This window comes from Pyxidicoccus fallax (genome assembly GCF_012933655.1).
Classification (GTDB): domain Bacteria; phylum Myxococcota; class Myxococcia; order Myxococcales; family Myxococcaceae; genus Myxococcus; species Myxococcus fallax.
The window spans coordinates 1-46569 of the sequence record NZ_JABBJJ010000057.1 but is presented as its reverse complement, the minus strand read 5'-3'; the positions used below and the strand labels follow the sequence as shown (position 1 = coordinate 46569).

General features: G+C 70.9%; 46 protein-coding genes and 1 pseudogene. 26 read left to right on the top strand and 21 right to left on the bottom strand.

Going from position 1 to position 46569, the window contains the following annotated elements; genetic code table 11:
- The first annotated feature begins 7 nt into the window (after window positions 1–7).
- From HG543_RS15130 to HG543_RS15090, 9 genes are all read left to right on the top strand, one after another.
- The gene (locus tag HG543_RS15130; RefSeq protein WP_169345466.1) at window positions 8–2131 is read left to right on the top strand and encodes a PAS domain-containing sensor histidine kinase; all 2124 of its coding nucleotides are present in this window, start codon (window positions 8–10) and stop codon (window positions 2129–2131) included.
- Window positions 2128–3489: a sigma-54-dependent transcriptional regulator gene (locus HG543_RS15125; protein WP_169345460.1), complete on the top strand. Its 1362-nt coding sequence runs from the start codon at window positions 2128–2130 to the stop codon at window positions 3487–3489. The genes HG543_RS15130 and HG543_RS15125 overlap by 4 nt, the downstream gene beginning before the upstream one ends.
- Before the next feature lie 97 nt (window positions 3490–3586).
- Window positions 3587–3982, top strand: a complete 396-nt coding sequence (locus tag HG543_RS15120; RefSeq protein ID WP_169345459.1) for a response regulator — start codon at window positions 3587–3589, stop codon at window positions 3980–3982.
- 1 nt (window position 3983) lies between these two features.
- Complete coding sequence (locus tag HG543_RS15115; protein ID WP_246357029.1) at window positions 3984–5921, top strand: OmpA family protein; 1938 nt, start codon at window positions 3984–3986, stop codon at window positions 5919–5921.
- On the top strand, window positions 5918–7087 hold the full coding sequence (locus HG543_RS15110) for a FecR domain-containing protein (protein WP_169345458.1): 1170 nt from the start codon (window positions 5918–5920) through the stop codon (window positions 7085–7087). The genes HG543_RS15115 and HG543_RS15110 overlap by 4 nt, the downstream gene beginning before the upstream one ends.
- Before the next feature lie 11 nt (window positions 7088–7098).
- A complete protein-coding gene (locus tag HG543_RS15105) occupies window positions 7099–8547 on the top strand; it encodes a CHASE2 domain-containing protein (RefSeq protein ID WP_169345457.1) in 1449 nt (482 codons plus the stop codon).
- 102 nt (window positions 8548–8649) lie between these two features.
- The gene (locus HG543_RS56320; RefSeq protein WP_169345456.1) at window positions 8650–10449 is read left to right on the top strand and encodes a diguanylate cyclase domain-containing protein; all 1800 of its coding nucleotides are present in this window, start codon (window positions 8650–8652) and stop codon (window positions 10447–10449) included.
- Between the two features lie 23 nt (window positions 10450–10472).
- Window positions 10473–11252 carry an aspartyl/asparaginyl beta-hydroxylase domain-containing protein gene (locus HG543_RS15095; protein WP_246357028.1) on the top strand — a complete coding sequence of 260 codons (780 nt, stop codon included), beginning with the start codon at window positions 10473–10475 and terminating at the stop codon, window positions 11250–11252.
- A complete protein-coding gene (locus tag HG543_RS15090; protein WP_169345455.1) occupies window positions 11249–12241 on the top strand; it encodes a sulfotransferase family protein in 993 nt (330 codons plus the stop codon). The genes HG543_RS15095 and HG543_RS15090 overlap by 4 nt, the downstream gene beginning before the upstream one ends.
- A 6-nt stretch (window positions 12242–12247) precedes the next feature.
- On the opposite strand, the gene HG543_RS15085 is transcribed toward HG543_RS15090, so the two are convergent.
- The 3 genes from HG543_RS15085 to tnpA all read right to left on the bottom strand — a co-directional run bounded on the left by HG543_RS15085 (window position 12248) and on the right by tnpA (window position 13504).
- A complete protein-coding gene (locus HG543_RS15085) occupies window positions 12248–12769 on the bottom strand; it encodes an IS66 family transposase zinc-finger binding domain-containing protein (RefSeq protein WP_169345454.1) in 522 nt (173 codons plus the stop codon).
- Window positions 12770–12815: 46 nt separating this feature from the next.
- Window positions 12816–13103 carry an IS66 family insertion sequence element accessory protein TnpB gene (gene tnpB / locus HG543_RS15080; RefSeq protein ID WP_211193938.1) on the bottom strand — a complete coding sequence of 96 codons (288 nt, stop codon included), beginning with the start codon at window positions 13101–13103 and terminating at the stop codon, window positions 12816–12818.
- A 71-nt stretch (window positions 13104–13174) separates the two neighbouring features.
- A complete protein-coding gene (tnpA, locus tag HG543_RS15075; RefSeq protein WP_169345453.1) occupies window positions 13175–13504 on the bottom strand; it encodes an IS66 family insertion sequence element accessory protein TnpA in 330 nt (109 codons plus the stop codon).
- A gap of 69 nt (window positions 13505–13573) precedes the next feature.
- On the opposite strand from tnpA, the gene HG543_RS15070 reads away from it, so the two are divergent.
- The gene (locus HG543_RS15070) at window positions 13574–14002 is read left to right on the top strand and encodes a hypothetical protein (protein ID WP_169345452.1); all 429 of its coding nucleotides are present in this window, start codon (window positions 13574–13576) and stop codon (window positions 14000–14002) included.
- On the top strand, window positions 13995–14255 hold the full coding sequence (locus HG543_RS15065; RefSeq protein WP_169345451.1) for a helicase HerA domain-containing protein: 261 nt from the start codon (window positions 13995–13997) through the stop codon (window positions 14253–14255). The genes HG543_RS15070 and HG543_RS15065 overlap by 8 nt, the downstream gene beginning before the upstream one ends.
- Here HG543_RS15065 and HG543_RS15060 read toward each other — a convergent pair.
- Window positions 14245–15141, bottom strand: coding sequence for a DUF4145 domain-containing protein (locus HG543_RS15060; protein ID WP_169345450.1), 897 nt, complete (start codon window positions 15139–15141; stop codon window positions 14245–14247). The two genes, HG543_RS15065 and HG543_RS15060, sit on opposite strands and share 11 nt — an antisense overlap.
- A gap of 119 nt (window positions 15142–15260) precedes the next feature.
- Between HG543_RS15060 and HG543_RS15055 the strand changes: the two genes are divergently transcribed.
- From HG543_RS15055 to HG543_RS15045, 3 genes are all read left to right on the top strand, one after another.
- On the top strand, window positions 15261–15584 hold the full coding sequence (locus HG543_RS15055; RefSeq protein WP_169345449.1) for a hypothetical protein: 324 nt from the start codon (window positions 15261–15263) through the stop codon (window positions 15582–15584).
- A gap of 168 nt (window positions 15585–15752) precedes the next feature.
- On the top strand, window positions 15753–16544 hold the full coding sequence (locus HG543_RS15050; RefSeq protein WP_211193937.1) for a P63C domain-containing protein: 792 nt from the start codon (window positions 15753–15755) through the stop codon (window positions 16542–16544).
- A 182-nt stretch (window positions 16545–16726) separates the two neighbouring features.
- On the top strand, window positions 16727–17107 hold the full coding sequence (locus HG543_RS15045; protein ID WP_169345448.1) for a hypothetical protein: 381 nt from the start codon (window positions 16727–16729) through the stop codon (window positions 17105–17107).
- Between the two features lie 153 nt (window positions 17108–17260).
- Here HG543_RS15045 and HG543_RS15040 read toward each other — a convergent pair whose 3' ends face one another.
- Both HG543_RS15040 and HG543_RS56315 read right to left on the bottom strand, forming a co-directional pair.
- Window positions 17261–17497, bottom strand: coding sequence for a hypothetical protein (locus HG543_RS15040; protein WP_169345447.1), 237 nt, complete (start codon window positions 17495–17497; stop codon window positions 17261–17263).
- Between the two features lie 178 nt (window positions 17498–17675).
- Entirely contained in the window at window positions 17676–17804 is a 129-nt protein-coding gene (locus HG543_RS56315; RefSeq protein ID WP_281404405.1) for a hypothetical protein, read from the bottom strand.
- Window positions 17805–18241: 437 nt separating this feature from the next.
- On the opposite strand from HG543_RS56315, the gene HG543_RS15035 reads away from it, so the two are divergent.
- Window positions 18242–18556: a hypothetical protein gene (locus HG543_RS15035; protein ID WP_169345446.1), complete on the top strand. Its 315-nt coding sequence runs from the start codon at window positions 18242–18244 to the stop codon at window positions 18554–18556.
- An 83-nt stretch (window positions 18557–18639) separates the two neighbouring features.
- Here the strand turns inward: HG543_RS15035 and HG543_RS15030 are convergent, their stop codons facing one another.
- The 4 genes from HG543_RS15030 to HG543_RS15010 form a co-directional block, all read right to left on the bottom strand.
- Window positions 18640–19224: an imm11 family protein gene (locus HG543_RS15030; protein WP_169345445.1), complete on the bottom strand. Its 585-nt coding sequence runs from the start codon at window positions 19222–19224 to the stop codon at window positions 18640–18642.
- 3 nt (window positions 19225–19227) lie between these two features.
- Window positions 19228–20346 carry a PAAR-like domain-containing protein gene (locus tag HG543_RS55315; protein ID WP_246357027.1) on the bottom strand — a complete coding sequence of 373 codons (1119 nt, stop codon included), beginning with the start codon at window positions 20344–20346 and terminating at the stop codon, window positions 19228–19230.
- 574 nt (window positions 20347–20920) lie between these two features.
- Window positions 20921–21889, bottom strand: a complete 969-nt coding sequence (locus HG543_RS15015; protein WP_169345444.1) for a ribokinase — start codon at window positions 21887–21889, stop codon at window positions 20921–20923.
- A 237-nt stretch (window positions 21890–22126) separates the two neighbouring features.
- Complete coding sequence (locus HG543_RS15010) at window positions 22127–22849, bottom strand: GC-type dockerin domain-anchored protein (protein WP_169345443.1); 723 nt, start codon at window positions 22847–22849, stop codon at window positions 22127–22129.
- A 378-nt stretch (window positions 22850–23227) separates the two neighbouring features.
- Between HG543_RS15010 and HG543_RS15005 the strand changes: the two genes are divergently transcribed.
- The 6 genes from HG543_RS15005 (at window position 23228) to HG543_RS14980 (ending at window position 29193) form a co-directional block, all read left to right on the top strand.
- Window positions 23228–23929, top strand: coding sequence for a TetR/AcrR family transcriptional regulator (locus HG543_RS15005; protein ID WP_169345442.1), 702 nt, complete (start codon window positions 23228–23230; stop codon window positions 23927–23929).
- A complete protein-coding gene (locus HG543_RS15000; RefSeq protein ID WP_169345441.1) occupies window positions 23926–24723 on the top strand; it encodes a CoA transferase subunit A in 798 nt (265 codons plus the stop codon). The genes HG543_RS15005 and HG543_RS15000 overlap by 4 nt, the downstream gene beginning before the upstream one ends.
- Window positions 24720–25460: a CoA-transferase subunit beta gene (locus tag HG543_RS14995; protein WP_169345440.1), complete on the top strand. Its 741-nt coding sequence runs from the start codon at window positions 24720–24722 to the stop codon at window positions 25458–25460. Before HG543_RS15000 ends, HG543_RS14995 begins: the two co-directional genes overlap by 4 nt.
- Window positions 25461–25503: 43 nt before the next feature.
- Window positions 25504–26541 (top strand): alcohol dehydrogenase catalytic domain-containing protein, encoded by a 1038-nt coding sequence (locus tag HG543_RS14990; protein ID WP_169345439.1) that lies wholly within the window; start codon window positions 25504–25506, stop codon window positions 26539–26541.
- Window positions 26542–26591: 50 nt separating this feature from the next.
- Window positions 26592–27851, top strand: coding sequence for a hydroxymethylglutaryl-CoA synthase family protein (locus tag HG543_RS14985; protein WP_169345438.1), 1260 nt, complete (start codon window positions 26592–26594; stop codon window positions 27849–27851).
- A gap of 223 nt (window positions 27852–28074) precedes the next feature.
- The gene (locus HG543_RS14980) at window positions 28075–29193 is read left to right on the top strand and encodes a hypothetical protein (protein WP_169345437.1); all 1119 of its coding nucleotides are present in this window, start codon (window positions 28075–28077) and stop codon (window positions 29191–29193) included.
- 4 nt (window positions 29194–29197) lie between these two features.
- Here HG543_RS14980 and HG543_RS14975 read toward each other — a convergent pair whose 3' ends face one another.
- The 3 genes from HG543_RS14975 to HG543_RS14965 form a co-directional block, all read right to left on the bottom strand.
- Window positions 29198–29506: a hypothetical protein gene (locus HG543_RS14975; RefSeq protein WP_169345436.1), complete on the bottom strand. Its 309-nt coding sequence runs from the start codon at window positions 29504–29506 to the stop codon at window positions 29198–29200.
- Between the two features lie 81 nt (window positions 29507–29587).
- Window positions 29588–31924, bottom strand: a complete 2337-nt coding sequence (locus HG543_RS14970) for a PQQ-dependent sugar dehydrogenase (protein ID WP_343073359.1) — start codon at window positions 31922–31924, stop codon at window positions 29588–29590.
- Window positions 31925–32258: 334 nt separating this feature from the next.
- Window positions 32259–33215: a hypothetical protein gene (locus HG543_RS14965; RefSeq protein ID WP_169345434.1), complete on the bottom strand. Its 957-nt coding sequence runs from the start codon at window positions 33213–33215 to the stop codon at window positions 32259–32261.
- Between the two features lie 251 nt (window positions 33216–33466).
- Between HG543_RS14965 and HG543_RS14960 the strand changes: the two genes are divergently transcribed.
- A complete protein-coding gene (locus HG543_RS14960; RefSeq protein ID WP_211193936.1) occupies window positions 33467–33811 on the top strand; it encodes a hypothetical protein in 345 nt (114 codons plus the stop codon).
- Here HG543_RS14960 and HG543_RS56310 read toward each other — a convergent pair.
- The 5 genes from HG543_RS56310 to HG543_RS14935 form a co-directional block, all read right to left on the bottom strand.
- Window positions 33798–35114 (bottom strand): mechanosensitive ion channel family protein, encoded by a 1317-nt coding sequence (locus HG543_RS56310; protein ID WP_169345432.1) that lies wholly within the window; start codon window positions 35112–35114, stop codon window positions 33798–33800. The genes HG543_RS14960 and HG543_RS56310 overlap by 14 nt on opposite strands.
- 106 nt (window positions 35115–35220) lie before the next feature.
- Window positions 35221–35577, bottom strand: coding sequence for an AI-2E family transporter (locus HG543_RS56305; protein ID WP_169345431.1), 357 nt, complete (start codon window positions 35575–35577; stop codon window positions 35221–35223).
- Window positions 35480–37522 (bottom strand): PAS domain-containing protein, encoded by a 2043-nt coding sequence (locus HG543_RS14945; RefSeq protein WP_169345430.1) that lies wholly within the window; start codon window positions 37520–37522, stop codon window positions 35480–35482. The genes HG543_RS56305 and HG543_RS14945 overlap by 98 nt, the downstream gene beginning before the upstream one ends.
- A gap of 10 nt (window positions 37523–37532) precedes the next feature.
- The gene (locus tag HG543_RS14940) at window positions 37533–39083 is read right to left on the bottom strand and encodes a sensor histidine kinase (protein ID WP_169345429.1); all 1551 of its coding nucleotides are present in this window, start codon (window positions 39081–39083) and stop codon (window positions 37533–37535) included.
- Complete coding sequence (locus HG543_RS14935) at window positions 39080–39541, bottom strand: response regulator (protein WP_169345428.1); 462 nt, start codon at window positions 39539–39541, stop codon at window positions 39080–39082. Before HG543_RS14935 ends, HG543_RS14940 begins: the two co-directional genes overlap by 4 nt.
- A 430-nt stretch (window positions 39542–39971) precedes the next feature.
- On the opposite strand from HG543_RS14935, the gene HG543_RS14930 reads away from it, so the two are divergent.
- The gene (locus HG543_RS14930; protein WP_169345427.1) at window positions 39972–41762 is read left to right on the top strand and encodes a hybrid sensor histidine kinase/response regulator; all 1791 of its coding nucleotides are present in this window, start codon (window positions 39972–39974) and stop codon (window positions 41760–41762) included.
- A gap of 16 nt (window positions 41763–41778) precedes the next feature.
- Here the strand turns inward: HG543_RS14930 and HG543_RS14925 are convergent, their stop codons facing one another.
- A complete protein-coding gene (locus HG543_RS14925) occupies window positions 41779–42363 on the bottom strand; it encodes a Fe-Mn family superoxide dismutase (protein ID WP_169345426.1) in 585 nt (194 codons plus the stop codon).
- A 40-nt stretch (window positions 42364–42403) separates the two neighbouring features.
- The gene (locus HG543_RS14920) at window positions 42404–42913 is read right to left on the bottom strand and encodes a flavin reductase family protein (protein ID WP_169345425.1); all 510 of its coding nucleotides are present in this window, start codon (window positions 42911–42913) and stop codon (window positions 42404–42406) included.
- A gap of 192 nt (window positions 42914–43105) precedes the next feature.
- On the opposite strand from HG543_RS14920, the gene HG543_RS56300 reads away from it, so the two are divergent.
- Both HG543_RS56300 and HG543_RS55290 read left to right on the top strand, forming a co-directional pair.
- Window positions 43106–44647 (top strand): Tox-REase-5 domain-containing protein, encoded by a 1542-nt coding sequence (locus tag HG543_RS56300; RefSeq protein WP_281404403.1) that lies wholly within the window; start codon window positions 43106–43108, stop codon window positions 44645–44647.
- Window positions 44648–44659: 12 nt separating this feature from the next.
- Window positions 44660–45418 (top strand): immunity 52 family protein, encoded by a 759-nt coding sequence (locus tag HG543_RS55290; protein ID WP_343073358.1) that lies wholly within the window; start codon window positions 44660–44662, stop codon window positions 45416–45418.
- A 152-nt stretch (window positions 45419–45570) separates the two neighbouring features.
- Here the strand turns inward: HG543_RS55290 and HG543_RS14905 are convergent, their stop codons facing one another.
- A complete protein-coding gene (locus HG543_RS14905) occupies window positions 45571–46251 on the bottom strand; it encodes a hypothetical protein (RefSeq protein WP_169345424.1) in 681 nt (226 codons plus the stop codon).
- A 106-nt stretch (window positions 46252–46357) separates the two neighbouring features.
- Here HG543_RS14905 and HG543_RS14900 point away from each other — a divergent pair.
- Window positions 46358–46569 (top strand): annotated as a pseudogene (locus tag HG543_RS14900) (hypothetical protein); the annotation flags it as partial.

Below are 46569 nucleotides of genomic sequence, written 5' to 3'. Positions count from 1 at the left end.
CCCCTTCATGACCGAGTCCCCCTCCCGCTCCCAGCTCGCGCTCGCCGTCCTCGCCGCCACGGGCCTCGCCGCCCTCTTCGCGTGGGTCAGCTGGCGCCTGGGCACCGAGAGCGCCCTGTCGCGCGTCTTCCTCCCCTCCGGCCTCGTCCTCGTCACCACCGGCACCCTGGCCCTGCTGTGGGCCCGCGCCCAGGGCCGCGCCCGCCACGAGCGCGAGGCTGTGCTGCGCACCGCCGGCGAGGCCAGCGCCCTGCGCGAGGCCGTCATGGACGTCACCCCCGTGGGCTTCGCCTTCTTCGACCGCGACCTGCGCTACGTCCACGTCAACGCCGCCCTCGCCGCGATGAACGGCCTGCCCGTCTCCCACCACCTCGGCCACCACGTCACCGCGGTGATGCCCGAGTTGGGCCGCCTCCTCGCCCCGCGCCTCCAGCGCGCCCTGGAGACCGACGCCCCCATCCAGGACACCTGCCTCCAGGTGGAGACCCCCGCTGCTCCCGGCGAGCCCCGCGTCTGGTTCGGCTCCTACTCGCGCGTGCGCGGCCCCGGCGGCGAGGTGCTCGGCGTCATCGCCGCCCTCTCCGAACTCACCGAGCGCATGCGCGCCGAGCAGAGCCTCCAGGAACACGAGGGCCGCCTGGACGTCCTCACCCGCTCGCTGCCGGACTACCTCTGGGGCGGCAAGCTGCGCGGCGGCGTGCTGGGCGACTTCTACTGCACCCCCGTCATCGAGCGCACCACCGGCTACCCCGCCTCCGCCTTCACCCGCGCCAGCTCCGACGGAGGGCCCCCGCCCCTCTGGGCCGAGATGATCCACCCCGAGGACCGCGCCCGCTACCGCGCCGCCATCGAGGGGCTCGCCCCCGGCGCCGAGGTGGAGCTGGAGCACCGCCTCATCTGCGCCGACGGCCGCGTGCGCTGGGTCCGCAGCCGCGCCGCCGCCTCCGCCCCGGACGCCCAGGGCGAGCTGCACGTGGGCTGCGTCGTCACCGACGTCACCGACCGGCGCCTCGCGGACGACCTGCGCCAGCGCCTCCATGAGAGCTTCCGCCGCTCCGCCCAGGAATGGCGCCGCACCTTCGACGCCGTCACCTCGCCCCTCATCGTCCTCGGCCCGGACACCACCATCCAGCGCCTCAACGCGGCCGGGCTCGCCCTCTTCGACGGCCTGGACCCGTCCGGCCAGCCGCTGCCCACCGCGCCCATGACGCCGCTGCGCGCCTGCGCCCTGTCCCTCGTCGAGGAGCTGCGCCGCACCCGTGGCAGCGCCACCCGCGAGGTGACGGACCCGCGGTCGCACCGTACCTGGGAGGTGTCCGCGGCGTGGGTGGACGAGGCCGGCGGCGAGGACTCGCGCATCATCCTCGTGGCCACCGAGGTGACGCACCTCCTGGAGCTGCAGGCCAGCCTGCGCCGCAACGAAACCATGGCCGTCATGGGCGCCATCGTCGCCGGCGTGGCCCACGAGGTGCGCAACCCCCTCTTCTCCATCTCCGCGGTGGTGGACGCGGTGGACGCGACGTTCGGCCAGCGCGCGGAGCTCACGCCGTACCTGGACGTGCTGCGCGGCGAGGTGAAGCGCCTCAACCACCTCACGCAGGAGCTGTTCGAGTACGGCCGGCCCACCCGCGGCGAGTGGGTGGAGGGCCCCGTGCGCCCCGTCGTCGAGGACGCCCTGTCCGCGTGCACGCTCGCCGGGGAGCAGGCCGGCGTGGCCGTGGTGCGCGAGCTGGCGCCCCAGCTTCCGCCGGTGCGCATGGACTCGCGGCGGCTGTTCCACGTCTTCCGCAACGTGGTGGAGAACGCCGTGCAGCACTCGCCCCCGGGCAGCACCGTGCGCGTGGCCACCGAGGCCGTGGAGGAGGCGGGCCGCGCCTGGGTGCGCTGCACCGTGCACGACGGCGGGCCCGGCTTCCGCGAGGAGGACCTGCCCCACGTCTTCGAGCCCTTCTTCAGCAAGCGCCGCGGCGGCACCGGCCTGGGCCTGTCCATCGTCCAGCGCATCCTCGAGGAGCACCAGGGCCTCATCCGCCTACGCAATTCCCCTGAGGGCGGCGCGGAAGTCACGTTGCTGCTGCCCGCCGTTTCCTCGCCTCCCGCCTCGCAGCCCGTAGACTCGCTGGCCTCATGACGCGCACCCGAATCCTCCTCGTCGACGACGAGCCCGGCATCCGGCTGGGCATGAGGGGCTACCTCACGGCCCAGGGGTTCGACGTGGACGAGGCCACCTCGCTCGCCGAGGCGCAGGAGGCCTTCCGCACCACGCGCCCGGACGTGGCCGTCGTGGACTACCGCCTCACGGACGGCACCGCGCTGGAGCTGTTGCCGCGCCTCAAGGACATCGACGCCTCGGTGCCGCTGGTGGTCCTCACCGGCCATGGCTCGATTGAGCTGGCGGTGCAGGCCGTGAAGGAAGGCGCCGAGCAGTTCCTCACCAAGCCCGTGGAGCTGAGCGTCCTCAAGGTGGTGCTGGAGCGGCTGGTGGCCCAGCGCCGCGAGCGGCAGCGGCAGCGCGCGGACCGCTCGCGCACCGCGCGCGCCACCGTGAATCCCTTCCTGGGCAACAGCCCCGCCATCCGCGCCCTCCAGTCCCAGGCCGAGCGCGTCGTCCACAGCGACAGCCCGGTGCTCATCACCGGCGAGACGGGCAGCGGCAAGAGCGTGCTCGCCCGCTGGCTGCACGAGGGCGGCCCCCGCGCGGACGCGCCCTTCGTGGACCTCAACTGCGCGGCGCTCTCCAAGGAACTCTTGGACTCGGAGCTGTTCGGCCACGAGAAGGGCGCCTTCACCGGCGCCGTCACCGCCAAGCAGGGCCTCCTGGAGGTCGCCGACCAGGGCACCCTCTTCCTGGACGAGATTGGCGACATGGACGTGGCCGTCCAGCCCAAGCTCCTCAAGGTGCTGGAGGAGCAGCGCTTCCGGCGGCTGGGCGACGTGCGGGACAGGCGCGTGGACGTGCGCCTCATCGCGGCCACGCACCAGGATTTGGGCGCCGCCGCGCGCGAGAAGCGCTTCCGCAGCGACCTCTACTTCCGCATCAGCACCCTCATCCTCCACGTGCCCGCGCTGCGCGAGCGCCCCGAGGACATCCCCGTCATCGCCCGGCGCTTCCTCGCCGACCTCGGCAGCGAGCGCGGCCGCGGCGGCGTGGACCTGCAGCCGGACGCCGAGGCCGCCCTGGTGCGCTACCCCTGGCCCGGCAACATCCGCGAGCTGCGCAACGTGCTGGAGCGCGCCATGCTCCTGTCCGGCGGAGGCCCCCTGTCCCGGGGCGACCTGCGCTTCGAGGCCGTCGCCGATGCCGCCGCCGCCGAGGAGGACCTCACCCTGGAGGAGCTGGAGCGCCGCCACATCGAGCGCGTCCTGCGCCGCGAGAATGGCCACGTGGAGCGCGCCGCCGCCCGCCTCGGCATCCCCCGCTCCTCGCTTTATGAGCGGTTGAAACGTTTGGGCATCAATAAATCCGGATTCCAGAAACCGGATCCGTAAGCTGGACAGGCGGCCAGGGGCGTCCGTGAATCCCCCGGAATTTCCTGGACCCGGTGCCGAGCCGCCTTCTGGCCCCGGGCTTGCTCATGTCCACGGCGTGGCCCAGACCCCCGAGAACCCCCAGAACCTGCTGATTGTCGATGATGAGTCCTCCCTGTGCTGGGTGTTGGGGCAGTTCTTCACCAGCGCGGGCTACCGCGTGGACTCGGCGCGGGCGCTGGACGAGGCGCTGGGGCTGATGACGACGGGCCGGTACGACCTGGTCATCAGCGACCTGCGGCTGAGCGGCACGCAGTCCGAGGAAGGGCTGCTGCTGGCGGACTTCGTGCGCCGCTTCGCGCCGGAGACGCGGGTGGTGCTACTGACGGCCTTCGCCACGCAGGAAATCTCCTCACGGGCCCGGGCGCTCGGCGTGGACCTGGTGCTGCCCAAGCCGCAGCCCCTGCCGGACCTGGCCCGGCACGTCTCCGAACTCCTCACCGCGGCGCGATGACATGACTTGCAACGGTACGCAGGACACCTGGGAAGAGGCCCCCAAGGCCACCGAGCCCGCAGCGGACGGCGCCGGTGAGGCGCCCTCTCCCGACGGGGACGACGACTTCTTCATGCCCACGGGCCCGGGCTCCATCGCCTCGTTCGCGGCGAGGCTGCGCGGGCGGCTGTCGGCGTGGGTGGCCGGGCTGGTGATGGCGGTGGCGCTTCCCGGCGCGGCCCTGGCCCAGCCGATAACGTCCCTGGGCATCGACGTGCAGCAGTACAAGCCGGGGCCGGGCGCGTATGACGTGCTCGCCCTGCACGGCGCGCGCGTGGCGCCGCACCAGGCCTGGAACCTGGGGCTGTCGCTCAACTACGCGGACAACCCGCTCAACGTGGTGAACCCGCGCGAGGACGCGTTCCTCTACCGCGTCGTGGACAGCCAGTTCACGGTGGACTTGATGGGCGCCGTCGCCCTCTTCGACCGGTTGGAGCTGGGCGTGTCGCTGCCCCTCTCCACCACGACGTCCGAGCCGGCCGGCTCCATCTCCCCCACGTTCGCCAACGGCGTGAAGGCCACGGGCGTGGGCGACCTGCGGCTGGTGCCCAAGGTGCGGCTGCTGTCCACCGGCAATGGCCTGCACCTGGCCGTCGCGGCGCCGGTGACGCTGCCCACCTCGGGCGGCTCGAAGTTCCTGGGCGCGGACGACATGACCTTCCAGCCGCGCTTCGTGGCCGAGTGGGCCGGCACGTCCGTGCGCCTGCTGGCCAACGTGGGCCTCAACCTGCGGCCCGAGGTGCTCATGCGCAACCTGCGCGTGGGCAACGAGGTGGCGTACGGCGTGGGCGCGGAGGTGCCGCTGACACAGGCGCTGTCCGCGGAGGCCACGCTGGCGGGCGCGCTGGGCCTGAAGGAGACGGACACCGAGGAGCGCCCGCTGGAGGTGCTCGGCGCGCTGAAGTACCGCTTCCGGCAGGGGCTGAGCGCGCACGTGGGCGCCGGGCCGGGCCTCTCGCGCGGCTATGGCACGCCGGGCTTCCGCGTGCTCGCGGGGCTGTCGTGGGCCTCGTCCGCGCCGGCGGCCGGGACGCCTCGCTCCCCCTTCGCCGCGGCCTGCGCGGCGGGGCCCGAGGACTTCGACGGCTTCCAGGACGACGACGGCTGCCTCGACCCGGACGATGACGGCGACGGCATCCTCGACGGCCCGGACGTGTGCCCCGGCGAGCCGGAGACGTTCAACGGGTACCTGGACGCGGATGGCTGCCCGGACGACCCCGATGCGTGGCAGCCGGTGGCCACCCATGGCCAGCCCGGCGAGGCTCCGGCGCCGCTGGCGCTGCCGCCTCCCCCCGCCGACACGGACGGAGACGGACTGCCGGACGCGGAGGACCGCTGCCCCACCGTGGCCGAGGACGTGGACGGCTTCGAGGACGCGGATGGCTGCCCGGAGACGGACAACGACCAGGACGGGCTGGCGGACGCGGCGGATGCGTGCCCGCTGGAGGCCGAGGTCATCAACGGCGTGAAGGATGAGGACGGGTGCCCGGACGAGGGCGCGTCGCAGGTGCAGGTGACCGGCTCGCGCATCGTCATCCTGGACAAGGTCTACTTCGCCACGGGCCAGGACGTCCTCCTCGAGCGCTCCTTCCCGCTGCTGCGGCAGGTGGTCTCGGTGCTGAAGGCCAATCCCCAGCTGCTGCTGGTGCGCGTGGAGGGCCATACGGACGACCAGGGGGCCGAGGAGAGCAACCTGGACCTGTCGCAGCGCCGCGCCAACACCGTGCGTGCCTTCCTCGTGAAGGAGGGCATCATGCCGGAGCGCCTGGAGGCGGTGGGCCACGGGGAGTCGAAGCCGGTGGACACCAACGCGACGCCGAAGGGGCGTGAGAACAACCGGCGCGTGGAGTTCACCATCGTGAAGGTCGCCGAGCCATCGGCGAAGGGAGGCACGCCGTGAAGCGCGCTGCTGCGTGGATGATGGTGCTGGGGCTCGTGGCCCCCCCCGCCCTGGCGGCGGACACCGGGGAGCCCTGTGGCGGCGTGCGCTTCGAGGGCGGCCGCATCGTGACGGGCCGGCCGCTCGCCCCGAAGGGCCCGGAGACGGAGGCCTGCCTCCAGCACGTGGCGGCGGCGCTCCAGGCGAGGCCGGCCATCCGCTCGGTGACGCTGGCGGCGCGGCTGCCGGACGCGGAGCGGCTGGACGGCCAGGGCATCGCGGTGGCGAAGGCGGCGGCGGAGGTGCTGGTGGCCGCGGGCGTGCCGCGCACGCGGGTGTCGGCGGTGGCGCCTCCGGCCGTGCCGGGCGAGCCCGGGCAGCTTCAGCTCGCCTACGTGGAGCGGCCCGCGCAGCCGGCGGTGGCGCGCGTGCGGGCGGCCAGCGGCGACGTGTCCGCGGGCCCCGCCCAGGCGGAGCTGCGGCCGCGGACGATGGGTGACGCGCTGTACACGGGCGAGCTGCTGCTCACCGGTCCGGGCGCGCACGCGGAGCTGGTGCTCGCGGACGGCAGCACGGTGCGGGTGCTGGCGGACAGCCTGGTGCGGCTGGGCACCCTGGAGCTGATGGCCAACCTGCGGCGCAAGGTGCAGTTGGAGCTGCTGAAGGGCACGGTGGAGACGCGCGTGGCGGCTGGCGGCGATGGCTCCGTCTTCGAGGTGCGCACGCGCGGCGCGGTGGCCGGTGTGCGCGGCACGCAGTTCCGCTTCACGGCGCAGGAGGACGGCGTCACCCGGCTGGAGACGCTGGAGGGCCGGGTGGGGTTCATCGCCAAGAAGGGCGACCTGGACGTCGTCGGGGGCTACGGCTCGCGGGCGCTGCCCGAGGGCCCGCCCGAGCCGCCGCGCCCGCTGCTGGTGGCGCCGACGATGGTGGACCCGCGCGATGGCACCTTCCCGGTGGCGCCGAGGCTGACGTGGGCGTCCGTGAGCGGCGCGCGGAGGTACCGGGTGGAGGTGGCGCGCACGGCGGACTTCGCCGCGGGCGTGCGCACCTACGAGGCCCGCGGCGCGGAGCTGGAGGTGCCGGACCTGGGCGAGGGCAAGTGGTTCTGGCGCGTGCTGGCCGTGGACGCGGACGGCTTCGTCGGCTTCCCCTCGAAGATTTTCGCTTTTGACGTTCGCCCCTGAGTTCCGTCCGCATGAGCCCCCCCGCTGCCACCGAGCCCGTCCGCGCCTCCCACCCGCGACGCCTCACCCTCCTCCGGGCCCTGGGGGCCCTGGTGGGCGTGGCGCTCGCGGGGGTGACCGCGGTGAGGGGCGGCGCGCCCGGCTTCCTGGAGCGCGGCCTCTATGACCAGGCCGTGAGCCGGCTGCTGCCCGAGGTGCCTCGGAGCGCGGACCTGGTGCTGGTGGAGGTGGATGACCGCGCGCTGGCCGCGCTCGGCGAGCGGTGGCCGCTGTCGCGCGCGACGTGGGCCCGGGCCTTCCGAGCCCTGGCGGCGCAGCGGCCCGCGGCCGTGGCCGTGGACATCATCTTCGACCAGCCCGGCTCCCGCGACGCGCTGGAGCTGGGCGAGGACGTGCTGGAGGCCCTGCGCGCTTCCGGCCTCGCGGAGCAGCCCGCGGGCGCGGCGCTCGCGGCGGACCTGGAGGCGAAGCTGCACGCGCGGGACGGCGATGCCCGGCTGGCCGAGGCGCTCTCCGAGGGCGGCGGCGTCATCCTCGGCGCCGCGGCGCTGACGGACGACGTGCCGGCGATGACGCCCCTGGACGACGACGGGGCGCTCGGCACGCCCCTGTCGCTGGCCGGCACCACGCCGCGGCTCCAGGCCCGCTCCATGGCGGGCAGCATCGCCCCGCTGCGCATGGCGGCGCGGGGCAGCGGCACCCTCAACATGCTGGTGGACGGCGACGGCGTCATCCGCCGCTACCCCTACGTGGTGGACGTGGGGGGAAGGACGTGGCCCTCGCTCGCGCTCGCCACCGCGCTGTACCTGATGCCCGAGCGGGCCGAGTCGCTGATGGCCCTGGCGGCCACGGATGAGGGCGCTCCGCTGATGCGGCTGCCCTCGCCGGACTGGATGCCCCGGGTGAGCCTGGCGGACGTGCTGCACGCGGACCCGGGCTCGGTGGGACTGGACCTCGCGCTGCGCGGGAAGACGGTCTTCGTGGGTGTCACCGCGATGGGGCTGCACGGGCAGAGCACGCTGCCGGGACAGGTGGCCGTGCCCGGCGTGGAGATTCACGCCTTCGCGCTGGACAACCTCCGCTCGTACCGGCTGCTGCGCTCGTCCGGACTCGTGGCCGGAGCGGGCGTGCTGGAGACGGCGGTGGTGCTGCTGGCCTTCGCGCTGCTCGGCCGGCGGGCTCGCACGCTTGGCGGGGTGCTGTGGGCGGCGCTGTCGCTGGGGCTCGTGCACCTGGCGCTGGTGGGCTGGCTGGCCGCGGACGTGGGCTGGGTGCTGCCCCTGCTCCCCGCGTGGGCGGGACTGGGGCTGATGCTGGCCGTGGATGCCGTGGCGCGCGGGGAAGAGCTGGGCAGGCAGCGCGATGCCCTCCGGCGCCTGTTCGTCCGCTACCCCCAGGGCGCCTCGGGGTCGCTCGCCGCCCCCGTCCCCCCGGAGCCGCCGCCCGGCAGCGGGCAGTGATTCCGTGTTGTCGTGAAACTCAAGTAACCCGGGGACGGAAAAAGCCTGCCTGCTCGTACGGGGGCTTTGGCAACCGGGTATCCGTGGCAGCATCTCACGGACATGGCCTCGTACGCGCTCATCACCGAGCCCGACCCCGCTCGCGCCGCCGGACTCCTCTCGCTGCTCGCGGCGGAGGGGCTGGAGGGAGCGACGGCGCGTGACGGCGCGGAGGCGCAGGAGGTGGTGCGCCAGCGCGGCGCGCCCACGCTGCTCGTCACGGACCTGGTGCTGCCGCGGGTGGACGGCTTCGCGCTGCTGTCGTGGCTGCGTGAGCGTCCGGACTCCACTGGTACCCGCGTGGTGGTGGTGACGGCCTTCGACGAGCTGCGCGTGCGCGCCTGGCAGCTCAAGGACGTGCTGGGCATCGAGGCGCTGCTGAGCCGCCGGGCCTCGCCGGAGCTGGTGCGGGACACGGTGCGGCGGGTGCTGGCCGGCCAGCGGGCCACCCTCCCCGCTCCGGCCGAGCCGGCGCCCGAGCACGAGCACCAGCGGCTGGCGCGCATCGACGCGATGCGGCTGGTGGACGAAGGGCCGCCGGAGGCGGAGCTGCAGGAGCTGGTCTCCGAGGTGGCGCAGGCGTTCGGCGTGCCGGTGGCGCTGCTGTCGCTGGTGCTGGGAGACCGTCAGTGGTTCAAGGCGCACGTGGGCCTGCCGCCGTCGCTCGCGAAGGCGCGGCAGACGCCGAGGGACTGGTCCTTCTGCCACCACGTGGTGCAGGGCCACGAGTCGCTGGTGGTGCCGGACGCCGCGCGCCACCCGGTGTTTCGCGACAACCCGCTGGTGCGCGATGGCATCGTCGGCAGCTACGCCGGGGCGCCGCTGGTGACGTCCGCCGGCGAGGTGCTGGGCTCGCTGTGCGTCATCGACACACGCCCCCTCGTCCTGGGCGCCGAGGACCTGGCGGCCCTGCGCGAGCTGGCCCGGCGCGTGGCCGGCGACCTGGAGCAGCGGGCCCGCGCGCGGCAGGTGGCGCGGCTCGCCTTGCCGGACGCCGTGCGGGCGGAGCCGTCCCTCACGGAGGCGGCGGCGCTGGCGGTGCTGGCGGACGCGGTGCGCGCGCTGGAGGCGCCCGTGCTGCTGGTGGCGCCCGGACGCCGGCCCCATGCGGGCAACGCGGCGCTGGCGGATGTGCTGGGCCTGCCGCTGGAGCGCCTCTCGGGGCTCACCTTCGAGGCCTTCTGTCAGCACGTGGCGGGGCTGACGGCGGACCCGGCGCTCACGCTGCGGCAGCTGGACCTGGCCTCCGAGTCCTCGCGCGGCTTCCGCCTGACGTTGGCGCTGGAGCGTCCGCGGCCGCGGCGGCTGCGGTGGGTGGCGCGGCCCTTCCCGGTGCCCGGGGGCGTGGCGCAGATGCTGACGCTGTCGGACGTGGGCGGCGCGCCGTCCGCCCGTGACGAGCGGGAGCGGCCATCGCGCGTGGACGCGCTGACGGGGCTGGACACGCGGCGCGTGGGCGAGGAGCGGCTGCTGCGGGAGATTGGCCGCTGCCGGCGGGACGGGGTGCCGTGCGGCGTGCTGCTGGTGGATTGGGTGGAACTCGGCCGGCTCAACGCGGAGCGGGGCTTCGACGCGGGAGACGCCGCGCTCCGGGACGTGGCGCGCCGGCTGGCGGACCTCGTCGGAACGGCGGGCTTCGCGGTGCGCTGGGAGGGCGGGACGCTGCTGGCGGTGCTCCCCGGCGTGGATGCCGCCGGCACGGAGGCCGTGCGTCACCGGCTCCAGGACGGGCCCGGTGCGCCGGAGGTGGTGTCCGCCGCCGTCGAGGTGGAGGGCGAGGAGGACCCACGCGGCACCCTCGCCCGGGCCCAGGCGGCGCTGGCCCGCGCGAAGGCGGCACACCGGGCGACGCGCCTGGGGTGAGGCCGTGCGAGAATGTCGCTCGCATGACCTCGCTCTCCGTGCCCGAACGTCTCCGCCTGCCCCTGCGCTTCGACGCGGCCCGCCTCCAGGAGGAACTGGCGCGACTGCCGCCGGAAGCCTGGGTGCCGCACTTCAACAAACGTGAGTACGAGGGCGAGTGGAGCGGCGTGCCCCTGCGCTCGATAGGGGGCGAGGAGGGACGCATCTACCCGGACCCCACGGGCCGGGAGCGCTACGCGGACACGCCGCTGCTCGCGCGCCACCCCGCCTTTCGCGAGGTGCTGGCCGCGTTCCGGTGCCCCATCGGCTCGGCGAGGCTGCTGAAGCTCGCGGCGGGCGCGCGCATCCGCGAGCACACCGACTACAACCTGGGCTTCGAGGACGGCGAGGTGCGGCTCCACGTGCCCATCGCCACCCACCCGGATGTGGCCTTCTTCCTGTCGGGCCAGCGCGTGGTGATGCGGCCGGGGGAGTGCTGGTACCTCGACTTCAACCGTCCTCACCGCGTGGAGAACCCCACCGACGTGGACCGCGTCCACCTGGTGATGGACTGCGTGGTGGATGACTGGCTGCGCGCCCTTTTCGCCGAGGCCATGGCGCTCCCGGATGACTTCGAGCGGTTCCGCCAGCTCGTGCTGGAGGAACCATTCCTCCAGGAGGCGCTGGAGGCGACAGCGGACACGCGGGCCTTCACCGCGCTGGCGCGGAAGCTCGGCGCCGAGCGGGGCTGCCACTTCACGGACGAGGACGTGCGGGAGGCCCTGCGCGACGCCCGGCGGACGTGGCGGGAGCGGTGGGTATGAGTGGCCCCGTGAGTCTGGACGGCTGGGTGCCCGGACGCATCTACGAGGCCGAGGGCGGGCTGCGCGTGGACTGGTGCCACCTGGGCACGCGGCGCTTCACGGACCCGTTCTTCGACCAGACGCTGGAGCGGCGTTTGGGCCACCCCTTCGCCCTGCTCTTCCGCCATCAAACGTCCCTGGAGACGCTGGTGGAGCGGCACGCGGCGCGGCCGGGGCTGCCTGTGCGCGGGCTCGTCTTCCACATGTCCCGCTGTGGCTCCACGCTGGTGGCGCAGTTGCTCGCGGCGCTGCCCCGGCACATCGTCCTGTCCGAGGCGGGCCCGGTGGACGCGGTGCTGCGGGCGCACCTGCGCGTGCCGGGCGTCACGGACGAGCAGCGCATCGAGTGGCTGCGCGCGGTGGTGGGCGCGCTCGGCCAGCGGCGCCATCCCGAGGAGGAGGCGGTGTTCCTCAAGCTGGACGCGTGGCACGCGCTGGAGCTGCCGCTGCTCCAGCGGGCCTTCCCCGGGGTGCCATGGCTGTTCCTCTACCGGGACCCGGTGGAGGTGATGGCCTCGCACCAGAACCATCGGGGCGCGCACATGCTGCCGGGGATGCTGGAGCCGGCACGGCTCGGCCTGGAGCCGGTGGCGGTGGAGGGCATGCCGTTGGAGGAGTTCGGCGCACGTGTCCTGGCTCGCATCTGCGAGGCGGGGCTGCGCGGCTACCGGGAGCGCCAGGGCCCGGCGCGGCTGGTGAACTACACGCAGCTCCAGACGGACGCCGCCGCCATCGTCACGGACTTCTTCGGCCTGAAGCTCACGGCGGAGGAGGCCGGACACCTGCGCGCCGTCGCGGAGCGCGACGCGAAGAACCCCGTGCTCACCTTCGAGGACGACACGGAGACCAAGGCGCGCCGGGTGACGACGCTGTCACGCGAGCTGGCGGAGCGGTGGATTCGGCCTGTCCACGACGCGCTGGAGGATGAGCGCCTGCGCGCTCGCCCGTGATGTCCATCAAGCCGCTTGGCGCGCTGAGACGCGCCTCCGGCGATGGCCATCAACCAGCCGGATCACCCGACCATTAACAAAGGTGCGCGGCAACACCTGGCCGCACTTGCACCCGAGGACTTCGCGAACGTGCACCTGTCGCTCGAAGCGCGCCGGTATGTACTCGTACACCTCGCTGGTGCGCCCCTTGCCCACCGGCTTCAATTCCTCGCTGCCGCACGCCGGGCAGTGCCGCTCGTCGGCGGGGACGGCGTGCCGAATCTCGCGCGTGGGGCACTCCTGAGCCTTGCGGGCCGCCCGCTCACGGCGCTTCTTCTGGGCCGCCTCGTCGCGCGCGGACTTCGACTCCGCGCTCGTGGCCTCCTCGCGCAGCTCGGCCGCTACCGGCGGCAGGCGCTCGGCCCTTCTGCCGAAGACGTGACGCTCCAGCGCCGCCATCTTCCCCTCCAGCGAAGAGAGGCGCTCCTTGAGCTCCTCGGCTTCTTCGCGCCAGGGGCAGTGATGGTCGAGGGGGAGGACTCGGGGCACCCGGGCTCAACAACCCATCCGGTAGGGCATTCGCCGCGTGACGTGCTCAGCTCCCTGTGCGCCCTGGGGGCATCCAAGCAGGCTGGCGCTTCACCGCGGCGACGTCGATGCCATCCAGCAGCATCGCCAGCTGCGTGGCGTCCAACTGCACCGACTGGGCGTCCGCGCCCACCAGCGGCAGCCGGAAGCGGCCCGTCTCCAGGCGCTTGTAGTAGAGGACGAAGCCGCCCCGGCTGAAGGTGAGAACCTTCACCCGGTCGCCCCTCCGGCTGACGAAGACGAAGAGGTGGCCCGAGTAGACGTCCTCGCTCCATGCGGTGCGCACCAGGGCCATGAGTCAATCAATCGACTTGCGCATGTCCACCGGAGAGGTGGCCAGCAGGATTCGCACCGAGGCCGGTAGCGTCAGCACGCCGTGCGCCCCAGCGCCGCCACCAACCGGGCCACGTAGTCCACGTCGGCGTCCGGGGAGACTCGCACCCGCATGCCGCCGACGAGGACGACCTCCACGCTGCCGGGAGCGCTCGCCGCGGGTGCCCGGCTCACCTGCACCGGCAGCAAGCGCACGGGCGGCTCGGCCACCGCGCTCCCCTGGCGCCGGCGACGGTAGACCCACGACTGCAACGTGCTCAGGCGCAGTCCCCGGCGCCCGGCGAACTCTCGCTGCGTCAGCCCGCTGGCCTCGAACTCCTCAGCGACCCGCAGCCACTCCGGCTTCTCGACTCTCTTCAGCATCCGCCCAGGGATGACCCGCCCTGCTCAGCTCCGCAATGCCCCGCAGACACCCTTCGCCGGACGGATACGGTGCACGCGGGCAAGGACACGGGCGACAAGTGGCTGCGGTCCTTGCTGGAAGATGTCGCCCGCGCGCTGGCCGACGCGAAGCGGGAGCGCGAGGCGGGCCAGGTCCGCGCCAAGAAGGTGCTGGTGGGCGTGGCCAAGGAGTCCGCCCAGCTCGGCGCCGAGGACGCTGTGGCGAGCGGCTTCCACCTTCGCCCCTTCCGCATCTGCGACCAGCGCAACCGCCGGCACGCCCTCTCGTTGACGCTCAACGGCCTGCGTCTCCGGCTCATGGGCGACGCCAACAACCCAGCGTCCCGCAGCCTCCTCACCTACCTCTTCTCGTGCGAGGAGCTGCGCCTTACCGTCGTGCGTGAGGGGGAGCTGGCGGCGACGCTGGGCCGGCCGGCGCTCGTCACCCGGCGGGCACGGAAGGGGGCGCCCCGTGGGTGAGCGGAAGGACATCGAGCTGTCGAAGGACCTGCACCTGCCGCTGGACGCGGTGACGCAGACGTTCGCCTTCCTCGCCCGCCGCGGCGCGGGGAAGACGTACGGCGCCTCTAAGCTGGCCGAGGGGATGCTCGACACAGGCGCCCAGTTGTTGGTTCTGGACCCGGTGGGCGTCTGGCGGGGGCTGCGCCTCGCTGCGGACGGACGCGAAAAGAGCTTCCCACGCCAGCTTCCCACGCCCAGCCTCAGGTCTTGATGTAGTACTGAACCACGTGTGAGCCATTCTTTATGGACACAGTTTTCCCCATGCCCAAGTCAGGGAAAGCGCCGGCTTTGATATCGGCGGTCAACTGCTTCTCCATGGCCGGCAGCGAATTTACGAGCCTTCGGATTGTCTTGCCAAGAATAGACGTAAGCGGCTTTTCATCCCCCGGAGGGAGAGTCTTGATGCTCGCAACAAGCACGCCCTTGAAGTCGTCATATGTATCAATGACCGTCTCTAGGTTGCTCTGAGTTTCCGCGTCGAGTATGTAAATATTTTCAATCAGATGTTCTACGATCTTAAGAACAACCTGAATGGACGCAAGCGACGGGCGCTTGATGTCATGCGCTGCATCATTGCCAAGAAACCTGATGGCATGAAGGCGCTTCTCCTCTAGTTTTGAGATCATGCCTTTCTGGGCAAGGGCATTAATCTTTCGCTGAAGATCTTTGCCGTGGATTTTCTGGTCATTGCATATTGCTTCGATAATGGCGCGAAATCCTATTCCGGCAAGTGTTAGCGCATTCTCTTTTGTTGCATTGATTGTTTCGTTGTAGATATCCCTGACTATTTCGGGGATCGGATGAGGCCAGTATAAATGTGGTTTGAGTCGGTTTTTAAGGAGGCGTGGGTAGACGTTTGTGGTTGTCGAGGGATGAATGTTTCCTTCGTCGTCGACGTACCCTGGCGTTACGTAGTCCTCGGAATGTTGCCTAAATGCAATCGTCTCGCATCCGAGGCATCTTATGATTTGGTAATATATGTACTCTGGATAGTCGTCTCCGCTAGACGGCCCATCCATAGTTTCATGAAGCACTGAATGCCTTGTTTCTCGCTCGCATGATGCGCAGGGAGAGCGGAATGCAGTTGGAGCTGCCATGATATCCCGGTGGTTCGGTGTTGTTTGAGGAAGCAGTAAAGCGGCGACCTTGTCCCTTGCACATGCTGGCGATGTTGTTGAGCGGGTGTCAAGGCAAGCTGGAGGCAGTGGGTGGGTCTATGAAGCCCCTGCCAGGGTCGAGCTGGCCAAGCTGCTGGTGGCGCTTTGAGGCCACGCGCGAGCAACTCGCCCAGCCCTTCGGCGAGGGCCAGCCTCCGGCGCCGCCCCGCGAGGTGGCCGCCTGGCGCGAGGCGCACGCCGCGGCCACGCGCTGCATGGTGCCGCCCTCGATTGGCGGGCTGGGGCTCACCGCGTGGGAGGACGTGGGCGGGCTGACGCGGCTGGAGGTGGTGGGCCTGCTGACGCTCGCCATTCAGCGGCGGGCTCACACGCCGGAGGTGGGCGCTGGGCCGCTCTTCCCGGGATTACAGGGCCGGAGCTGATCAGCACCTGACACGGGCCTGCCCGCAGGTCGCAGACGCCGTGCCGTAAATCGACGAGCCATTCCCCCGCAGATACAGCTCAGACGTTCAGCGATTCCAGGAGCCGCTGTCACATGCACGTCCACGGGTGTTCCTGGCACCCTGAAGCTCCACGTCCCTGGAGGACACATGTCGAAGTGCAAGCCGAGCAGCATCACCATCGGGAAGGTCGTCATCACACAGGACGCGCACGGCAGGTACAGCCTCAACGACCTGCACCGCGCGGCCGGCGGTGAGAAGCGCCATCAGCCCTCCAATTTCCTGCGCAACGACATGGCGTCCGGGCTCGTCGCCGAACTGCGAAACTCCTCGGATGTGAGGAGTTCGCCCGTGGAGCAGCACGAGGGCCGCAACGGCGGGACGTATGTCTGCCGTGAGCTCGTCTATGCGTACGCCATGTGGGTGTCTCCGGCCTTCAACCTCAAGGTCATCCGAGCCTTCGACGCCATGACGACAGGGGCCACCGTCGCCGCTGTCCGTGAGGCGGTGGCAGAACGCTTCCTCAGCTCCGGACTCTCCCCATGGGTGAAGCGCTTCCCAGACCCCTTCTACGCGGGAATCTTCCGACTGAAGGCGTGGCCCTGGGATGGACCCGCGACGCCGCGTCCGGGCGTCATCGCCCACTACACCAACGACATCGTCTACGAGCGACTCGCCCCGGGGCTGCTCCGTCACCTGCAGGCCCGGAACCCCATCGACGCCAACGGCAACCGCCTGGCACGCCACCACCAGCACCTCTCGACGGACGTTGGGCACCCCGCGCTCGCGGAGCACCTGCGCGACGTCATCCGGCTGATGCAGAAGTGCACGACGTGGGAGCAGTTCATGCACCTGCTGGACTTCCTGCACCCGCGCCAGGGCAACAACCTCATGCTGCCTATCATCGACGACCTGCTACCGCCTCCGCAGTTCACGCGGTAGCTGTGTCGGCGATACACGTGGACTGCCGTCTATCGCGGTGTGGCGGCTCTTTCCGGGAGAGACTCGGTGGACGCTCCTGGTCTCTTCGTCGTGCAGGGCTGGCTGCCGGTCAAGAAGTTGACGCGTGAAGGGCGGCGCGCTTCCGTTTCGGAGGACCATGCGCGGTACAGCAGGGGTTCTCGATGCAGGACGACATGGAGCGCTGGCAGACCCAGTTCAACCAATGGCTGGCGAGCGTCGCTCGGAGCCGAAAGATGCGCGGAGCGGTAAGAGAGCGCATCGCCGGAATCGAGCATGATATCGGAACCGAGTTAGATAAAGCGCAGGACTACAGGCGACGGTTGCCGTTTTGGAAGGGTGACATTGGGGAGACCGAGCGCCTACAGAAGGAGCTGGCGCGCGCTGCGTCTCGCATCGAGGACCTTGTGAAGGAGCACGCCGTTCTGGAGGGTATCCTCGACCGGCGATCCGCGCGACTCTGGCGCTGGGGCCAAATCCTTGGAGCGACCCTGTTTGGAGCCATCGCGACACAGGCTGTGCGCAGGTGGTTCGGCGGGAACTAGCGCTTGCCGGCGTCTCCGGCCGCACCCTGACCGGTGGACCGAATATCGTGACTCAGGACCGCAAGTGGTCACCGCCCCCCCCCCGCCCGGCCGGCGTCGCCAGCACGGGCCGTGGTTCCGGACTCCATTCAGGCGGTCTAACGCGCCAAGCGGCTACGCGCGAGCCTGCAGAGGAATCTGGGCCAGAAGGCGGTACAGTTGCTTCTCGCGCGCCTCCGCCTCCTGCGCCGCGGCCTGCGCGTGCGAGCCCAGCGCCGCCGCCAGAGAGAGGTACCCGCGCCCATAGAGCGTCGAGCTGCTCTGCCGGAGCCAGCGCGCCCGCCGCCGCAGTAGGAAGATGACGTTGACCTCGCGCGAGAGAATGGGCTGGATGTGGAAGTGCTGATTCATACGACAGTGTCCTTTCACCAGGGCGCCCCGTCCTCGTGCGAGGGCCGGGAGACGGCGGCCGAATTGGCCTTCTAAAAATTCCTATTGCAGGGCCGTGGCGGTACGGGCCGGCACCCTGGACACACAGCGGCCACCCCGGGCATGACTCCAGGGCGGGCCGTGTTGATGCAGGAGCCGCTCAGCGCGCCGCGGAGGCGGGCGTCGGCAGGGTGCAGCGCTCCGTGAAGCGGGCGGTGAGCCCGTCCTCGGCGTACTCGGAGGCTACCGTCAGCGCCCCCAGCACCACCGAGGTGAGTCCCAGGGCCAACTGCCGCCCCTGTCCTCGCCCACCAGGTTGGTGAGGAGGGTCACCCCGCCGCTGACCGCGCCCAGAGCCCAGGACACGGTGCCCACAACGTCCCAGGTGAGGCGCGAGGAATCCCAGGCAGCGCACTGGGTGCCGGAGGCCGGGGCCGAAGATCCAGCGCGGCTATCGCGCCGAACCGCGCAGAGGCGTCGGGCTCGCGGGTGTGCAGAGCGACCGCGATGGCCCACCAGGACGCCAACCCCGAGCACGAGGTGCAGGGCTTCACGGTGCCACCCGTCTGAGAGGCGCGCACTGCACCCCGGCTACCGCCGTCGTGAGGGGGTCACCAGCACTCCACGAAAGCGAAGAACCCAGCAGGCGCAGGCCGAAGCCCTTGATTCGACACGAGGGCGCAGGTCGCACGACGAATGCTCTACCTGCCACGCATGGAGGTCACCATGCGCACTCTTCTCGTCTCCGTCACTCTTCTCGTGGGCCTTGCGGGCTGCGGCCACTCGCGCAGCCTGGTGAACGAGGACGCGGCGTCCGTGAAGCCGGCAGCGCCACAGGAGATGCCGGCACCCGAGGCGGTGGCGCAGGTGGACATGGGCGGCTGCATCCCCGGGCAGGACGCCCTCTGCATCCAGGACCAGATGGGACAGCACCAGCGTGAGGCCATCGAGCAAGCCTTCGCGCAGGCCGGTGCTCTGGTGCCAGACAGCCTGACCGAGGACACCGCGCCCAGCACCGGCATGCTGGCGCTGAAGCACTGACCGCCTCCGCCTGGGCCACGGAGCCCACGGTGAGCGCCCTCGTCCAGGGACCGCTCTTCGAGCTGGGGCGGGGGCGTCGCCCGTCACCGGAAGCCGGCCGAGTCGTTCCACTCCGACACGGGAATAAAGCGCAGCCCCTCCGGCGGCGGCGTCAACGCGAGCACCCGCTCAACCAGGGAACGGTGGAAGACATAGGTGGAGGTCGACTCGGCGACCACGAAAAGCAGCCTCCGCTCCAGCGGGATTTCCTGGAGCACGCGCTCGTCCAGCACCAGCTTGTCAAGGCTCAGCGCTACCTCGTGGCCAGGAAAGAACTCATAGATGGACCTCTGCCGGTCGAGGCACTGAAACTCGTTGAAGACGTGCAGCACCCAATATCTCCGCACGGCACCCGGCTTCACCGTCACATCAGCCGGAACGAACTGAACGCCATAGAGTCCGAGCGGTTTCAACGCCTCCACGATTCGAGCTGAGAACACCGGTTGCGGCAGGCCGTGGTGGTCCACCATCACTGGGGCACGCGGCACTGGAGCGCCCAGTCGCAACTGTAGCGGGCCCGAAATGACGAGAGGTTCCGGTCTCCCCAAGCCCACCACCTCCTCATCCATCGCCAGAAGCGGATGGTCGTTGTTCGGCGCTGACTCGATGACGAAATACTCGGTTTGCATCGCTCACTCTCCAACGCGAAGGGGACGATTCACGAAGCGGAGACCTCGACTGTGGCGTCTCTCTCTTGGGCATGCCAGGGTGCTGGGCTTCTCCCGGATGCTCGTGAGCCCCGAGCATCCTCTCCCGCCCGGACCGTAGTCGAGTCCGTCCCGCGTGAGGGTCCAGGTGAAACTCGCGACCCTTTTCAGAACCTTCGCGCTGACAGCATCCAGCATCCGAACGAACTCAGCGGGGTCCGAACAGAACGCGCCGCGCTGCAGGAGGTCCTCGACTTTCTTCAGCTCACGCCCCACCGCCTTGGGGTAGGGCAGATGGACGTCGAACGCGTAGCCCTCAGCGTGGTTCCCTCGGTGGACCGCAACGTGAAGCTCACACGCGCGAGACATCGTCATTGGCAGAAAGACTCCGTTCTGCCTGCGGTCCGGGTGGTAGCCAAAACGCACGCAGTACAGCGCCCACCTCCTGCTCTCCAGAGCTTCCAGGCAGATGAGGTGGTGCGCAGCGAGCGAGAACAACCCCGCGTACCAGGGGTGCGCCGACAGCGGCCGGCCCTCCAGCATGTTCCGCCCGAGCGCGGCGGAGCTGCCGAGGTTCCCGCCGCGCCCCATCTTGTCGAAGCCGTGCTTCTCCTTGCCGCAATACGGGCACCGTGCCACAGGCCGGGCCACCTCGCGCTCTTCTACCCTCCCCGCTACCGGGCGCGCACCCTGCGACTGCATGATGGGGAACGGCCCGGTGTTGTAGTCGTTCAGCGTGAACAGGTCGGCGTTCCGCACGACGGGCTTACCCTCAATCTTCACGTCGAAGGAGAAGCTGAGGGGGTGGGCGGCGCCCTTCGTTTTGCCGGAGGCGACGCCACCCCCTGCCGTCCCGGCTTCGTTGCCAGTGGACGTGCCAAGGCGCGACGTGGAGAGACACACTGGAGCGCCGTTGATGGTGACGCTCTTGGAGCCGCCCTTCAGTGAGTCGCCCTTGGCAATGTTGGGGTACGGCACCGGCATGGGCCCGCTCGGCCCCGGCGTCAGGCACACGTCCGGAAACCCCACCACCTGGCCCTTGCTCTTCTGCGTTACGGGACTCAGCCCGTTGACGAGCGTGTTGTTCTCTTCCTCGTCCGGCATGGCATCCCCCAGCGGGTGCCGAGCCTGACGGTTCGCGCGGCGCGCGCGAATCACCCTGGGGAGGTAGTGCTTGACGCCTGCCGAACGCTGCGGGGCACGGACGCCCCTTCTTCAGCGTGGAGGTGCCCACGTGCGGAGAGCCTGTCCCCCAGCACAGACGCCGGAGCAACTGCGCCGCAGGCGTGTCCGCGCGGACTGCGACCGCGCGCTGCGCCAACTCCGCAGCGAGCCCGCGGAGCTGCCTCAGGCCCCGCGCCCTCTCGCCCCCGGAGAGCGCTGCTGGTGTGGCGGGCCGCTGATACTTGTCGGCGGCCGGCGCATCTGTGAGCTGGGCACACACGACGATTGAGACTGTCGTGGTGGCGGCGGGCTCTCTGGCGCGGCCATGAGCAGGCGCTTCAACATGGAGAGTCCCAGACAGGGTCGAACCGGATACGCCAACCTGGAAATTGATGTCCATCAAGTCGCTTGGCGCGCTGAGACGCGCCTCCGGCGATGGCCATCAACCAGCGGCTCACCCGACCATCAACAAAGGTGCGCGGCAACACTTTGGGTCGTCACGGCCCGCCCTTGCTCAAGGATGATGCGGCGACTCGGGCCACTCACCCGAGGGCCCGAGCCGCGCGAGCCGTGACTCCACCTGGTCGCGCGTGGGCAGCCCTCCGAGCGCGCCCAGCCGCAGCGTGGCCAGCGCTGACGCCTCGTGGGCGAAGCGCGCCGCCTCGGTCAGGGACTCCCCCTCCGCGATGGCCACGGCGAGCGCCGCGGAGAAGGCATCCCCCGCGCCCGTGGTGTCCGCGCGCTCCAGCGCCAGGTCCGGCAGCCACAGCTCGCCCTCGGACCAGAGCACGAGGCTGCCATCCGGCGACGCCACCACCGCGCCCCCTACCCCACGCCGCAGCAGGTTCTCCGCGGCCCGCCGGGCGGAGTCCCTGTCCCGGACCTCCACGCCCGTGAGGGCCTCGGCCTCCTTGGCGTTGGGGCGGATGACGTGGATGGCCTCCAGCAGGTCCTCCGGCAGGTCCATCGCCGGAGCCGGATCCAACACCACGCGTGTGCCGGCCGCGCGGGCGATGTGGACCGCCGCGCTCACGACGTCCAGCGGCACCTCCAGCTGCGCGAGCAGCACGCGCGCGGCGGTGATGCGCTCCTCCGCCCGCATCACATCCGCCACCTTCATGCAGTGGTTGGCGCCCGGCGAGGCGAGGCTCTGCGTCCGTCCCGCCTCGTCCACCATCTCCAGCACCACGCCGGTCATCTCTCCCGCGTCCCGCCCCACCGACCGGATGTCCACGCCCTCGCCTTCGAGCTGCTCCAGCAGCGCGAGTCCCCGCGCATCCATGCCCACGCGGCCGATGAGCGCCACGCGAGCCCCGAGCCGCGCCGCGCCCACCGCGCCGTTGGCGCCCTTCCCTCCCAGGCTCTCCAGGAAGAGGTGGCCCTCCACACGGTCTCCGGGGCCGGGCAGGCGGGGGCCCTGCACGAGGAAGTCCGTGCTGATTCCGCCGACCACGACGATGTCGGCCTGCTCCTCCGCTGCCATCGCTCGCCTCCTCCACCGGCCCGCTCCGCGCTCCCTCACGCGGAACGTGCGACACAGCCTCAACGTGCGCATGGCACCGGCACGAGCCCACGGAGGACATCCCCGCAGCTCCTGCTCCGGTCGGAGGTGAAGGGGCTTCCTCCCTGGCCCGCCGCTCCCCTCGCATGGGGGCGGCGGACAGGGCAGCAGTCGTTCAGCGCCAGGCCCCAAGATGGGCCCGCGCCCGACCTTCAGCAATCAGCAGCCGGAACCGAACGCCAGCAGGAACATCGTGCGGTCGGCCGTATCCACCGTGCGGTTGCCGTCGATGTCCGCCTCCAGGCTGCGCGCGTTCCACGCGTTGAGGAACGCGTCCCGGTCCAGCGCGTTCACACTGCCGTTCGTGTCGTAGTCGGCCGCGCAGAACGCCTGGAAGTCCAGGTTCCACGACGCGAAGGCAGAGGCGGAGTACACGTCCTTCGCCTCGACCAGCGCCGACACGTCGCCCTGCAGCGTGTACGGCCCCGCGGGCGCCCAGCCACGGCGCTGCACCGAGTCCGCGTCCGTGTTGCCGATGTCGATGGAGAGGAGGGGCACGCCGCTCTCCAGATTGGCGATGTACAGCAGCGACGCGGAGCCCCCACGGCTGCCGCCGGAGGTGGACTGCGCGTCCGAGTACGCCTGCCCGTCACCCGACACCACGTAGCGCACGCGCCGGGCGAGCTGGAACGTCAGGTAGAAGTCCGCGTTGCCAGTCGCGTAGCCCCGTGCGCCCGGGGCCTCGGCCACGCCCTCGGCGAAGGCCGTCACCGACGCCTGGATGCGCGAGCCGGTGATGCTCGACGTCTCCGTCCCGGAGCCATTGGCGTCCACGCGGCTCGGAGAGCCCGCGTACCGGGTGTTGGCCCGCAGGTTGATGGCGTGGTCGAAGTCCTCGAAGCCGTACGTGCGGCGGGTGTCCGCGTTGACGACGTTCGTCACGGCGTCCACCGCCGAGATGTCCGCGGACGTCGAGCGGGTGCCCTCCAGCGGCGTGATGAATTGCGCAGATGCGGCACCGGCTACGAATAGGGGGAAAGCTCCGGCCCAAAGGGGGAGGCGACGCATGGTGTGTCTCCGGGGAGTGCGACGGGGTGAGCCGCGTACCCTAGGACGCTCGCCTGACATTTCGATGACGGACGGAGCCCTCGCCCTCCGGCCCGCTCAGCAGCCGTAACTCCCTGAATCTCCAGCAAACGGCGCACCCCTCGTCACAGGTGCCCGCACATCCAGGATTGACTCTCCGCGTCGATTGCTGTTACCTACCAGTCGGTAGGTGGCGAGAAACTTCAAAATTACAGCCTGACGGAAGGAACAGCCATGACGCACAGCGGGCGGAGACCGGAAGAAGGCGAGCGTTACCGGGCCATCCTGGAGACGGCGGCGCGGCTCATCTGCGAGCGCGGCTACGAGGGCACCTCGATGCAGGAGATTGCCGCCGCGTGCCGGATGACGAAGGCGGGGCTCTACCACCACATCCAGAACAAGGAGCAGCTGCTCTTCGCCATCATGAACTACGGGATGGACCTGTTCGAGGAGCAGGTCCTCTCGAAGGTGCAGGACATCGCGGACCCGGTGGAGCGTCTGCGCGCGTGCATGCGCCACAACATCCTGCTGGTGACGCGCGGCTGGTCCAAGGAGGTCATCATCATCCTCCACGAGCACGCCACGCTCACCGGCGAGACGCGCGCCTTCATCGACGCCCGGAAGAAGAAGTACGTGGACTTCCTCGAGGAGGCCTTCGCCCAGGCCGCGCAGCAGGGCCGCATCCGCCCGGTGGACCCCACCATTGGCGCGTTCTCGTTCCTGGGCATGGTCCTGTGGATCTACAAGTGGTTCAAGCCGGACGGGCGCCTCACGGATGACCAGCTCGCCGACGGCATGGTGGACCTGCTCTTCCCGCAGGTCGCCGCCGCGGCCGTGGAGGGACAGCCGGGCACGTCCTCGCTGCGCGTCGTCCCCCGCCCCACCGGCACCACCTCCGGCACGGGCTCGTCCGACTCCGGTACGGAGTCGCCATGAAGACGGCGCGCTGGTGCTCGCTGGAGGAGGCGGTGGCCTCCATCCCCGACGGCGCGTCGCTGGCCACAGGGGGCTTCATGCTCGGCCGCGCGCCCATGGCGCTGGTGATGGAGCTCATCGCCCAGGGCAAGCGCAAGCTGGGCCTCATCTCGCTGCCCAACCCGCTGCCCGCGGAGTTCCTCGTCGCGGGCGGATGCCTGGAGCGCGTGGAATTGGCGTTCGCCGCGCTGAGCCTGGAGGGCCGCGTGCGCCCCATGCCCTGCCTCAAGCGGGCCATGGAGCAGGGCACCCTCTCCTGGCGTGAGCATGACGGCTACCGCGTGGTGCAGCGGCTGCGCGCCGCGTCCATGGGGCTGCCCTTCATCCCCGCCCCGGACGCGGACGTGTCCGAGCTGTCCGAGGCGGAGCCGCCGCGCGTCGTCATGGACCCCTTCACCGGCCAGCCCGTCACGGTGGAGCCGGCGTACTACCCGGACGTGGCGCTCATCCACGCGCGCGCCGCGGACGAGCGCGGCAACCTCTACATGGAGGACCCGACGACGGACCTGCTCGTGGCCGGCGCGGCGCGGCGGGTGATTGCCACCGTGGAGGAGCGCGTGGCGCGGCTGCCCCGGGCCACCATCCCCGGCTTCCAGGTGGACCGCATCGTCCTCGCGCCCCAGGGCGCGCTGCCCACCGGCTGCGTGGGCCTGTACCCGCACGACGACGCCATGCTGTCGCGCTACCTGTCGCTGGCCGAGGCCGGGCGCGAGGCGGAGTTCCTCCAGCCGCTGATGGCGCGGAGGGCCGCATGAGCGCCACCGTCGACGTGACTCCGGCGGAGACCGTGGTCTCCCTCCTCGCGCGGCAGATTGACGACGGGGCCGTGGTGGCCACGGGCGTCGCCTCGCCGCTGGCCATCCTCGCCATCGCCGTGGCGCGCGCCACGCACGCGCCGGGCCTGACGTACCTGGCCTGCGTGGGCTCGTTGGACCCGGACCTCCCCACCCTGCATCCCTCCTCCGAGGACCTGGCGTACCTGGAGGGCCGCACGGCGGAAATCACCATCCCCGACCTCTTCGACCATGCGCGGCGCGGCCGGGTGGACACCGTCTTCTTCGGCGCGGCCGAGGTGGACGGCGCCGGCTGCACCAACATGACGGCCAGCGGCAGCCTGGAGCGCCCGAGGACGAAGTTCCCCGGCGTGGCGGGCGCGGCCACGCTGCGCCAGTGGGTGAAGCGGCCGGTGCTGCTGGTGCCCCGTCAGTCGCGCCGCAACCTCGTGCCCGCCGTGCAGGTGGCCACCACGAGGGACCCTCGCCGGGCGGTGACGCTCATCTCCGACCTCGGCGTGTTCGAGCTGGGCTCGGCGGGCGCACGCCTCGTGGCGCGCCACCCGTGGGCCACCGAGGACGCCATCGCCGAGCGCACCGGCTTCGACTTCAAGGTGCCCGAGTCGCTCCCCGTCACCCCGCTTCCGGACGCCCGCACGGTGGCGGCCATCCGGGCCATCGACTCCAGGGGCCAGCGCGACGCGCTCGTCGGTCACTGACACGCCGTTACGAAAACATCAGGGTTTCACGGAGGCACGGAAGATGAAGGCCGTCGTTCTGCGCAGCTTTGGTGAGGCAGGCAATCTGAAGATGGAGACCGTCCCCGTGCCCCGTCCGGGCAAGGGCGAGGTGCTGCTGAAGGTGCACGCGTGCGGCGTCTGCTACCACGACGTCATCAACCGCCGCGGCAACCTGCCCCGCACCAGCGTGCCGGCCATCCTCGGCCACGAGGCCGCCGGCGAGGTGGTGGACGTGGGCCCCGAGACTCCGGGCTGGAAGGTGGGCGACCGCGCGGCCACCCTGCAGCGCCTGTCCTGCTGCGAGTGCGCCCTGTGCAAGAGCGGGCGCAACAGCCTGTGCAAGACGGACAACCGCTTCTTCGGCGAGGAGCTGCCCGGCGGCTACGCGCAGTTCATGGTGGCGCCGGTGAAGGGCCTGGGCCGCGTGCCCGCGTCGCTGCCCTGGGAGGAGGCCGCCACCGTGTGCTGCACCACCGGCACGGCGGTGCACACGCTGCGCACCCGCGGCCGCATCCGCGCGGGCGAGACGGTGCTGATTACCGGTGCCAGCGGCGGCGTGGGGCTGTCCTCGGTGCAGCTGGCGAAGCTGGACGGCGCGCGCGTCATCGCGGTGACGTCCGGCGAGGCGAAGGTGCAGCCGCTGAAGGACGCGGGCGCCGACGAGGTCATCGTCTCGCGCGGGCTGGACTTCGCCGCGGACGTGCGCAAGCGCACGAAGGGCGCGGGCGTGGACGTGGCGATTGAAATCGTCGGCAGCGCCACCTTCGACCAGACGCTGAAGTCCATGGCGCCCGGCGGCCGCGTCGTCGTGGTGGGCAACCTGGAGTCGGGCATCGTCCAGATCAACCCGGGCCTCGTCATCGTGAAGGAGCTGGAGATTCTCGGCGCGTACGCCACCACGCAGCAGGAGCTGGACGAGGCGCTGCGGCTGACGGCCACCGGCGGCGTGCGGCAGTTCGTCACCGACAAGGTGCCGCTCGCGGAGGCCGCCCGGGCCCACTTCCGGCTGGAGAACCGCGAGGTCGCCGGCCGGCTGGTGCTGGTGCCGCCCGAGGCCTGAAGCGCGGCGAGAGCCTTCCCCCCATTCGAGAGACGGAATCGAGGAGTGCCATGAAGAAGCGCGTGGGAATCGAAGCATTGGCGGTGGCGGTGCCTTCCCGGTACGTGGACATCGAGGACCTGGCGCGGGCGCGTGGGGTGGACCCGGCGAAGTTCACCTCGGGCCTGGGCGCGAAGGAGATGGCCGTCACCGACCCGGGCGAGGACACGGTGTCGCTGGCGGCCACGGCCGCCGCGCGGCTCTTGCGCCAGCAGGACGTGGACCCCGCGCGCATCGGCATGCTGGTGGTGGGCACGGAGACGGGCATCGACCACTCGAAGCCCGTCGCGTCGCACGTGCAGGGCCTGTTGAAGCTGCCGCGCACCATGCGCACGTATGACACGCAGCACGCGTGCTACGGCGGCACCGCGGGGCTGATGGCGGCGGTGGAGTGGATTGCCTCCGGCGCCGGCGCGGGCAAGGTGGCGGTGGTGGTGTGCTCGGACATCGCCCGCTACGGGCTGAACACCGCGGGCGAGCCCACGCAGGGCGGCGGCGCGGTGGCGCTGCTCGTCTCCGAGCAGCCGGACCTCCTGGCCATCGACGTGGGCCTCAACGGCACGTGCACCATGGACGTGTACGACTTCTGGCGGCCGGTGGGCCGGCGCGAGGCGCTGGTGGACGGGCACTACTCCATCAACTGCTACCTGGAGGCGCTGTCCGGCGCGTACCGCGGCTGGCGCGAGAAGGCACTCGCGGCCGGGGTGGTGCGCTGGTCGGGGACGCTGCCCGGCGAGCAGCTCGCGCGCATCGCCTACCACGTGCCCTTCTGCAAGATGGCCCGCAAGGCGCACACGCAGCTGCGGCTGTGTGATTTGGAGGACGCGGTGGGCCCGGCCCCCAGCGCTCCGGAGGCGCGCGAGGAGGTGGCGAAGTCCCCGGCGAGCTACGACGCGCAGGTGTCCACGTCGCTGGGGCTGAACGCGCGCATCGGCAACGTGTACACCGCGTCGCTCTACCTGGCGCTGGCGGGCCTGCTCCAGCGCGAGGGTACGCAGCTCGCGGGGCAGCGCATCGGCCTGCTGTCGTACGGCAGCGGCTGCATGGCCGAGTTCTACTCGGGCGTCGTCGGCGAGAAGGCCGCGGAGCGCATGGCCCGCGCGGACCTGGAGTCCGTGCTCGCCCGCCGCGAGCGCGTCTCCATCGAGGAGTACGAGCGCCTGATGAAGCTGCCCGCGGATGCCCCCGAGCCGGTCGCTCCCGCCCCAGGTGCGTTCCGACTCACGGAGATTCGCGACCACAAGCGCCTGTACGTGGAAGGCGCGCACTGAGCGCGAGGTGCGCTCCGCTGGGCCGTCATGCGCCAGACGCCTGCACGGCCCGGGCGTCGCACTCGCGGTAGCCGTACCCCCGGTCCGTGGTCTCACGGACCGGGCCGATTCATGGACTCTCTCCCCCTCTTGAGCCGCACGCGCGATCCACCCCGCGGTGGACGCGACAAGAGGCGAGTACACCCTCACGCATGCTTTCCAGCATGCCAGGAGAGAGCAAGCCATGTTCCGCGGTCATCGCAACCCCACCCTCGTCGCACTGCTCGTCCTCGGAGGCGCAGCCGCGGGCGTCGACAACGTCGCGCTGGCACAGCACCGCACCGGCCTGGACCTCGCCACCGAGAACGTGTCCGCGACGTGCGAGGGCACCACGCTGCGCCTGACGGCGACCACGCAGAACCTGGGCGCCACCGGCATCTCCGCCTCGCGCACGGGCATCTACGCGGGTGACCCGGCGGAGGGCGGTGTCCTGCTGGGCAGCGTGGAGGTGCCCTGGCTCTATGGCCGCGAGCCCTACCCCTTCGAGCGCACCTTCACCGTGCCGGAGGGCACCCGCGACATCTTCGTCATCGCCGACGACGACCGGTTCTTCCCGGAGGATGACGAGCTCAACAACGTCGGCTCCTTCACCTTCGCCGTCCCCTGCTCCACCAACCAGGAGCCCGTCGCCGTGTGTGAGGACGTCACCGTCGTCGCGGACGCGGCGTGTCAGGCGCCGGCCTCCATCGACGCGGGCTCCAGGGACCCGGATGGGCAGCCCGGCCCCTTCACCGCCGTGCAGAGCCCCCAGGGGCCCTTCACCGTGGGCAGCACGCCCGTGCACCTCACCGTGTCGGACGGCGCGTCCTCCAGCACCTGCTCCGCCACCGTCACGGTGGTGGACGCCACGGCCCCCACCCCGGGCGCGAGCCGTGGGCGGGTGCTGGCCCCCTCGGCCATCTCCGGCCACGTCGTCATCCCCCTGAGCGAGTGCGCCCTGCCGGCGACGGACAACTGCGGTGGCACGCTGGACCTGGGCGAGGCCGGCACGATTCTCCGCGTCACCTCCGACGAGCCGAATGACGCCCTGTCGCTGCTGCGGGTGGTGACCTGCGAGGACATCGAGCTGAGCGCGGACAGGAAGTCCGCCCGCGTGCGCGCCGAGGCCGCGCTGCTGGGCAACGGCCGCGTCTACACCTTCACCTATTCGGTGAGCGACGCGTCGGGCAACGCGTCCATCGGCACGTGCCGCGTCAGCGTCCCCGCGCTGCTGGGCAACCCCGCGGTGGACTCCGGCCCCGCGTACTGCCGGGGGACGGACTGCCCCGCGAGCACCGGCCCCGGCCTGCTCTGCGCGCTCTGAGCACTCAAGGGGCCTGAAGGGAGTCGCGGCGCTCGGGCCGCGAGGCGCGTGCCTCGTCCGCCACCGGCTCCAGGGAGTGGACGAGGAGGACGCGCAGGAAGGTGTCGAGGGCAAACGCGACGCGGATGCCCTCCACCGTGCTGGCGAAGCCCTCCTCCGTGCGCTCCAGGCGCTCCAGCACGGGCGTCAGCGGCGCCGCGCTCCCCATCAGCAGCGACAGGTTCTCCAGATGGGTCTCGAGGTGCACGCGCACCTCGCCCGGAAGTCTTTGGAGCTGGCGCTCCGCCCGCCGGGAGAAGAAGAGTCGGTGCATGGGGTGCACGCTAGGCACGATCCGGCGGGTTGGCCGGACCGGTACGGCGTGCGTCCGCTGGGCAGGCAGGCAGGCGTCCCCTCACCGGAACCACCGGAGGCGCGCCATGGCCCCTCCCCCGTTCTCGTAATACTCCATGACGACGCGGTGCGTGCCGGAGCCCAGGTAGCGCCAGGCGAGGTACGTGGTGGGCGACTGGTCCCTCCACGCGTCGATGATGCGGGTTCCGTTCACGTACACCCGCACGCCGTCATCCGCCTCGGCCGTGAAGAAGTAGCCGCCCGAGCGCAGGGAGAAGCGCCCCGTCCACCTCACGGAGAACCCATCCACGCCCACCCACGGCGGCGCGGGGCTGCCAGCGCCCCAGTCGTGGGAGAGCGGCGCGGACTCGCAGCGCACGAGCGCGGGGGGGCCCACCAGGTCCCGGTTGTTGAAGTACTCCGCCCGGTACGTGCCGAGCGGGCAGTCGCTGGGGACAGCGGGAGCGAAGAAGGCCGTGTACGTGGCGTCGGTGGTCCCCGCGACGATGCTCCGCGAGGCCGGCCCACCGTCCGCCCAGCCCTGGAAGACGGCCTCCCCTTGAGGGGACGGCGCATGGAGGGTGTGCGTGGAGCCGACGATGACCGGGCGCACGAAGGGGGCGGTCGCCGCCTGCCCGTCGAACACCAGCCGCAGCCCGGGAGGCGAGGTCTCCAGCCGCACCTGCACCGTCAACGGGTGCACCGTCACCGTGCTCGAACCGCTCAGGCCCGCCGAGTCCGTCGCGGTGAGCGTGAGCTCGAAGAAGACCTGGTCGCCATGGTCCGCGACGGTGAAGCTCCCGCTCGGGCCCGTGCTCGTGGCGTACGGGTGGGTGTGGCAGTCCACGCCGGCGCAGTGGTGGAGCGTGATGGTCCACGACAGCCGCGCGTCCGGAATGGGGCCGTCCTCCGCGTCGGTCGCCGAGCCGGCATACGTCACCACGTCCCCCACCCGGAACCGGTACGACGGCGACGGCGCGGTGAGGGTGACGACGGGCGCGCTGTTGCCCACGGAGATGCGCACCATCGCCGAGTGGACCCCTCCCCGTCCGTCACTCACGCTCAGGCGGGCCATGTAGACGCCGGCCGTCGAGTAGGTGTGCTCCGGGTGGGCGAGGTCCGAGGGAGCGCTGCCGTCACCGAAGTCCCACGTGTACTGGAGCGGGTCTCCATCCGGGTCGTTGGAGCCCGCGCTGGAGAACCGCACGTGCAGCGGCACGTCGCCCTGGCTCGGGGTGGCGGACGCCATGGCCGTGGGCGGCGTGTTGCCCGCCGTGTAGCGGATGCGGCGCACCTCTCCGGCGAGGATGTCCACGAGGTAGAGGTTGGTGTCGGGCCCGACGTCCAGCGCCACCACGCCGCCCACGTCCGTCGCGAACGTCGTCACGCTGCCGGGGATGAGGTTGTCCTGCGCGTCCACGCGCAGGGCGCCAATCCACTGCTCGCCGTAGTCCGCGAAGAAGTACGCCCCGCGCCACGCCTCCGGGTAGGCCGCGCCGGTGTAGAAGGCGCCGCCCGTGGCCGTCCGGCCGGCGGAATGGTTCCACGCATGCAGCGGCGGCTTCACGCCCGAGGGGCCCTGGCCGTAGAGCAGCTGGCACAGCGGCTTGGGCTCGTAGCCGGGCTGGCGGAAGTAGCCCTCGTAGCAGGGCCATCCGAAGTTGGCGCCCGCGCTCGCGACGCCGAGTTCCTCGTACGTGTTCCAGCCCACGTCCCCCAGGTAGGGGATGTCCGAGCCCGGCCTGAGATTGAAGCGATAGGGATTGCGCAGCCCATACGCCCAGACCTTCGAGCGGTTGGCGCCGGCATCCCCGGTCCAGAACGGATTCGACGACACGCCCCTTCCCAGCGGGGTGATGCGCAGCACCTTGCCCGCCAGCGAGTCCAGGTCCTGCGCGCGCAGGGCGTCGTCGTCCACCCCGTCGTAGCGGGCCCCGTCCCCGAGCGACACGAAGAGTGTGCCGTCCCCCGCGAAGCGCACGCTGCCCACCGAGTGCGAGGCACTGTCCGAGGGGATGCAGTCCGTGCCGGGAGGGAAGTGATTGCAGGAGCTGCCCACCACGGTGCCGAGCAGCACGTATTCGCTCGCGGGCGACGCGGTGTCCCCCGCCGCCGTGTACCGGGACAGCCGCGCCGTCTTGGGTCCGGTGTCGTCCGTGGCGTCGTCGTCATATGTGTAGAGCAGGTAGACGAAGCCATTCGAGGCGTAGCCGGGGTCCACCGTCAGCCCGAGCAGGCCCCGGTCGTGGTGGCTGTTCACCCGCTCCCGGAGGTCGATGAAGGGGGTGGACTGGAGCACGCCGTGCTTGAAGAGCCGCACCACCCCGGCCTTCTCCGCGATGAGGAGGCTGCCGTCGGGGAGCGCCGCGAACGCCGTCGGGTACGCGAGGCCCGACACCACGACCTCCTGCGTGAAGCCCGCCGGGAGCGCGCTGGCGCTCGGGAGACGGGCGCCCGCGCTCAGGCTCCAGAAAAGGCAGACGAATAGACAAACAGCGCTTCCGTGAGGCCAGCGGCCCGGGGCTCTCATGCGCACTCCAAGAGGCATCGACAATGGAGAGGGCAAGCTGATGTCTGCGCCCCGCATGAACAGGCGCGCCCCCGGCCGTGGGTGACTGTCGTCGTGCCGGGACGACCTCGCCCTCAAAGGCAGACATGACGAGAGGGCTCCGGCGACCCGGGCCCTCGATGTCTTCGGTGCACGTGACGGTGCTTGTGACGGTGGACGCGCCCTACGCCATGCGCCGGCGCAGCGTCAGCAACGACAGGGCCATGAGCGCGCTGCCCGCCCCCACCGCCGCCATGACGGGCCAGCGCAGCACGGTGCCCAGGGCCTCCATCGCGCCCCCCGTGACTTCCCGGCTCGCGCGCCGCAGCACTCCAAGGTTTCGCAGCGCCTCGTGCCAGCGGCGACCCTGCCCTTCCAGCTCCCCACCCGCGCCGCGCACGGTGGCCGCGGCGGAGCGCTCCGCGAGCTTCTCCAGGGACGCGCCCAGGGCCTCCGCCGAGGCCGCCGGAGTCGAGGCCAGCTCCTCGCGGATGCCCGCGGCCAGCCCGCGCACCAGCCCCCGGCCCGCGTGCTCCAACAGCCCCACGAGCGCGTCGGACTCCTCCCGCAGCTTCGTCTCGACGCCCTCGACGAAGCCCCGCCCCACCTTCGCGGCCATCTCCTGACCGAGGGGCGCCAGGCACCGCGCGCTCTCCGCGAGCCGCGGCACGGCTTCCTGCAGTTCCTCCACGGTCACCTTCACGACGCCCTGGGCCATGGCGCCAGCCCGGTCTCCCGGCGAGCGAATCTCGTCCGTGCGCGAGCGCGCGAACTCCACCACCTCGTCGAAGAGGTGGTTGACGCGCGCGATGAAGCCGAGCAGCGGCATGCCGCCGCTCCGCCACTGGCGCTCCACCACCTCCAGCGCGCCCTGCATCGCCGCCGCCGCCAGCGTGTGGGCCGTGGCCCCGGCGCCCGCCTGCTCTCGCTCGGCGGCGTCGTGCACCAGCCGCGCCAGCACCGTGAGCGCGTCCTGCGCGAGCGCTCGTATCTGCCCGTCCAGCTCGGGGACTTCCTTGCGCACCCCCTCCGCCGCACCGCTCACCGCGCCGCTCATCGCCTCGCGCACCGCCAGGCGCTCGAGCTTCAGGGTCAGGTTCCGCAGCGCCTCGATAGGCCCCGCGCGCTGGTCGTTTCCCATCCGCCCACCCATCCTTCCTGTCGATGCGCCTGCCGGCGCCGTGGAGGGCCTCCATGGAGTGTGAGGACGAAATGCCACCCAGGCAACGAAGTACCCAGCCCGGCCCCCGGGCCTCCCGCGAGCCCCCGCCCGGCTGGCCCCATTTCTCGTCAACACAGCCCTGACGGAATTAGTTGACGCTCAAAGCATCTATATCCATAGGTACAGACGTGACTGACGCCGCCCTGCCAGAACGAGTGCGGGGCTTCCTCATGGCGCACATCGACTCCATCGAGAAGCTGGAGGTTCTCCTCCTCCTTCGGGCTCGAGCGGAGCGGGAGTGGACGGCAGCCGAGGTGGCCCTGGAGCTCCGCATCACCGACGTCTCAGCGGACGCCCGGCTGGCGGACCTGACGGCCAGCGGTCTGCTCGTGTGCGACGCGGGCCGTCCGGAGAAGTTCCGCTACAGCCCCATCCGCTCGGAGGACGTGCGTTCCATCGCGGAGCTGGCCATGGCCTACGCGGAGCGGCGCGTGAGCGTCATCACCTTCATCTTCTCGAAGCCGCAGAATCACGTGCAGGGCTTCGCGGACGCCTTTCTCTTCAGGAAGAAGTAGGCCGGACGGCGAGGACATTGCCCCCGGCCCCGCGCGTGTCGGACAGGGGCACCTCGCGCGCGGCCGGCAGCTCGAGGCTCGCCTCGGCGCGCGTCAGCGGCAGTCCGTGGGGCTGGCGCTGCAGCCAGGCGATGAGCTTCTCGCGCACGAGGCACCGCAAATCGAATGCCTTCCCCGCGTCCGACGCGCTCACCAGGGCGCGCAGCTTCATCGTCCGCTCGGTGCAGTCCGTCACCTGGAGGCCGTGCACCTTGCCGTCCCACAGCCCCTGGGACTCCTGCTCCAGCACGCGCTTGAGCTCCGCGCGCACCGCCGACACGTCCGTGCGGAAGTCCACGTACACCTCCGCGGTGCCCAGGATGTCCGGCGCCACCTTGCTCCAGTTCTGGAAGGGCTTCTCCAGGAAGTGGCTCATGGGCACCACCAGCCGCCGCAGGTCCCAGACCTTCACCACCACGTACGTGAGGGTGATTTCCTCCACCCAGCCCCACTCGCCCTCCACGATGACGGTGTCGCCGATGCGCATGGGCTGGGTGATGGACAGCTGGATGCCGGCCAGCAGCGTGGAGATGGACTTCTGCGCCGCCAGGCCGATGACGAGGCCCGCCAGGCCCGCGGACGCCAGCAGCGACACGCCCACGTTGCGCACCGCCTCGAACTGGAGCAGCACCAGCGAGGCCGACACCAGCACCACGACGACCTCCGCCACGCGCCGGAGCACCGCGAGCTGCGTGCGCAGACCCCGGGCGCGCGCGACGTCCGCGCCGCTCGCCTCCTTCGCCACCGTCTGCTCCACGAAGCGCGAGGCCAGCTTCACGAAGCGCAGGAGGAACCACGCCACGGTGGCGATGACCACCGAGCGCGCCCCCACGTCCACGACGTGCCGCGCCTCGGGAGGCAGCCGCAGCGCCAGCGAACCCAGGGCCACCGTCACCGCGAACAGCAGGTAGCGCAGCGGCCCCAGCCCCGAGGCCACCAGCTGGTCATCCCAGCCCGAGCGCGTCAGCCCCGACGCCCGCACGGCGATGCGCAGCGCCACTCCCTCCAGGGCCCGCCCGGCCAGCCAGCCCATTCCCATCACCAGCGCCAGCCCCAGCCACTGCCACAGCTCCATCGCTCCCACGGGCCGCGTGAAGAAGAAGGACGGCAGCGCCGCGCGCAGCGCCTCGCCCTGCTCCGAGGACAGCAAGGCGAGGCTGCCCGGAACCGCCGCGGGCTCCCCGTCGCTTGTCCCCACTCCCACCTCCAGCGCGAGCGAAGGCAGGCAGGACAGCAACAGCAGCAACAGGAAGGCGCGGGTCATGGGGCCTGCTCCGACGACGTCGACATCGCGGCGCGTCAATTAGTTTGAGCTCAAATAATACGCCGGGTTCCCTCCTGCTGTCCAGCCCGGGTGCTCCGCTCGGGCCTCAGTGCTCCAGGTGTCTGCCGGGCTCCAGTCCGGGAGGCTCGGCTGGCTGCTCCCGCTCGCGAGGCCGCAGCTTGCGTCCCTCGGCGAGGAAGGCCTGGGTTCCCGCCGTCACCATGGCCAGCAGCGGCACGGCGACGAAGGCCCCGGCGATGCCCCACGCCATCGCCCCCGCGGTGACGGCCAGCAGCAGCACCGCCGGGTGGAGCGGCAGGACGCGGCCCATCACCAGGGGCTGGAGGACGTTGCTCTCCCACCCCTCAGGCGGACAGGGAGCGGGCGGGCTCCTCACGCGGCAGCGTGAAGTGGAAGGTGGCGCCCTGCCCCACCGCGCCCTCGGCCCAGGTGCGGCCCCCATGCCGGGCGATGATGCGCCGCACGTTGGCCAGGCCGATGCCCGTCCCCTCGAACTGCTCGGCCCGGTGCAGCCGCTGGAAGACGCCGAAGAGCTTGTCGACGTACTGCATCTCGAAGCCCACGCCGTTGTCGCGCACCAGCACCTCGACCTCGCCGTCCCCCTCCTGGGCCCACACCTCGATGACGGCCTCCTCGCGGGTGCGCGAATACTTCAGCGCGTTGGACAGCAGGTTCTTGAGCACCAGCCGCAAGAGCGCCGAGTCGGCGCGCACCGTGGGCAGCGCCCCCACGCGCCACTGCACCTTGCGCCCCTCGGCCTCCGGCGCCAGGTCGCGCTGCGCCTCCGCCACCAGCTCGCCCAGCGACACCGTCGACTTCTTCATCTCCGTGCGGCCCATGCGGCTGAACTCGAGCAGGTCATCCACCAGCTTGCCGCCCTGCCGGGCCGCGTCGGAGATGGTCTTCAGGTGGCGGCGGCCGGTGGCGTCCAGGCTCGCGCCCGCGCGCGCCTCGAGCAGATTGGCGAAGCCCATGATGTGCCGCAGCGGCGCGCGCAGGTCATGGCTCACCGAGTAGCTGAAGGACTCCAGCTCGTTGTTGGCCTCCAGCAGCGCCGCGGTGCGCTCCTGCACCCGCCGCTCCAGCTGCGCGTTGAACCGGCGCATCTCCTCCTCCACCCGCTTGCGCTCCGTGAGGTCGACGACGCTGCCGATGTAGCCGAGGAACTCGCCAGAGGGACTGAACCGGGGCGCGGCCGAGTCGATGGCCCAGCGGTACTCCCCGTCCTTGCGCAGCAGCCGGTAATCCAGCTGGAAGGCGGCCTTCTTCGCGTTGGCCTCGAGGAAGATGTCCTGGGCCCGCTTCATGTCGTCCGGGTGCGTGGCCGACAGCCAGCCGAAGCCCAGCCCCGTCTCCTCCGTCTGCCCGGTGAACTCGTACCAGCTGCGGTTGAGGTAGGTGCAGGCACCCGACGGGTCCGTCACCCACAGCATGACGGGCGCGTGGTCCGCCATGTTGCGGAAGCGCTCCTCGCTCTCCTTGAGGGCGGCCTCCACCCGCTTCTGCACGGTGATGTCGTGCCCCTGGACGAAGATGCCGGACACCTTGCCGTCCACCCCCAGGATGGGCTGGTAGATGAAGTCCAGGGCCACCTCCTCCGCGGGCGCGTCCGCGTGCCGCTGCAGCTGGAGAAGCATGCCGCGGCCGACGTAGGGCTCGCCCGAGGTGTAGACGCGGTCGAGCAGCTCGACGAAGCCTTGTGCCACCACCTCCGGCAGGGCCTCCCGCACGGGCCTGCCCACCACGTCCCGGCGCCCCACCAGCTTCTCGTAGGCGGGGTTGGCCAGCTCGAAGACGTGCTCCCGTCCCCGCAGGAAGGCCATGAAGCTGGGGGCCTGCTCGAAGAGGCGCAGCAGGTGGCGCCGCTCGGTGTCCAGCAGCCGGTTGGTCTCCTGCAGCTTCATGGCCCGGCCCAGCACCCCGGCCTCCATGGCCGAGGCCGCGACGCTCTCGCGCCGCTGGTCCTCGGCGGCCTGCTTGAGCTGCTGCAGCTCCGTCACGTCCACCGTGTGCTGGAGGATGTAGGCCACCTCTCCCTGCTCATCCAGCAGCGGCGTGTGGGTGGCGCTCCAGAAGCGCTCCGTCACCACGACGCCCTGCTCCGTGTGCATGGGGACACGGTACGGGATGAGCGCGAGGACGTCCGGTGCCCGCGTGGAAAGCACCCGCTCCAACGAGCCGCGCAGCATCTGCACGCTCTCGTTGTTGGGGTCGTTCGGGTCGTGGGGGAAGAGGTCGAAGACTCCCCGTCCCTGGATGTCCTCGAGCCGGCTCGCGGTGGCGCGCAGGTAGGCGTCGTTGGCCGTCACGTAGCGCAGCTGACGGTCCAGCACCATGTACGGGTTGGGAGACAGGCGGAAGACATCCGCGAGGTCGAGTGGACGCATGGAGGAGGCTCTAGGCGGGAGGGGCGCCGCGCGGCAGCCGCACCGTGAAGCACGTCCCGTCCGCGGCGGTGGACGTCACGTGGATGGTGCCGCCGTGGGCGCGCACGATGTTGTCGACGATGTAGAGCCCCAGCCCGATGCTGCGGGTCTGCATGTCCACCCGGACCGTGCCCCGGCTCAGCGGCTTGAACAGGTCGGGAATCCGCTCGGGCGGAATCGGCTCGCCCGGGTTGTGGACTTCCAGCAGCACCGCGTCCGCCTCGCCCCGGGTGCGCACCGTCACCACGCTGTCGCGGGGCGAGTACTGGAGCGCGTTGCCCACGAGGTTGGAGATGACCTGCGCGATGCGGTCCGGATCCCACGCCCCGCTCGTGTCACCCTCCCGGGCGAGCTCCACCTTGCGCTCGGGGTAGGCGTGCCCCAATTCGTCCAGCACCTGGGCCGCGTGGGCGTAGAGGCACAGCGAGGTGCGCTCGACGGGGATGCCGCCCAGCCGCGCCTGGGTGAAGTCGAGCAGGTCCCGAATCATGCGGCCCGCGCGCTCGGCGCTGGAGAGGATGCGCCGCACCGAGCCGGTGACCTTCTCCTCCAGGCCCTCGCGCTTGAGCAGCATGGCGGCCCCCAGGGTGATGGCGTTGAGGGGGTTGCGCAGGTCGTGCGAGACGATGCCGATGAGCTGCTGCTCGAACTCGATGCGCCGCTTCACCTCTTCCTCGGCCAGCTTCTGCTGGGTGATGTCCGTCAGGAAGCCCTCGAAATAGTCCGGCGCCCCGTTCGCGCCGGGCCGTGGAAGCGAGCGGCTCCACAGCCAGCGCTCCTCGCCCTGCCGGGTGCGGATGCGGTAGGTGATCGTGAGCTGGCGCCGCTCGGCGAAGGCGGCCCGCGCCTCCTGCTCCATCCGCTCCACGTCGTCCGGGTGGACGATGCTGTCCCAGCTTCGCTCCCCGCCCTCGCGGAAGGCCTCGGCGGGCCAGCCGGTGAGCGTCAGGCAGCCGTCGCTGGCGAACGCGAGGCTCCAGGGCCGGTTCCCCGCCTTGCGCCGGAAGACCATGCCCGGCAGGTTGGCCATGAGGGTGGAGAGGGTGTGCTCGCGCTCCAGCAGCCGGGCCTCGGCGCAGCGGCGCTCCGCCCGCTCGCGCGCCTCGCGAAGGGCCCGTTGGATGCTCGGGACCAGCCGCTCCAGCCGGTTCTTCAGCACGTAGTCGGTGGCCCCGCGCTTGAGCAGCTCGATGGCCCGCTCCTCGCCCAGGGCTCCCGACACGAAGAGGAACGGTACCTCCGGGCACTCGCGGTGGCTGAGGGCCAGGGCGCCCAGCCCGTCGAAGCCGGGGATGCTGTAGTCGGAGAGGATGAGGTCGAAGCGGCGAGCGCTCAGGGCCGCCTGGAAGCTCTCGGCGCTGTCCACCCGCGTCAGCTCGAAGCGCAGTCCGCCCTCCTCGAGCCGCGCCGCGATGAGCTCGGCATCCAGGGGGCTGTCCTCTACCAGGAGCAGCGCCAGCGACTCACCCCGGTCCGGTGCCTGGAGGGGGAACTCCCGCTCCACCAAGGCCCTCGCCCTCATGGCATCTGGGTCCTCCGCAGCGAGCCCGGCGGCGGCTCGTTCACCACCGCCCAGAACAGCCCCAGCTCCTTCAAGGCGCGGACGAAGTCCTGGAAGCCCACGGGCTTCACGACGTAGGCGTTGACGCCCAGGCCATAGGAGCGCGCCAGGTCGGCCTCCTCGCGGCTGCTGGTGAGCATCACCACCGGCACCGTCTTGAGCTGGGGGTGCTGCTTCACGTGCTCCAGCACCTGGAGCCCATCCACCTTGGGCATCTTCAAATCGAGAAGGACCACCGCCGGCAGCCCCGCCGGCCGGTTGGAGAAGGAGCCTTCCTGGTGGAGGTAGTCGAGCGCCTCGCGGCCGTCCCGCACCCAGACCACCTCGTTGGCGAGCCCGGTCTCCGCGAACGCCTCCAGCGTCAACTCCGCGTCATTGGGGCTGTCTTCCACGAGCAGCACGCGCTTCAATTCCACCATTGCTCCTTCCCTATCGTGACTGCCGTCCAAATCCGGTCCCGGATCTGACGGGCGGCCACGAAGATTTCACTGTCGAACACCCTGCTCCCGAGGCTTCGCGAGCCAACGTTCTTTTCCCTGCTCGGGGCCAGAGCTGGCGGGCCCCGGGACGGGACGGGCGGCGTGGGCGTGTCCGGCCGCCAGCCCTCCATGCGGCACGCGAGCCCGGGGACTTCGCCCGTGATTACCTACGAGGGATACAGAGGACGCGCCACCCACGGGGAGTCTTCCTCCCAGGGCGGATGCCCACCGGTTTTCGGGTCCTCAGCGCCCTCCTCGGAGCTGTCCTCGTGCTGACAGGCCCCTCGAGGGCCCACGGCCTTTCCGGTGGCGTCCGGCGGTACGCTCGGTGTGTCGGCTCGGAAGTGCATTCGCAGAGGACGTTTCACACATGCCGCGACGGACGACTCCCATCGATGAGCTCACGCGCATCTTCCCCGGCGACGGTGAGCAGGCCCGGCGCATGCGGGACTTCGACTGGGCGCGCACGCCGCTCGGTCCTCCAGGGGGCTGGCCCGAGCGCCTGCGCGTCGCGCTGGGTCTCTGCCTCACCTCGCGCTTCCCGATGCACCTGTGGTGGGGGCCGGAGCTGACGCTCCTCTACAACGACGCATGCATTCCATTGCTCGGCCGGGCGAAGCACCCCGCGGTGTTGGGCCGCTCGGGACGGGAGGCCTGGCCGGAAGTCTGGGACGCGCTCGGCCCGATGATGGAGGACGTCCGTCGCACCGGCGTCGCGAGCGGGGGCGAGGACCTCCGGATGTTCGTCGACCGCGAGCGGCCGCGCGAGGAGGTCTCCGTCACCTTCGCGGTCAGCCCGGTGTTCGGCGCGGAGGGCGGGGTCGACGGCCTCTTCTGCACCCTCACCGAGAGCACGGAGAAGCGCGTGGGCCCGCCGCGCCGCGAAGCGCCTCGCGAACCCGGGTCGCCGCCCACGGAGGACCTGGCGGAGATGGACCTCGCGAAGACGGCGTTCTTCGGCGACGTCGCCCCGACCCGGGACGCGCGGCTGCTGCTGGAGGCGGAGCAGCAGGCCCGGGCCTCGGCCGAGCAGGCAAGCCGGCTGAAGGACGAGTTCCTCGCCCGCGTCTCGCATGAGCTGGCCACGCCCGTCGCGGCGATGCGCATGTGGCTGGAGGTCGTCCGGCCGGCCGAGACGGTGTCACCCCTCATCGAGCGGGCGATGACCGGGCTGCGCCAGTGCGTCCGCGCGCAGGCGAAGACGGTGGAGGATCTGCTCGACACGGCGCGAGCGCTGACCGGGAAGCTCAGCGCGGTGCTGGAGCCGGCCGAGCCCGCGCCCATCGTCGAGGCCGCCGTGGCGGCGATGCGTCCGGCGGCGGAGAAGAAGGGGCTCACGCTGGAGTTGTCGGTGGGCGATACGCCGCTCGTGAAGGCCGACGCGGCCCGGCTGCAGCAGGTGCTGTCCAACCTCCTGTCCAACGCGGTGAGGTTCACACCGCCCGGTGGGGGCGTCCGTGTCCGGGTGGGGATGGAGGGCGGTGGGCTGAGCATCGAGGTCCGGGACACCGGGCGCGGCTTCGCGCCGGAGTTCCAGCAGCGCCTCTTCGCCCCCTTCCGCCAGGAGCAGGAGGGAACGACGCGCACCACCGGAGGGCTCGGGCTCGGACTCGCCATTGCCCGGCAACTGGTGGAGCTGCACGGCGGATGGATTTCGGGCGGGAGCGAGGGACGGGACCGGGGCGCCACGTTCACCGTCTGGCTGCCGGGGCTCGCGGAGGAGGACGACGCGACGGAGGCCGGAGCCCGGGAGTCGGGCGGCCGCCGGCTGGAGGGCGTCCGGGTGTTGCTGGTGGATGACGACCCGCAGACGCGCGAGTCGGTGGCGACGGTGCTCGAGCAGCATGGCGCGCGGGTGGAGTCCGCGGAGTCGGCCACGCGCGCGCTCGCCGCGCTCCGGCGGGACGCCTTCGACGTGATGCTGTGTGACATCGCGATGCCGGAGGAGGACGGCTACTCGCTCATCCACAAGGTCCGCACCCTGGGAGCGCGCGCGGCGCGGCTGCCGGCGGCGGCCTTCACCGCGCACATGCGGGCGGAGGACACCCGGCGCGCGATGGCGGCCGGGTTCCAGATGCACATCCCCAAGTCGACCGAGCCCGCGCAGCTCATCGACCGGCTGTTGACGCTCAGCCGTGGGGCTTCCTCACCCACGGCCTGAGGCGCCTGGGGCTGCTTCAGCGGCCCTTGAAGTTCTGGGCGACGAAGTCCCAGTTCACGAGCTTCTCGAGGAAGGTGTCGATGTACTTGGGGCGGGCGTTGCGGAAGTCGACGTAGTAGGCGTGCTCCCAGACGTCGATGGTGAGCAGGGCCTTCTGGCCATGCTTCATGGGCAGGTCGGCGTTGCCCGTCTTGGTGACCTTGAGCTTGCCGTTGTCGAGCACGAGCCAGGCCCAGCCGGAGCCGAACTGGGTGGCGGCGGCGTTGGCGAACTCCTCGCGGAACTTCTCGAAGGAGCCGAAGTCACGGTTGATGGCGTCCGCGAGCTCGCCGGTGGGGCGGCCGCCGCCGTTGGGCTTCATGCAGTGCCAGTAGAAGGTGTGGTTCCACACCTGGGCGGCGTTGTTGAAGACGCCGCCGTCACTGCCGAGGATGACCTCCTCGAGCGACTTGTTGGCCTCGGGCTTGCCCTCGAGGAGCTTGTTGAGGTTCGTCACGTAGGCGGCGTGGTGCTTGCCGTGGTGGAACTCGAGCGTCTCGGCGCTGATGTGGGGAGCGAGGGCGTCCTTCGCGTAGGGCAGCTCGGGCAGGGTGAACGGCACGGGTGTGTCCTTTCGTGTTGTGGGTTCGGTGAGGAGGGGCCTACCGGCTGGGGAGCGGCCCGGGCCCGGCGGGCGGGAGGGCCGTCACGGCGCGGTAGGCGCGGTTCCAGTAGAGCAGCGGCTCGGCCTCCACGCCGCGCTGGACGGAGCGCACCTGGCCGACGACGAGCAGGTGGTCTCCGTAGCGGCGCAGCTCGTGCAGCGAGCAGGAGAGTCCGACGAGGGAGTCGCGCACCCAGGCGTTCTCGTCGAAGGCGGCCGTGTCGGGAGCGCCGCTGGCACAGCTGGCGGCCACCTCGCGCTGGGTGGAGGAGAGGACGCTCACGGTGAAGCGCCCGGCGGCCTCCACGCGCTTGAGGGTCCGAGAGTTCTCCTTGAGCGCGACGAGGACGAGCGCGGGCTCCAGCGAGAGCGAGCTGAAGGAGCTCACGGTTGCCGCGCAGAGGCCCTCGGCGTCCCGGACGGAGACGACGGCCACGCCGCTGGCCCAGCGGGACAGCGCTTCCTTGAAGTCGGAAGTGGCGACGGGAGCCTGGGAGTCCTGGGACATGCCCCTGCTCTACCGGGTCGCAGCGCCGGTGTCAGCGCCCTGTCCAACAGGTCGACCGGGTGCCAATAGAATGGAGGCGGCGCCAGCCCCTTCGCGCCGCTCCGCCCCGAGCCCAGGCGTGAGGCCTGAGTCAATATTTGCTGGGATATCATGTATTCCGGTTCCTGGCTTGACTGGATGAAGGGGCACGCGATGAGAACCCCTCGGTGGGTGGTGTTCTGGCTCTGGCTCGTTTCGGGACTGGGCGGCGTCCTGGCGTCCACGGGGTGCGCGTCCCTGCCTGCTCCGGACGGACGGCGGTTGAGCCTCGATTCCACACCGCGTGGCACCTCCGTGAGCAGCGAGCGTCCGCGGCCCGATGAACGGGGACGGCCGCACCGTCGTGGGGGCGGTGCGGGAGGCGACACTGCCTGGGAGCGGCTGCTGACGGACGCGGGGCTGGATGCGAGGGACGCGCGGCCCCTGCGGAGTGACGCGCTCACTCCCACGCAGGCGGCTCGGCTGTTGGGAGTGGTGCTGCGCAAGCCCGTGACGTTGGGAACCTTTCCTCCGCGCATGGCCCTGGGCCATCTGCTGCGTCAGGTGCTGGAGGACGGCGAGATGTCCCGGGAGGAGCTCTCACGCCGGGTGGCGCGCTTCGCCCGCGTGGCGGTGCTGCGGCCAGATGGGTATCTGGCCTGGGTTCACGGCGGACGCACGCAGCAGAAGGCCGCGGACGTGCAATGGCGGGACGGCGCGTTCCGCGCGGGGCCGTTCGAGCTGGGGCGTTTCTATGTGAGTGACGGCTTCGTCTTCCGCCTCGCGGACGAGCAGCTGGAGCCCGTGGACGGTCCGGTGTTCGTCGAGGTGTACGACGACGCGGACTACCTGGGCCGCACGCTGGATGGGGCCGAGGCGGCGTTCGTGAAGCTGGCGCTCGCGCTGGGGCAGTTCTTCACGCGCCCGCTGGACAGCCTCGCCGCGCTGAGACACCTGCCCGCGGGAGTCACCGCGCTCATCGCCTCGTCGCCCGAGTACTTCGAGCGCTTCCGGCACATGACGCGTGGCGAGCAGGTGCGAGCCCTCTCCGAGCTGGCGACGAACCTGCTCGTGGCGACGGGGACCGCCACGTCCACCACGCGTACTGTGACGGGGGCGCTGGCCGGCGCGGAGGCGACGGTGCCGGTCCTGTCGCTCTCCGCCCAGGGGGCACTGACGCTGGAGCGCGTCGCGGTGCCGGTGGGAAGGACGGCGGCGGTGCTGGGAGGCGGGCCCGGAGCGGTGCTCGTCCTGCACCGGGCGAACTCGGCTGCTGGCGGCTCATCACCCGCCGGAGGGCGTGGGCCGGGGCAGTGGGGACCATCCGGGGAGAAGGGAGCGCCACCGCGCGCACGGGCGTACCAGGAGCAGATCACGGGTCACTTCTATGACGAGGCGTACTGGGTCGGTGGTGTGGACAGGAAGAGCGGCGGGACGAAGTTCGATGGCTTCAAGGACGGGGTGCTTCTGGAGGCGAAGGGGCCCGGCTACGCCGAGTTCTTCGATGGCAAACTCGCCCCCAAGGAATGGTTCAGGAACTCGGGAAAGGCTGCGGAGCTCGTCGCCCAGGCTCGTCGACAGAGCGAACTGGTCATGGGCATGGGCATTCCAATTGAGTGGCATGTCGCGGAGAAGCATGCTGCGGATGCCATTCGGCGAATGCTTGAGAACGCGTCGGTTACAGGAATCGAGGTCATTCATTCCCCGGCGCTCTGAGGAGAAAGCTTCGTGACCGGTACGCCCGCCTCCCAGACCTTGCATGAACTCTACAATGTCTGCGCCTACTGGGGCCCTCGGCAGGAAACGCCCGAGGCGTGTGCTTGGCGCGCGCAGACGTTGCTCAACCTGCTGGCCTCGTATGACGCTGTGCTTGCCGGTTGGAACAAGATTCCCAAGCCGCGCGGCCGTGGCCGTAAGAACCCGCTCACGCCACCCGACCTCGCGGTCCTCACCGAGGCATTCCGGCGCGGTGTCAACCGGGAGCCCGGAGGGCCTGCCATCGAAAGGTTGGGACTGACAGTTTCCGCGTACAACGACGGAGAACGTCAAGACCGCGCGCATTTGAATATGATCTGCGGCAGCTACGCGGAAGGCATGTCCAATCTGTGCGTGCTGGAGCTGCCTTCGGACGGGGAAAGCGCGGATCGGCTGCTCACCTCCCCGATGTTGATGAGCATCGTGCGCGGCATGGTGTCCGCCTGGGAGCCGGATTGGGCGCTCGCCGGTTCGAGTTCCTACAGGATGCAGTACAGAGAGCCTGATTCATCGCCCTTCTCTCTCAACTGGCTCACCTATCTCTCTCACCGCCTCGGAAGAGTGCCCCCTCTTCCCGCCCCTGTGCGAATCGAGCCGATCGAGGACCGGGGAACCCTCATCATCCTCACCCCCGAGCGCTTCACGGTGTCCAATCCGGAGCATGTGGCGCTGGCGCGAAGGGTGCGCGAACTGCTCGCCAGGGCCGGTCTCATCCAGCCCGCGACGTCCTGACCGTCAGGGCTGCTCCTTCCTTGGGTCACCGTACCCGAGGTAGCCCCGCACGGCTGCTGGCGGTGCAGGCCCTGGATGCGAGGGGCCATATACGGAAAAGGGCCGGCTGCCCCGTGGCAACCGGCCCTTTCTTCTCTGGCGTGGGTACCCGGCTACTTCGTGCCGCCCTCTTCTCCCAGGGCGTGCGTCGTGACGCCGCCGCCGGGAGGAGGCTTCGTGCCGCCCTCTTCGCCCACCGCCAGCGTCGTCACCCCACCGCCGGGAGGAGGCTTCGTGCCGCCTTCTTCGCCCACCGCCAGCGTCGTCACCCCGCCGCCCGGAGGAGGTTTCGTTCCACCCTCTTCGCCCACGGCCAGCGTGGTGACCGGCGGCTTCGGCTTCGTGCCGCCCTCCTCGCCCACTGCCTGCGTCGTGATGGGCGGCTTCGTGCCACCTTCTTCGCCGAGCGCCTTCGTGGTGACTCCGCCACTCGGAGGAGGCTTGACGCTCCCCTCCTCACCCACGGCCAGCGTGGTGACACCGCCGCCCGGAGGAGGCTTCGTCCCGCCCTCCTCACCAATCCCGCGCGTCGTGACAGGAGGCTTGGGACCCCCGCCGCCCTCTTCCCCGAGCGCCTTGGTGGTCATCCCGCCGCCGGGAGGCTTGGGCCCGCCGCCCTCTTCCCCGAGCGCCTTGGTGGTCATCCCACCGCCCGGAGGAGGCTTGATGCTCCCCTCCTCGCCGAGCGCCTTCGTCGTCATGCCGCCAGCGGGAGGCTTGATGCAGTCCCCACGCTCCGGTGGCTTGGGGACCTCGTACTTGATGAACGATGGGCCCTTGGGAATCTTGGTCACGGAATGCCCCCTCTGTAGACACCTGGATTGTCGGAGGCTCGCCGTTGTAGTTGCCTGTACGCGCGGCGAAATCGAGCGAGCCCGCGTCGGCCAGGGGGGAGAGTCCTTGAGAATCGGCATCTTCGGTGACGGCAATGACCCGCAGTGCGCGGCGGTTGCACACGAAGCGGGAGTCCTGGGCGCGGAAACCGTCCTCATCGATAGCGAGGCGCTCGACCACGGCTGGCCGCTGTCCATGAAGGACGACGAGACGTACTACCTCGGCCAGCGCGTGGACGACCTGCGAGGCTTCTACCCTGTCTCTTATGCACATCTGAC

Bases quoted from the DNA above. Each gene is read 5' to 3' on its own strand.
- HG543_RS15130 (WP_169345466.1), top strand. From the start codon at position 8: ATGACCGAGTCCCCCTCCCGCTCCCAGCTCGCGCTCGCCGTCCTCGCC.
- HG543_RS15125 (WP_169345460.1), top strand. From the start codon at position 2,128: ATGACGCGCACCCGAATCCTCCTCGTCGACGACGAGCCCGGCATCCGG.
- HG543_RS15115 (WP_246357029.1), top strand. From the start codon at position 3,984: ATGACTTGCAACGGTACGCAGGACACCTGGGAAGAGGCCCCCAAGGCC.
- HG543_RS15105 (WP_169345457.1), top strand. From the start codon at position 7,099: ATGAGCCCCCCCGCTGCCACCGAGCCCGTCCGCGCCTCCCACCCGCGA.
- HG543_RS56320 (WP_169345456.1), top strand. From the start codon at position 8,650: ATGGCCTCGTACGCGCTCATCACCGAGCCCGACCCCGCTCGCGCCGCC.
- HG543_RS15095 (WP_246357028.1), top strand. From the start codon at position 10,473: ATGACCTCGCTCTCCGTGCCCGAACGTCTCCGCCTGCCCCTGCGCTTC.
- HG543_RS15090 (WP_169345455.1), top strand. From the start codon at position 11,249: ATGAGTGGCCCCGTGAGTCTGGACGGCTGGGTGCCCGGACGCATCTAC.
- tnpB (WP_211193938.1), bottom strand. From the start codon at position 13,103: ATGGCCCTGGTGCGCACCGCATGGAGCGAGGACGTCTACTCGGGCCAC.
- tnpA (WP_169345453.1), bottom strand. From the start codon at position 13,504: ATGCTGAAGAGAGTCGAGAAGCCGGAGTGGCTGCGGGTCGCTGAGGAG.
- HG543_RS15060 (WP_169345450.1), bottom strand. From the start codon at position 15,141: ATGGCAGCTCCAACTGCATTCCGCTCTCCCTGCGCATCATGCGAGCGA.
- HG543_RS15055 (WP_169345449.1), top strand. From the start codon at position 15,261: ATGAAGCCCCTGCCAGGGTCGAGCTGGCCAAGCTGCTGGTGGCGCTTT.
- HG543_RS15050 (WP_211193937.1), top strand. From the start codon at position 15,753: ATGTCGAAGTGCAAGCCGAGCAGCATCACCATCGGGAAGGTCGTCATC.
- HG543_RS15045 (WP_169345448.1), top strand. From the start codon at position 16,727: ATGCAGGACGACATGGAGCGCTGGCAGACCCAGTTCAACCAATGGCTG.
- HG543_RS15040 (WP_169345447.1), bottom strand. From the start codon at position 17,497: ATGAATCAGCACTTCCACATCCAGCCCATTCTCTCGCGCGAGGTCAAC.
- HG543_RS15035 (WP_169345446.1), top strand. From the start codon at position 18,242: ATGCGCACTCTTCTCGTCTCCGTCACTCTTCTCGTGGGCCTTGCGGGC.
- HG543_RS15030 (WP_169345445.1), bottom strand. From the start codon at position 19,224: ATGCAAACCGAGTATTTCGTCATCGAGTCAGCGCCGAACAACGACCAT.
- HG543_RS55315 (WP_246357027.1), bottom strand. From the start codon at position 20,346: ATGCCGGACGAGGAAGAGAACAACACGCTCGTCAACGGGCTGAGTCCC.
- HG543_RS15015 (WP_169345444.1), bottom strand. From the start codon at position 21,889: ATGGCAGCGGAGGAGCAGGCCGACATCGTCGTGGTCGGCGGAATCAGC.
- HG543_RS15005 (WP_169345442.1), top strand. From the start codon at position 23,228: ATGACGCACAGCGGGCGGAGACCGGAAGAAGGCGAGCGTTACCGGGCC.
- HG543_RS15000 (WP_169345441.1), top strand. From the start codon at position 23,926: ATGAAGACGGCGCGCTGGTGCTCGCTGGAGGAGGCGGTGGCCTCCATC.
- HG543_RS14995 (WP_169345440.1), top strand. From the start codon at position 24,720: ATGAGCGCCACCGTCGACGTGACTCCGGCGGAGACCGTGGTCTCCCTC.
- HG543_RS14990 (WP_169345439.1), top strand. From the start codon at position 25,504: ATGAAGGCCGTCGTTCTGCGCAGCTTTGGTGAGGCAGGCAATCTGAAG.
- HG543_RS14985 (WP_169345438.1), top strand. From the start codon at position 26,592: ATGAAGAAGCGCGTGGGAATCGAAGCATTGGCGGTGGCGGTGCCTTCC.
- HG543_RS14980 (WP_169345437.1), top strand. From the start codon at position 28,075: ATGTTCCGCGGTCATCGCAACCCCACCCTCGTCGCACTGCTCGTCCTC.
- HG543_RS14975 (WP_169345436.1), bottom strand. From the start codon at position 29,506: ATGCACCGACTCTTCTTCTCCCGGCGGGCGGAGCGCCAGCTCCAAAGA.
- HG543_RS14965 (WP_169345434.1), bottom strand. From the start codon at position 33,215: ATGGGAAACGACCAGCGCGCGGGGCCTATCGAGGCGCTGCGGAACCTG.
- HG543_RS14960 (WP_211193936.1), top strand. From the start codon at position 33,467: ATGGCGCACATCGACTCCATCGAGAAGCTGGAGGTTCTCCTCCTCCTT.
- HG543_RS56310 (WP_169345432.1), bottom strand. From the start codon at position 35,114: ATGACCCGCGCCTTCCTGTTGCTGCTGTTGCTGTCCTGCCTGCCTTCG.
- HG543_RS56305 (WP_169345431.1), bottom strand. From the start codon at position 35,577: ATGGGGGCCGCACCTGGGCCGAGGGCGCGGTGGGGCAGGGCGCCACCT.
- HG543_RS14945 (WP_169345430.1), bottom strand. From the start codon at position 37,522: ATGCGTCCACTCGACCTCGCGGATGTCTTCCGCCTGTCTCCCAACCCG.
- HG543_RS14940 (WP_169345429.1), bottom strand. From the start codon at position 39,083: ATGAGGGCGAGGGCCTTGGTGGAGCGGGAGTTCCCCCTCCAGGCACCG.
- HG543_RS14935 (WP_169345428.1), bottom strand. From the start codon at position 39,541: ATGGTGGAATTGAAGCGCGTGCTGCTCGTGGAAGACAGCCCCAATGAC.
- HG543_RS14930 (WP_169345427.1), top strand. From the start codon at position 39,972: ATGCCGCGACGGACGACTCCCATCGATGAGCTCACGCGCATCTTCCCC.
- HG543_RS14920 (WP_169345425.1), bottom strand. From the start codon at position 42,913: ATGTCCCAGGACTCCCAGGCTCCCGTCGCCACTTCCGACTTCAAGGAA.
- HG543_RS56300 (WP_281404403.1), top strand. From the start codon at position 43,106: ATGAGAACCCCTCGGTGGGTGGTGTTCTGGCTCTGGCTCGTTTCGGGA.